Source organism: Mycobacterium sp. SMC-18 (assembly GCF_045310895.1).
Classification (GTDB): domain Bacteria; phylum Actinomycetota; class Actinomycetes; order Mycobacteriales; family Mycobacteriaceae; genus Mycobacterium.
The window spans coordinates 1-50,002 of record NZ_JBJIAL010000039.1 but is presented as its reverse complement, the minus strand read 5'-3'; the positions used below and the strand labels follow the sequence as shown (position 1 = coordinate 50,002).

General features: G+C 66.3%; 58 protein-coding genes and 1 riboswitch. Of the genes, 25 read left to right on the top strand and 33 right to left on the bottom strand.

The features are described 5' to 3' along the window. Positions 1–172 precede the first annotated feature (172 nt). Positions 173–535, top strand: a complete 363-nt coding sequence (locus ACJH6J_RS24620) for a VOC family protein (protein WP_244872645.1) — start codon at positions 173–175, stop codon at positions 533–535. A gap of 8 nt (positions 536–543) precedes the next feature. On the opposite strand, the gene ACJH6J_RS24615 is transcribed toward ACJH6J_RS24620, so the two are convergent. The 3 genes from ACJH6J_RS24615 to ACJH6J_RS24605 are packed head-to-tail and all read right to left on the bottom strand — an operon-like array spanning position 544 to position 1,979. Continuing rightward, entirely contained in the window at positions 544–930 is a 387-nt protein-coding gene (locus tag ACJH6J_RS24615; protein ID WP_212812694.1) for a hypothetical protein, read from the bottom strand. Positions 931–955: 25 nt separating this feature from the next. Next, a complete protein-coding gene (locus ACJH6J_RS24610) occupies positions 956–1,279 on the bottom strand; it encodes a branched-chain amino acid transporter permease (RefSeq protein ID WP_212812696.1) in 324 nt (107 codons plus the stop codon). Beyond that, a complete protein-coding gene (locus ACJH6J_RS24605) occupies positions 1,272–1,979 on the bottom strand; it encodes an AzlC family ABC transporter permease (RefSeq protein WP_212812698.1) in 708 nt (235 codons plus the stop codon). The genes ACJH6J_RS24610 and ACJH6J_RS24605 overlap by 8 nt, the downstream gene beginning before the upstream one ends. Before the next feature lie 80 nt (positions 1,980–2,059). Here ACJH6J_RS24605 and ACJH6J_RS24600 point away from each other — a divergent pair, with 80 nt between their 5' ends. Then, positions 2,060–2,506, top strand: coding sequence for an Lrp/AsnC family transcriptional regulator (locus ACJH6J_RS24600; protein WP_082981656.1), 447 nt, complete (start codon positions 2,060–2,062; stop codon positions 2,504–2,506). 152 nt (positions 2,507–2,658) lie between these two features. On the opposite strand, the gene ACJH6J_RS24595 is transcribed toward ACJH6J_RS24600, so the two are convergent. Continuing rightward, complete coding sequence (locus ACJH6J_RS24595; protein ID WP_064980249.1) at positions 2,659–2,973, bottom strand: multidrug efflux SMR transporter; 315 nt, start codon at positions 2,971–2,973, stop codon at positions 2,659–2,661. Positions 2,974–2,982: 9 nt separating this feature from the next. After that, positions 2,983–3,048: riboswitch (guanidine-III (ykkC-III) riboswitch) on the bottom strand. 154 nt (positions 3,049–3,202) lie between these two features. Here ACJH6J_RS24595 and ACJH6J_RS24590 point away from each other — a divergent pair. Together ACJH6J_RS24590 and arr are read left to right on the top strand one after the other, a co-directional pair. Further along, positions 3,203–4,174 carry a nitronate monooxygenase family protein gene (locus tag ACJH6J_RS24590; protein WP_212812700.1) on the top strand — a complete coding sequence of 324 codons (972 nt, stop codon included), beginning with the start codon at positions 3,203–3,205 and terminating at the stop codon, positions 4,172–4,174. A gap of 59 nt (positions 4,175–4,233) precedes the next feature. Continuing rightward, positions 4,234–4,644, top strand: coding sequence for an NAD(+)--rifampin ADP-ribosyltransferase (gene arr, locus ACJH6J_RS24585; protein WP_212812702.1), 411 nt, complete (start codon positions 4,234–4,236; stop codon positions 4,642–4,644). A 34-nt stretch (positions 4,645–4,678) separates the two neighbouring features. Here arr and ACJH6J_RS24580 read toward each other — a convergent pair whose 3' ends face one another. Then, a complete protein-coding gene (locus tag ACJH6J_RS24580; RefSeq protein WP_212812704.1) occupies positions 4,679–5,020 on the bottom strand; it encodes a DUF1801 domain-containing protein in 342 nt (113 codons plus the stop codon). Positions 5,021–5,056: 36 nt separating this feature from the next. After that, the gene (gene ychF, locus ACJH6J_RS24575) at positions 5,057–6,130 is read right to left on the bottom strand and encodes a redox-regulated ATPase YchF (RefSeq protein ID WP_406804664.1); all 1,074 of its coding nucleotides are present in this window, start codon (positions 6,128–6,130) and stop codon (positions 5,057–5,059) included. A gap of 83 nt (positions 6,131–6,213) precedes the next feature. Between ychF and ACJH6J_RS24570 the strand changes: the two genes are divergently transcribed. After that, positions 6,214–7,332 carry a DUF6542 domain-containing protein gene (locus ACJH6J_RS24570; protein ID WP_406804663.1) on the top strand — a complete coding sequence of 373 codons (1,119 nt, stop codon included), beginning with the start codon at positions 6,214–6,216 and terminating at the stop codon, positions 7,330–7,332. 20 nt (positions 7,333–7,352) lie between these two features. Here ACJH6J_RS24570 and ACJH6J_RS24565 read toward each other — a convergent pair whose 3' ends face one another. Next, on the bottom strand, positions 7,353–8,363 hold the full coding sequence (locus ACJH6J_RS24565) for a 4-hydroxy-3-methylbut-2-enyl diphosphate reductase (RefSeq protein ID WP_020099236.1): 1,011 nt from the start codon (positions 8,361–8,363) through the stop codon (positions 7,353–7,355). Between the two features lie 53 nt (positions 8,364–8,416). Here ACJH6J_RS24565 and ACJH6J_RS24560 point away from each other — a divergent pair, with 53 nt between their 5' ends. The 4 genes from ACJH6J_RS24560 to ACJH6J_RS24545 all read left to right on the top strand — a co-directional run bounded on the left by ACJH6J_RS24560 (position 8,417) and on the right by ACJH6J_RS24545 (position 11,589). Further along, positions 8,417–9,001: a lipid droplet-associated protein gene (locus ACJH6J_RS24560; RefSeq protein ID WP_406804662.1), complete on the top strand. Its 585-nt coding sequence runs from the start codon at positions 8,417–8,419 to the stop codon at positions 8,999–9,001. 4 nt (positions 9,002–9,005) lie between these two features. Beyond that, positions 9,006–10,250, top strand: coding sequence for an exodeoxyribonuclease VII large subunit (gene xseA, locus ACJH6J_RS24555; RefSeq protein ID WP_406804661.1), 1,245 nt, complete (start codon positions 9,006–9,008; stop codon positions 10,248–10,250). Continuing rightward, a complete protein-coding gene (locus tag ACJH6J_RS24550; RefSeq protein ID WP_406802804.1) occupies positions 10,237–10,449 on the top strand; it encodes an exodeoxyribonuclease VII small subunit in 213 nt (70 codons plus the stop codon). The genes xseA and ACJH6J_RS24550 overlap by 14 nt, the downstream gene beginning before the upstream one ends. Positions 10,450–10,512: 63 nt before the next feature. Beyond that, positions 10,513–11,589, top strand: coding sequence for an NAD-dependent epimerase/dehydratase family protein (locus ACJH6J_RS24545; RefSeq protein ID WP_073696223.1), 1,077 nt, complete (start codon positions 10,513–10,515; stop codon positions 11,587–11,589). Positions 11,590–11,616: 27 nt separating this feature from the next. Here the strand turns inward: ACJH6J_RS24545 and ACJH6J_RS24540 are convergent, their stop codons facing one another. Continuing rightward, complete coding sequence (locus tag ACJH6J_RS24540; protein WP_406804660.1) at positions 11,617–11,892, bottom strand: dsRBD fold-containing protein; 276 nt, start codon at positions 11,890–11,892, stop codon at positions 11,617–11,619. Positions 11,893–12,043: 151 nt separating this feature from the next. Between ACJH6J_RS24540 and ACJH6J_RS24535 the strand changes: the two genes are divergently transcribed. Genes ACJH6J_RS24535 through ACJH6J_RS24525 form a run of 3 tightly spaced genes read left to right on the top strand, consistent with a single transcriptional unit; the run spans position 12,044 to position 15,360 of the window. After that, positions 12,044–13,594 (top strand): arylsulfatase, encoded by a 1,551-nt coding sequence (locus ACJH6J_RS24535; RefSeq protein WP_406804659.1) that lies wholly within the window; start codon positions 12,044–12,046, stop codon positions 13,592–13,594. Next, complete coding sequence (locus tag ACJH6J_RS24530; protein WP_406804658.1) at positions 13,595–14,488, top strand: HAD family hydrolase; 894 nt, start codon at positions 13,595–13,597, stop codon at positions 14,486–14,488. After that, the gene (locus tag ACJH6J_RS24525) at positions 14,485–15,360 is read left to right on the top strand and encodes a formylglycine-generating enzyme family protein (protein WP_406775948.1); all 876 of its coding nucleotides are present in this window, start codon (positions 14,485–14,487) and stop codon (positions 15,358–15,360) included. Before ACJH6J_RS24530 ends, ACJH6J_RS24525 begins: the two co-directional genes overlap by 4 nt. Before the next feature lie 10 nt (positions 15,361–15,370). Here ACJH6J_RS24525 and ACJH6J_RS24520 read toward each other — a convergent pair whose 3' ends face one another. Then, positions 15,371–15,940, bottom strand: a complete 570-nt coding sequence (locus tag ACJH6J_RS24520) for a TIGR03086 family metal-binding protein (protein WP_061003291.1) — start codon at positions 15,938–15,940, stop codon at positions 15,371–15,373. 93 nt (positions 15,941–16,033) lie between these two features. On the opposite strand from ACJH6J_RS24520, the gene ACJH6J_RS24515 reads away from it, so the two are divergent. Then, positions 16,034–16,624 (top strand): ABATE domain-containing protein, encoded by a 591-nt coding sequence (locus ACJH6J_RS24515; protein WP_082762317.1) that lies wholly within the window; start codon positions 16,034–16,036, stop codon positions 16,622–16,624. A 108-nt stretch (positions 16,625–16,732) separates the two neighbouring features. On the opposite strand, the gene ACJH6J_RS24510 is transcribed toward ACJH6J_RS24515, so the two are convergent. The 3 genes from ACJH6J_RS24510 to ACJH6J_RS24500 all read right to left on the bottom strand — a co-directional run bounded on the left by ACJH6J_RS24510 (position 16,733) and on the right by ACJH6J_RS24500 (position 18,784). After that, positions 16,733–17,764, bottom strand: a complete 1,032-nt coding sequence (locus ACJH6J_RS24510) for an NAD(P)-dependent oxidoreductase (RefSeq protein WP_061010704.1) — start codon at positions 17,762–17,764, stop codon at positions 16,733–16,735. Between the two features lie 7 nt (positions 17,765–17,771). Further along, a complete protein-coding gene (locus ACJH6J_RS24505) occupies positions 17,772–18,011 on the bottom strand; it encodes a hypothetical protein (protein WP_061001726.1) in 240 nt (79 codons plus the stop codon). A 176-nt stretch (positions 18,012–18,187) separates the two neighbouring features. Beyond that, positions 18,188–18,784 carry a redoxin domain-containing protein gene (locus ACJH6J_RS24500; protein ID WP_234785598.1) on the bottom strand — a complete coding sequence of 199 codons (597 nt, stop codon included), beginning with the start codon at positions 18,782–18,784 and terminating at the stop codon, positions 18,188–18,190. A gap of 55 nt (positions 18,785–18,839) precedes the next feature. Between ACJH6J_RS24500 and ACJH6J_RS24495 the strand changes: the two genes are divergently transcribed. Continuing rightward, the gene (locus ACJH6J_RS24495) at positions 18,840–19,466 is read left to right on the top strand and encodes a TetR/AcrR family transcriptional regulator (RefSeq protein ID WP_406775949.1); all 627 of its coding nucleotides are present in this window, start codon (positions 18,840–18,842) and stop codon (positions 19,464–19,466) included. 16 nt (positions 19,467–19,482) lie between these two features. On the opposite strand, the gene ACJH6J_RS24490 is transcribed toward ACJH6J_RS24495, so the two are convergent. The 4 genes from ACJH6J_RS24490 to ACJH6J_RS24475 are packed head-to-tail and all read right to left on the bottom strand — an operon-like array spanning position 19,483 to position 21,588. Beyond that, positions 19,483–19,722: an anti-sigma factor family protein gene (locus tag ACJH6J_RS24490; RefSeq protein ID WP_406775950.1), complete on the bottom strand. Its 240-nt coding sequence runs from the start codon at positions 19,720–19,722 to the stop codon at positions 19,483–19,485. Then, on the bottom strand, positions 19,719–20,354 hold the full coding sequence (locus tag ACJH6J_RS24485) for an RNA polymerase sigma factor (protein ID WP_073696298.1): 636 nt from the start codon (positions 20,352–20,354) through the stop codon (positions 19,719–19,721). Before ACJH6J_RS24485 ends, ACJH6J_RS24490 begins: the two co-directional genes overlap by 4 nt. A 21-nt stretch (positions 20,355–20,375) precedes the next feature. Further along, a complete protein-coding gene (locus ACJH6J_RS24480) occupies positions 20,376–21,122 on the bottom strand; it encodes a flavodoxin family protein (RefSeq protein ID WP_133425530.1) in 747 nt (248 codons plus the stop codon). After that, entirely contained in the window at positions 21,085–21,588 is a 504-nt protein-coding gene (locus ACJH6J_RS24475; RefSeq protein WP_133425529.1) for a YkgB family protein, read from the bottom strand. Before ACJH6J_RS24475 ends, ACJH6J_RS24480 begins: the two co-directional genes overlap by 38 nt. A gap of 284 nt (positions 21,589–21,872) precedes the next feature. Between ACJH6J_RS24475 and ACJH6J_RS24470 the strand changes: the two genes are divergently transcribed. Next, entirely contained in the window at positions 21,873–22,217 is a 345-nt protein-coding gene (locus ACJH6J_RS24470; RefSeq protein WP_406804657.1) for a hypothetical protein, read from the top strand. A 40-nt stretch (positions 22,218–22,257) separates the two neighbouring features. Here ACJH6J_RS24470 and ACJH6J_RS24465 read toward each other — a convergent pair whose 3' ends face one another. Continuing rightward, complete coding sequence (locus ACJH6J_RS24465; protein WP_336470597.1) at positions 22,258–23,505, bottom strand: GNAT family N-acetyltransferase; 1,248 nt, start codon at positions 23,503–23,505, stop codon at positions 22,258–22,260. A 173-nt stretch (positions 23,506–23,678) separates the two neighbouring features. Beyond that, positions 23,679–24,173 (bottom strand): DUF417 family protein, encoded by a 495-nt coding sequence (locus ACJH6J_RS24460; protein WP_286150207.1) that lies wholly within the window; start codon positions 24,171–24,173, stop codon positions 23,679–23,681. Positions 24,174–24,405: 232 nt separating this feature from the next. Here ACJH6J_RS24460 and ACJH6J_RS24455 point away from each other — a divergent pair, with 232 nt between their 5' ends. Then, the gene (locus tag ACJH6J_RS24455; protein ID WP_133425528.1) at positions 24,406–25,755 is read left to right on the top strand and encodes a hypothetical protein; all 1,350 of its coding nucleotides are present in this window, start codon (positions 24,406–24,408) and stop codon (positions 25,753–25,755) included. Here the strand turns inward: ACJH6J_RS24455 and ACJH6J_RS24450 are convergent. Genes ACJH6J_RS24450 through ACJH6J_RS24430 form a run of 5 tightly spaced genes read right to left on the bottom strand, consistent with a single transcriptional unit; the run spans position 25,681 to position 29,194 of the window. Further along, positions 25,681–26,148, bottom strand: coding sequence for a hypothetical protein (locus ACJH6J_RS24450; RefSeq protein WP_133425527.1), 468 nt, complete (start codon positions 26,146–26,148; stop codon positions 25,681–25,683). The two genes, ACJH6J_RS24455 and ACJH6J_RS24450, sit on opposite strands and share 75 nt — an antisense overlap. Beyond that, complete coding sequence (locus ACJH6J_RS24445) at positions 26,145–27,251, bottom strand: molybdopterin-dependent oxidoreductase (RefSeq protein WP_133425526.1); 1,107 nt, start codon at positions 27,249–27,251, stop codon at positions 26,145–26,147. Before ACJH6J_RS24445 ends, ACJH6J_RS24450 begins: the two co-directional genes overlap by 4 nt. Then, positions 27,248–27,877 carry a methyltransferase domain-containing protein gene (locus ACJH6J_RS24440; RefSeq protein WP_133425525.1) on the bottom strand — a complete coding sequence of 210 codons (630 nt, stop codon included), beginning with the start codon at positions 27,875–27,877 and terminating at the stop codon, positions 27,248–27,250. Before ACJH6J_RS24440 ends, ACJH6J_RS24445 begins: the two co-directional genes overlap by 4 nt. Position 27,878: 1 nt before the next feature. Next, positions 27,879–28,541 carry a DUF2064 domain-containing protein gene (locus tag ACJH6J_RS24435; RefSeq protein ID WP_073696234.1) on the bottom strand — a complete coding sequence of 221 codons (663 nt, stop codon included), beginning with the start codon at positions 28,539–28,541 and terminating at the stop codon, positions 27,879–27,881. Continuing rightward, the gene (locus ACJH6J_RS24430; protein ID WP_083612319.1) at positions 28,538–29,194 is read right to left on the bottom strand and encodes a glycosyltransferase family 2 protein; all 657 of its coding nucleotides are present in this window, start codon (positions 29,192–29,194) and stop codon (positions 28,538–28,540) included. Before ACJH6J_RS24430 ends, ACJH6J_RS24435 begins: the two co-directional genes overlap by 4 nt. 116 nt (positions 29,195–29,310) lie before the next feature. On the opposite strand from ACJH6J_RS24430, the gene ACJH6J_RS24425 reads away from it, so the two are divergent. The 5 genes from ACJH6J_RS24425 to ACJH6J_RS24405 all read left to right on the top strand — a co-directional run bounded on the left by ACJH6J_RS24425 (position 29,311) and on the right by ACJH6J_RS24405 (position 33,915). Beyond that, entirely contained in the window at positions 29,311–30,000 is a 690-nt protein-coding gene (locus ACJH6J_RS24425; protein WP_073696236.1) for a response regulator transcription factor, read from the top strand. Next, complete coding sequence (locus ACJH6J_RS24420) at positions 29,987–31,015, top strand: cell wall metabolism sensor histidine kinase WalK (protein ID WP_073696237.1); 1,029 nt, start codon at positions 29,987–29,989, stop codon at positions 31,013–31,015. Before ACJH6J_RS24425 ends, ACJH6J_RS24420 begins: the two co-directional genes overlap by 14 nt. After that, positions 31,012–31,788, top strand: coding sequence for a haloacid dehalogenase type II (locus ACJH6J_RS24415; RefSeq protein WP_073696238.1), 777 nt, complete (start codon positions 31,012–31,014; stop codon positions 31,786–31,788). The genes ACJH6J_RS24420 and ACJH6J_RS24415 overlap by 4 nt, the downstream gene beginning before the upstream one ends. A gap of 112 nt (positions 31,789–31,900) precedes the next feature. Continuing rightward, the gene (locus tag ACJH6J_RS24410; RefSeq protein ID WP_212812748.1) at positions 31,901–32,665 is read left to right on the top strand and encodes an SDR family NAD(P)-dependent oxidoreductase; all 765 of its coding nucleotides are present in this window, start codon (positions 31,901–31,903) and stop codon (positions 32,663–32,665) included. 32 nt (positions 32,666–32,697) lie between these two features. Next, on the top strand, positions 32,698–33,915 hold the full coding sequence (locus ACJH6J_RS24405) for an AI-2E family transporter (RefSeq protein ID WP_073696240.1): 1,218 nt from the start codon (positions 32,698–32,700) through the stop codon (positions 33,913–33,915). Here ACJH6J_RS24405 and ACJH6J_RS24400 read toward each other — a convergent pair. Then, positions 33,842–34,498 carry a DUF4245 domain-containing protein gene (locus ACJH6J_RS24400; RefSeq protein WP_293013400.1) on the bottom strand — a complete coding sequence of 219 codons (657 nt, stop codon included), beginning with the start codon at positions 34,496–34,498 and terminating at the stop codon, positions 33,842–33,844. The two genes, ACJH6J_RS24405 and ACJH6J_RS24400, sit on opposite strands and share 74 nt — an antisense overlap. 127 nt (positions 34,499–34,625) lie before the next feature. Between ACJH6J_RS24400 and glpX the strand changes: the two genes are divergently transcribed. The 3 genes from glpX (at position 34,626) to ACJH6J_RS24385 (ending at position 37,615) form a co-directional block, all read left to right on the top strand. After that, the gene (gene glpX, locus ACJH6J_RS24395; protein ID WP_061001746.1) at positions 34,626–35,654 is read left to right on the top strand and encodes a class II fructose-bisphosphatase; all 1,029 of its coding nucleotides are present in this window, start codon (positions 34,626–34,628) and stop codon (positions 35,652–35,654) included. A 28-nt stretch (positions 35,655–35,682) separates the two neighbouring features. Beyond that, the gene (locus tag ACJH6J_RS24390; RefSeq protein ID WP_135355679.1) at positions 35,683–37,089 is read left to right on the top strand and encodes a class II fumarate hydratase; all 1,407 of its coding nucleotides are present in this window, start codon (positions 35,683–35,685) and stop codon (positions 37,087–37,089) included. 166 nt (positions 37,090–37,255) lie between these two features. Then, entirely contained in the window at positions 37,256–37,615 is a 360-nt protein-coding gene (locus ACJH6J_RS24385; RefSeq protein ID WP_406784777.1) for a hypothetical protein, read from the top strand. A gap of 200 nt (positions 37,616–37,815) precedes the next feature. Here the strand turns inward: ACJH6J_RS24385 and ACJH6J_RS24380 are convergent, their stop codons facing one another. From ACJH6J_RS24380 to ACJH6J_RS24345, 8 genes are all read right to left on the bottom strand, one after another. Then, complete coding sequence (locus ACJH6J_RS24380) at positions 37,816–38,685, bottom strand: polysaccharide deacetylase family protein (RefSeq protein ID WP_406804656.1); 870 nt, start codon at positions 38,683–38,685, stop codon at positions 37,816–37,818. An 87-nt stretch (positions 38,686–38,772) separates the two neighbouring features. After that, the gene (locus tag ACJH6J_RS24375) at positions 38,773–40,086 is read right to left on the bottom strand and encodes a PhoH family protein (RefSeq protein WP_073696245.1); all 1,314 of its coding nucleotides are present in this window, start codon (positions 40,084–40,086) and stop codon (positions 38,773–38,775) included. A 186-nt stretch (positions 40,087–40,272) separates the two neighbouring features. Beyond that, positions 40,273–41,094, bottom strand: a complete 822-nt coding sequence (locus tag ACJH6J_RS24370) for an acyl-ACP desaturase (RefSeq protein WP_406804655.1) — start codon at positions 41,092–41,094, stop codon at positions 40,273–40,275. Positions 41,095–41,186: 92 nt separating this feature from the next. After that, the gene (locus tag ACJH6J_RS24365) at positions 41,187–43,673 is read right to left on the bottom strand and encodes a hypothetical protein (RefSeq protein ID WP_406804654.1); all 2,487 of its coding nucleotides are present in this window, start codon (positions 43,671–43,673) and stop codon (positions 41,187–41,189) included. Positions 43,674–43,866: 193 nt separating this feature from the next. Continuing rightward, on the bottom strand, positions 43,867–45,075 hold the full coding sequence (locus ACJH6J_RS24360) for a PucR family transcriptional regulator (RefSeq protein ID WP_406804653.1): 1,209 nt from the start codon (positions 45,073–45,075) through the stop codon (positions 43,867–43,869). Between the two features lie 144 nt (positions 45,076–45,219). Continuing rightward, positions 45,220–46,704 (bottom strand): glycine hydroxymethyltransferase, encoded by a 1,485-nt coding sequence (locus ACJH6J_RS24355; RefSeq protein WP_346415199.1) that lies wholly within the window; start codon positions 46,702–46,704, stop codon positions 45,220–45,222. Positions 46,705–46,713: 9 nt separating this feature from the next. Further along, positions 46,714–47,214 (bottom strand): hypothetical protein, encoded by a 501-nt coding sequence (locus ACJH6J_RS24350; protein ID WP_346415200.1) that lies wholly within the window; start codon positions 47,212–47,214, stop codon positions 46,714–46,716. A gap of 9 nt (positions 47,215–47,223) precedes the next feature. Beyond that, positions 47,224–48,456, bottom strand: coding sequence for a DUF885 domain-containing protein (locus ACJH6J_RS24345; protein WP_406804652.1), 1,233 nt, complete (start codon positions 48,454–48,456; stop codon positions 47,224–47,226). Positions 48,457–48,519: 63 nt separating this feature from the next. Between ACJH6J_RS24345 and coaA the strand changes: the two genes are divergently transcribed. Further along, complete coding sequence (gene coaA / locus ACJH6J_RS24340; RefSeq protein WP_133425516.1) at positions 48,520–49,458, top strand: type I pantothenate kinase; 939 nt, start codon at positions 48,520–48,522, stop codon at positions 49,456–49,458. A 62-nt stretch (positions 49,459–49,520) separates the two neighbouring features. On the opposite strand, the gene ACJH6J_RS24335 is transcribed toward coaA, so the two are convergent. Then, entirely contained in the window at positions 49,521–49,922 is a 402-nt protein-coding gene (locus ACJH6J_RS24335) for a hypothetical protein (protein WP_318986887.1), read from the bottom strand. Positions 49,923–50,002 lie beyond the last annotated feature (80 nt).

Genomic DNA, 50,002 nt, shown 5'->3' with positions numbered 1-50,002 from the left:
GCCGCTACCTACCGCCAATGGTTAAACACCCAGCTCAACCACGCCGCTTGACTATTAACAGAAATAGGAGCATCAAGCTCGCCTCGTCGAGCGCTTCCCGCGGTCGCCCGCCAGGCGCATGATTGATCAACAGAGGGAGGGACGTGCCGCGGTGCCGAACCAATGGTCGGGTGTGACGATCGACTGTGTCGACCCGGTCCGCATGTCGACGTTCTGGGGGCAGCTTCTCGGCATCGAGCCTTCCTACGAGCACGGCGACGACCCGGGTTGGGCGACTCTCGGTTCCCGGGAAGGTCCGATGCCGCGGCTCACTTTTCAGCGGGTACCGGAGGCCAAGGCGACGAAGGTACGCATCCATCTGGACGTCGAAGTCGCGGATATCGATGAGGGTCGCCGGCATGTCGAGGATCTCGGTGGAAGCTGGTCAGGTACTCGGCACAACTACGACGAGGGCATCGTCCTCGTCATGTTCGACCCCGAAGGTCACGAGTTCTGCTTGGTCCAGTACTTCGAAACACCAAGCGCTACAACCTGAATCGTCCGCTAGGGCCCGTGCGCGTCATGCAGATCAGATCGCTCGTCGAGCCGCCGGCGGGTCTCTGCCACCGCACGCCTGATTTCCGCGTCGTCGCGGCGAACTTCGGCGTTCTGGCGTTCGGCCCGTTCGCTGATGCGCTGCTGGCGTTCACGCTCGCGCTGTTCGGTGGCGCCTTCGCGGATGTCCGCGCGCCGCTCCCGCTCGTCCGCCACCTCATCCCGCTCGTCGGCGATGCGGTCCCGCTGGTCGGCGATGCGGTCGCGTTCATCGGCGACCCATTCGCGTCTGGACTGTTCGGCTTCCCGCAGGGCCATCGCGTTCTCGCGGCGGGACAAATCGGCGGAGCGCCGATCCAAGTCGCCCGCAGCACCGGTCCGTCCGTCACCGACCACGGCTCAACTCTAACCCCGCGCAGTCTTAGAGCGTGTTCACGAGCAGCACATAGGCGAGGGTTCCGGCGCCGACGCTGAGCAGTGTCCGCCTGCCACCGAGCAGGTGTGCCGCGACGGTGATGGCCACGCCGATCGCCGCATACGCCAGGTGTTTTTCGTCGCCGGAGACCGAACGGAAGGTGCTGGCAGCGAGAATCATGACGATGCCGACCGGCATCCAGGTGGCCATCGTGTTGACGAAGCGGGACTTGCGCAGCGGCTGCAGGATCGCGAACGGCACGGCGCGCAGGGCCAGATTGATGACGAAGACGGTGGCCAGTACGGCCGCGAGGTACTTCAGGTCAAGCATCGACGGCCGCCTGCCGCCGCACCAGCAGATAGCGCGCCACGAGCGTGGCAATGAACAGCAGGAGCCCGACGAACAATGCCGCATGCGGGGCGACCACCACCGCTATCGAGAAGCTGAGAGCGGCAAGCAGGAGCGACGGCACACCGTCGCGAGAGCGGCAGGCATCGAGCGTCAACGTGACGAACAGTGCGCACAAAGCGAATTCGAGCCCTTCGATGCGCGCCGGCAACATCGAACCGAGCAGGACGCCCGTCAGACCGCCGCCCACCCAGTAGCACTGGAATGCGGCCTGCATCGTGACCAGTCGCCATGACGTCCAGCCGCGCGGGTTGGCGGCGGTCACGGCGTACGCCTCGTCCACGAGGGTGTAGACGGAATAGGCCCGGGCGAACCGGTTCCGCACGACGTGCAGCGGGAAGGTGAACGCGTAGAAGATGTGGCGGAAGTTCACCAGGAACGCCGTCAGCGCGATGGTCGCCAGCGGAGTGACCGCGACGATCATGCCGATCAGCAGCAGCTCCAACGACCCGGCAAAGCAGGCGATGGACAGCGCCGGGGCGACCCACCAGGGCAGGCCTGCCTGGATGACCAGCAGGCCGAAGGCGACGCCGATCGGGTACATGCCGAGGCCCGCGGCCAGGGAGGCCCGCACGCCTGCGGCGACCTCCGCTTTCCGAGAAGTCACCACCGCAGCGTCCATGACAACAATGATCCCAGGTCAGCAGTGGAATTTGGTTGCCACTTACTGCGCTCCGCGGCTGCGGTGAGCAATAATTGGTCATGGATAGTCTCGACACAGCAATAATCGACGTCCTGCGTGAAGACGGCCGGATCGCGAACGTCGCGCTCGCCGAAAGAGTCGGGCTCACGCCGGGGCCGTGCCTGCGGCGGGTGCAGCGGCTCGAGGCCGACGGCGTCATCGTCGGCTACCAGGCCCTGATCTCACCCGCCGCCGCGAACCAGAGTTTCGAGGTGCTGCTCGACGTCGAGATCACCGACTTCGACATGAAGAGCATCGAGACCTTCGAGGCCACGATGGCCGAGTACCCGCAGGTGCTCGAACTCCATCGACTCTTCGGTTCGCCGGACTATCTCGTCCGCGTCGCCGTCGCGGACCTGCCCGCGTACGAGCAGTTCCTGACGAGCAAGGTCCTCGCGATCCCGGGCATCCACCGTGTCTCGTCACGGTTCCCGATGAAGACGATCAAGTCGCTGCGGCCGCTGTGAACCGTCGAGCGGCCCGGTCGGCGTGTCGGCTCTCCCTGCGGCACTTGCGATCTGAAGCTGTCAGCATCGGCTGACAATGTCCGGTTTTTTGACAATGTCGCCATGTGCGACAGCTTCAGATCGACGAAGTCGTGGAGACTCCAACGCCGTTCTCAGTGCACGAGCTTGAGCCCGACCACGCCGCCGATGATCAGCGTCAAGAACACCACCTTGAGAACCGACGTCGGCTCATCCCCGGTGGCCATCGCATAGACCACGGTGAGGACCGCGCCGATACCGACCCAGACGGCGTACGCGGTGCCGACCGGCAGGTCACGCATGGCGTAGGCCAGCCCGCCCATGCTGGCGATGAGCGCGACCGCGAACACGATGCTGGGCGAGAGCTTGCTGAACCCCTCGGACTTGCCCATCGCGGTGGCCCACACCGCTTCGAGGACGCCGGACAGGACCAGAACGAGCCACGACATGATGTTTCTCCCGGGCCGTCTTGTCGCACACCGGGTACGGCACCCATCGTCCGGAAGCCTGCGTTAAGGCTCTGTTACCAAGTTCTCACAGGGTCAGGCAGGTGGCAATGTCAGATCAGTCACCACCGGCGTGCCATTACGTCGAACGTGGGGGTTGATGAGGGGTTCTCGGCGTTTTTCCGCGTAAAGCCCCACGCTCGACGGCACCTCGGATGCCGATAATCGGTAGATGATCACCACGCGCCTGACTGATCGCCTCGGGATTCAGCATCCGATCGTCTCGGCGCCCATGGCATTGGCCGCGGGCGGTGTACTGGCCGCAGCGGTCAGTCGGGCCGGCGGGCTCGGGCTCATCGGCGGCGGCTACGGCGACTCCGACTGGCTCCGTGCACAATTCGCGGCCGCCGGCTCGGAGCGGGTCGGCGTCGGCTTCATCACCTGGTCGGCGCAGCGCTCGCCCAGCGTGGTGGCCGAAGCGCTCGAATTCCGTCCGGCCGCGGTGATGTTGTCGTTCGGCGATCCAGCGGCCTTCGCCGAGCAGGTCAAAGACGCTGGCGCACTGCTCATTTGCCAATGTCAGAACCTTGATCACGTTAACCGTGCGATCAGCGTCGGGGCGGACGTCGTCGTCGCGCAGGGCGCCGAGGCGGGTGGCCACGGTTCCTCGCGCGGGACGCTGAGCCTCGTCCCGGAGGTCGCCGACGTCCTCGCTGCCCGCTCACCCGACACCCTGCTACTGGCGGCCGGTGGGATCGCCGACGGCCGGGCGCTGGCCGCCGCGCTCATGTTGGGCGCCGACGGCGTGTTGATCGGTACCCGGCTGTGGGCCGCCGACGAAGCGCTGGTGCATCCGCGTCACCATCAAGCGATCGTCGAGTCCGACGGGGACAGCACAATTCGATCGACGGTGGGCGACGTCGTCCGCGGTATCGACTGGCCGGCGGAGTTCACAATGCGCATGCGGCGCAACGCATTTACCGACCGATGGCACGGCGACGAGAAGACATTGGCGGCGAACGTCGACGTCGAGGGTCCGCGCTACCGCGCCGCCTTCGCCGACGGCGATCCCGACAACGCCGGGGTGGTTTTCGGCGAAGCCGCCGGGCTCATCCATTCGATCGAGCCCGCCGCCGTGATCGTCGAGCGGATCGTCGACGAGGCGGCGCGGCTGTTGCGGGCCGGTGCCGGCTACGCCGGGTAGCCGGACCCGCGTCCCGGCACGCACAAGCGCGACGGCAATCGAGTTTGTAACCTGTCGAGATGGCAGCGCCTTTGGACGACGGGCCCTTCTTTCACGGTACGAAGGCGGATCTGCAAGTGGGAGAACTTCTTACGGCCGGTTTCCGATCCAACTACCGGCCCGAGATCGTGATGAACCACATCTACTTCACCGCCTTGCGCGACGGTGCCGGACTCGCCGCGGAACTCGCCGCCGGCGACGGCGAGCCGCGCGTCTATGAGGTGGAGCCGACCGGCGAATTCGAGAACGATCCCAACGTCACCGACAAGAAGTTCCCGGGCAACCCCACGCGGTCGTACCGCAGCACGGCCCCGCTCCGGATCGTCGGCGAGGTCACGGACTGGACGCGGCTGACGCCCGAGGCGCTCCAGATGTGGCGTGACCGACTCGCCGCCGTTCACGCCGACGACCGCGGCGAGATCATCAACTGAGTGATCGGCCCCTGGGACCGATCGTCCCGGTGCGCTAACCGCGGTTGGCGCGCACTGCCTCGTGAATCAGCGCCTTGAACGCGTCGGCATCCAGTTCGTCGCCTTCGTGCAGATCGATGGCGCGCCGGGTTCCCGCATCGAGACTGGCGTTGAACAGCTTCGCCGGGTCCTTCAGGGACGCACCCTTGGCGAAGGTCAGCTTGACCTTGTCCTTGTACGTCTCCACCGTGCAGATCAGGCCGTCCAGTGAAAACGTCGGCACGCCATCAGGATTGGACGGCTTGCGCCACTTGGACTCCTCGACGACATCAGGTTCGGCCTGTTTGATCAATGACCGAAGCTCGTCGACCCGATCGGTGCGCCAATCGCCACTCACAGCCGCCAATGTACTAGCCGATCCGGCTGCCGAGGCCTAGACGTTGAAGCGGAACTCCACGACATCCCCGTCAACCATGACGTAGTCCTTGCCTTCCATCCGGACCTTGCCGGCGGCTTTGGCGGCAGCCATGGAGCCGGCTTCGACCAGGTCGTCGAAGGCGACGATCTCGGCCTTGATGAAGCCCTTCTCGAAGTCGGTGTGGATGACGCCGGCCGCCTTGGGCGCGGTGTCGCCCTGGTGGATGGTCCACGCCCGCGACTCCTTGGGGCCCGCGGTCAGGTAGGTCTGCAGCTTCAGCGTCCGAAAACCGGCGCGCGCCAACGCATCCAGGCCACGCTCGGTCTGGCCGATCGACTCGAGCAGCTCGGCGGCGGACTCGTCGTCGAGCTCCAGCAGCTCGGCCTCGATCTTGGCGTCCAGGAACACGGCCTCGGCCGGCGCGACCATCGCGGTCAGCTCGGCCTTGCGGGCCTCGTCGGTCAGCACCGACTCGTCGGCGTTGAAGACGTACAGGAACGGCTTGACGGTCATCAGGTTGAGCTCACGCAGGGCAGACCAGTCCTTGCCGGTGGAGAACAGCGTCTTGCCTTCATCAAAGGCCGCCTGGGCCGCCGCCACAGCCTCGACGATCGGCTTGCGGTCCTTGTTGGTGCGGGCTTCCTTCTCCAGCCGCGGCAGCGCCTTCTCGAGCGTCTGCATGTCGGCGAGGATCAGCTCGGTCTCGATGACCTCGATGTCGGACTTGGGGTCGACGCGGCCGTCGACGTGCACGACGTCGTCGTCGGCGAAGGCGCGCACCACCTGACAGATGGCGTCGGCCTCGCGGATGTTGGCCAGGAACTTGTTACCCAGGCCCGCGCCCTCGGACGCGCCTTTGACGATGCCGGCGATGTCGACGAACGTCACGGGCGCCGGGACGGTCTTCTCGGAGCCGAAGATCTCGGCGAGCTTGTCGAGCCGCGGGTCGGGCAACGGGACGACACCCTCGTTGGGTTCGATCGTTGCGAACGGATAATTAGCCGCGAGCACGTCATTACGTGTCAACGCGTTGAACAACGTCGACTTCCCGACGTTCGGCAGACCGACGATTCCCAGGTTCAGACCCACGAGTTCATTAGTTTAAGAGACGCCACACCGTCCCAACGCCCGCCTGCAGGCACAGCGGCCCAGATTGCCGGTACGGTCTAGGAGTGTCAGCAGAGCATCATGGGCCCGAAGCCGCCCTCGATCGCCGCTCGGCGCTGCCCAGCATCCCGGGAATCCCCTGGTGGGGAGCCATTGTGCTGGCGGTCACAGCCACCGCGATCGGCTTCGCCTACGACGCCGGCACCGGTGACAAAGAACTCAGCGCATTCTTCACTTTCTGCTACGTGGCCGGCTGTGTACTCGCTGTGCTCGGCGTGCGGCGGTCCGGGATTTTCACCGCGGTCATCCAGCCGCCGCTGATCCTCTTCGTTGCCGTGCCGGGCGCGTACTTCATGTTCCACAGCGACAAGATCGCCGGCATCAAGGACCTGCTGATCAATTGCGGGTATCCGCTGATCGAGCGTTTTCCGACGATGTTCTTCACCGCGGCGACGGTTCTCGTCCTCGGCCTGATCCGCTGGTTCGTCCTACCGCAGTTCCTGACCTACACGGAGGACGACGCGGAGGAGGCGGTCGCCGAGCCCAAGCCGCCGCGCCGCAGCCGCCGTCAGGCCGACGACGAAGACGTCGCACCCGCCGGTCTCGCCGCGACGCTGTCGGCCAAGCTCACCAAGCTGACCACCGGCCAGACGCCCCGCAGCTCCCGCACCCGCGCCACCCCGTCGCGCCGGTCGGCGGCGGAGTCGTCGCGCCGCAGCAGCGCCGATCCGCAGCGCGCGCCGCGGCCATCGCGGGCCCGGGCGCAGGCCGGCGACACCGAGCTGATCGAACCGGTGCCCGGACAGATGCGTCGGCCCCGGCCGGCTCGTCCCCGTCCGGCCGCCACCGACTCGTATGCGGTGCCCGACGAGCCCCGGCGCCGTCCGCGGCCGGCCGGCGAGCCGCGCCGCGCCGCGCAGGAGCGCTATGACTACCGGGAGCCGCGGGAGCGCGACCGCTACGAGCGGCCGCAGCGCCCGGCCGAGCCGCGTCGCCGCCGCTATGCCGACGATCCGTACGAGCCCGGCGACCGCTATCAGTCCCCGGCCCGTCCGTCGCGCAACGCACCGCCCAGCGGCGCGCATCACCCCGTCTCACGGGTGCGGTACCGCGGAGCGGATGACGACGCAGCAGAACAGCGCGCAGAGCGCCGGCCGCGTCAGTCCCACAACAACTGGGACTGACGCCGGCTGCGTTCGACGATCTAGTGCCGGGCCGGACGAATCTCGCGCGGCAGCGCGAACACCAGCGTCTCGTTGGCGGTGGTGACCGGCTGGACGGTGTCGTAGCCGAATTCCGCGAGGCGCTCGAGCACGCCGCGCACCAGGATTTCCGGCACCGACGCGCCTGAGGTGACGCCGACGGTCGTGACGCCGTCGAGCCAGGCCGGGTCGATGTCCTCGGCGTAGTCGACCAGCTTGGCGGCGTTGGAGCCGGCGTTCAGCGCCACCTCGACCAGACGAACCGAGTTCGACGAGTTCCGTGAGCCGACGACGATCACCAGCTCACACTCCGGCGCCATCGCCTTGACCGCGACCTGGCGGTTCTGGGTGGCGTAGCAGATGTCGTCGCTGGGCGGGTCCTGCAGCGTCGGGAACTTCTCCCGCAGCCGCCGGACGGTCTCCATGGTCTCGTCGACCGACAGTGTGGTCTGCGACAGCCAGATGACCTTGTTCGGGTCGCGGACCGTCACCTTGTCGACGGCGTCCGGGTTGTCGACGACCTGCACATGCTCAGGCGCCTCGCCTGCGGTGCCGACGACCTCTTCGTGGCCCTCGTGGCCGACCAGCAGGATGTCGTAGTCGTCGCGGGCGAAGCGCTTGGCCTCGTTGTGCACCTTGGTGACCAGCGGACAGGTGGCGTCGATGGTCCGCAGATTGCGCGCCGCAGCCTCCTCGTGCACCGTTGGCGCGACGCCGTGGGCCGAGAACACCACGATGGCGCCCTCGGGCACCTCGTCGGTCTGCTCGACGAACACCGCGCCGGCCTTGGCCAGCGTGTCCACGACGTAGCGGTTGTGCACGATCTCGTGACGCACGTACACAGGGGCGCCGTGCTTCTCCAGCGCGCGCTCCACGGTCTCGACGGCGCGGTCCACGCCGGCGCAGTAGCCACGCGGCTCGGCGAGCAGCACGCGCTTGCCGGTCTTGCTCATAGCTTCTCCGGCGACCGAAACGGTGGCGCCGGGAATGCCCATATTGATGGTCGGTGGCATAGCACAAGGGTACTGATCACCGCAGGGCCACAGCCAGCCGTACTCTGGCAAGCATGTCTACTGCGCCCTACGGAGTCCGGCTGCTGGTCGGCGCGGCGGCGACCGCGCTCGAGGAGACCATTCGGCTCCCCCACACCATCCTGACCTACCCGATGACGCTGGCCAGTCAGCTCGCCCAGCTGGTCATGAAAATGCAGCAGGACCTGGCCGAACTGGTCAACAAGGGCGACGAGACCCTGGAGCAGTGGTTCCCGCCGAAGGACGAGCAGCCGGAATGGGCCACGTTCGACGAAGATCTGCTGGAGCCGGCTGACGCTGATCCGGTGGGCGCGGCAGCGGAGCAGCCCGACGGCGCCCGGCTGACCGAGGGCCGGTTCGCGCTGTACAGCACCGGGGCCGCCGAGGCCCCGAAGCCGACGACTAACGGTGCGGCGGCCAACGGCGCGAGTGTCGTGACCCCGGCGATCGTCGAGGACCTGGACTACGCCGAGCTGACCCTGGCCCAGCTGCGGGCCCGGCTCCCGCAGCTCAAGGTGGACGACCTCGAGGCGCTGCTGACCTACGAGAACAACACGAAGTCCCGCGCGCCGTTCCAGACGCTGCTGGCCAACAGGATCACCCGCGCGACCGCGAAGTGATGCGGTGACGTCGGCTGCCGCAGCGGCCGGGAACGAGAACTCGGCCGAGAACCCGTGGCCGGTCCGGGCGGTATCCACCCGGGTGGCCAAGTACATCGACCGGCTCGGCACCATCTGGATCGAGGGTCAGCTCACGGAGCTGAAGTTGCGACAGTCGACGGCCTGGATGGTGCTGCGCGACCCGGCCGCGGACATGTCGCTGTCGGTCAGCTGCCCGCGCGCCCTCGTCGACGACGCCCCGGTCGCCCTGTCGGAGGGCACTCAGGTGATCATGCTGGGCAAGCCGCAGTTCTACACCCGCAACGGCTCATTCTCGTTGCGCATCAGCCAGATTCGCGCCGTCGGCATCGGTGAGCTGCTGGCCCGCATCGACCGGCTGCGCCGCCTGCTGGATGCCGAAGGCCTGTTCGACCCCCGACTCAAGCGCCCGATTCCTTTCCTGCCCAACACCATTGGCCTCATCACCGGCCGTGCCTCGGCGGCCGAGCACGACGTCGTCACCGTCGCCCAAAGTCGTTGGCCCGCAGTCCACTTCGATATCCGCAATACGGCGGTGCAGGGCACCAACGCGGTACCGCAGATCGTCGAGGCCCTGCGCGCCCTGGACGCCGCGCCGCACGTCGACGTCATCGTGATCGCACGCGGCGGCGGCAGCGTCGAGGATCTGCTGCCGTTCTCCGACGAGACGCTGTGCCGCGAGATCGCGGCCTGCACCACGCCGGTGGTGAGCGCCGTCGGGCACGAGCCGGACAACCCGCTGTGCGACCTGGTCGCCGACCTGCGGGCGGCCACGCCGACCGACGCGGCCAAACGCGTCGTCCCCGATGCCGCCGCCGAACAGGCGCTGGTGACCGACCTGCGGCGGCGCAGTGCGCAGGCCCTGCGCAACTGGGTGCACCGCGAGGAGCGCTTCATCGGTCAGCTGCGCGGCCGCCCGGTGCTGGCGCAGCCGCTGCAGGCGCTGGACGCCCACGCCGCGGAGATCACCCGGGCGGTGGCGGCCGCGCGCCGCGACATCCGGCGGCTCATCGCCACCGAAACCGACCACGTCGGGCATCTGTCGGCCCGGCTGGCCACGCTCGGGCCGGCCGCGACCCTGGCCCGTGGATACGCCGTGGTGCAGAACCTGTCCGCCGGCGGTGCGGTCCTGCGGTCGGCGCAGGATGCGCCGGCGGGAACCAGACTCCGAATCCGGGTGGCCGACGGCGCCGTCACGACCGTGAGCGAAGGAATATATGACGAACATTAGTCAGCTCGGCTACGAAGCTGCCCGCGACGAACTGATCGAGGTCGTCCGCCAACTGGAAGCGGGCGGACTCGATCTCGACACCTCGCTCCAGCTCTGGGAAAGGGGCGAACAACTGGCAAAACGGTGCGAAGAGCACCTGGCCGGCGCCCGCAAGAAAGTCGAAGACGCACTCGCCTCGGGCGCCGACGACGAAAATTGATCAGTGCGGTAATTTCTCGCGCGCTCTGTTAACTGGAACACGTTTCAGTTATGCTCCTGCACCATGCGTGATGCTTCCCTGACCACAGACCTCGGCCGCGTGTTGGTAACCGGCGGGTCTGGCTTCGTCGGCGCCAACCTGGTGACCGAACTGCTCGGCCGTGGCCACCACGTCCGGTCGTTCGACCGGGCGCCGTCGCCGCTGCCGGCCAACCCGAACCTGGAGACGCTGGTCGGCGACATCACGAACGTTGACGACGTCGACGCCGCAGTCCAGGGCATCGACACGATCATCCACACCGCGGCGATCATCGACCTGATGGGCGGCGCATCGGTCACCGACGAGTACCGCAACCGCAGCTTCGGCGTGAACGTCGGCGGCACCGAGAACCTGGTGAAGCTGGGCCGGGCCGCGGGCGTCAAGCGCTTCGTCTACACCGCGTCGAACAGCGTCGTCATGGGTGGGCAGGACATCCAGAACGGCGACGAGACCATGCCGTACACCGCCCGCTTCAACGACCTGTACACCGAGACCAAGGTCGCCGCCGAGAAGTTCGTGCTGTCGCAGAACGGCGTCGACGGCATGCTCACCTGTTCCATCCGGCCCAGCGGTATCTGGGGCCGCGGCGACCAGACCATGTTCCGCAAGGTGTTCGAGAACATCCTCGCCGGCCACGTCAAGGTGCTGGTGGGCAACAAGAACATCAAGCTGGACAATTCCTACGTGCACAACCTGATCCACGGTTTCATCCTGGCGGGCGAGCACCTGGTGCCCGGCGGTACCGCACCCGGGCAGGCCTACTTCATCAACGACGGCGAACCGCTCAACATGTTCGAGTTCGCCCGGCCCGTCATCGTCGCGTGCGGCCGCAAGCTGCCCACCTTCTACGTCTCCGGCAAGCTCGTGCACCGCGTGATGATGGCCTGGCAGTGGCTGCATTTCCGGTTCGCCCTGCCCGAGCCGCTGATCGAGCCGCTGGCGGTCGAGCGCCTCTACCTGAACAACTACTTCTCGATCGCCAAGGCCAAGCGCGACCTCGGCTACGAGCCGCTGTTCAACACCGAGCAGGCCATGAAGGAATGCATGCCGTACTACGTCGACCTCTTCCGCCAGATGGAAGCGGCCGAAGCCACGAAGTAGTTGTACGCCCGTGTGCCTCTACCGATTTCAGCGGTAGTGGTGCACCGGGTGCTGCGTTGATTTCTCGATGTTCGCCGACGCGGCCAGGAGCAGATCGGTGCCGAGCGCGATGAGTGCACGGGCCGCCGCGATCTCCTCACCGACCAACGGCGCACTCGGGTCTTTGGGATTGCGGTAGGCATCCCCTGTCGTGGTGAGCGTGTCGTCACGGAGCCGGGCGTGCGCGCTGGCGTGGGTGTGGACATCGTCCTCGAAGAACTCGATCTCGACGTGCCACTTGTTGGTCAGATCCTTGTCGTACATGTCGATCACCTTCCCTAAGTAAGCGTGCTCCTCCCGCCGCCCGTTGACCAGTACCCATTTCACGCACCTGCCGAAGCGCCGCCGGAATCGGTGACGCACCCGTAAAGTCGAACGGGCACAGCAATTTCCGTTTCGATCGAGGAGCTCTGTCATGCCCGACGGCAAACCCAACATCCTGGTGATCTGGGGCGACGACATCGGCATCAGCAACCTGAGTTGTTACAGCGACGGCCTCATGGGCTACCGCACCCCGAACATCGACCGCATCGCCGCCGAGGGCATGCGCTTCACCGACTCCTACGGCGAGCAAAGCTGCACCGCGGGCCGGGCGGCGTTCATCAGCGGGCAGAGCGTGTATCGCACCGGGATGAGCAAAGTCGGCGTGCCGGGCGTCGACATCGGTTGGGCCGCAGAGGATCCGACAATCGCCGAGCTGCTCAAGCCGATGGGCTACGCCACCGGGCAGTTCGGCAAAAACCACTTCGGCGACTTGAACAAGTACCTGCCGACCGTGCACGGGTTCGACGAGTTCTACGGCAACCTGTACCACCTCAACGCCGAGGAGGAGCCCGAGCAGTTCGACTATCCGCACAAGGATCAGTTCCCGCTGCTGTACGAGAAGGCGCTGCCACGCGGCGTGATGAACTGCAAGGCCACCACCGAGGTCTCGACCGAGCCCGACGACCCGAAGTTCGGACCCGTCGGCAAGCAGACCATCGAGGACACCGGCCCGCTCACCGCCAAGCGGATGGAAACCATCGACGACGACATCGCCGACCGCACCGTCGACTACATCAAGCGCCAGCACGAGGCGGGCAACCCGTTCTTCGTGTGGTGCAACTTCACGCACATGCATCTGTACACACACGTGAAGCCCGAGAGCCGCGGGCAAGCCGGCATCTGGCAGTCCGAGTACCACGACGCGATGATCGACCACGACAAGAACGTCGGCACGGTGCTGGACGTCCTGGACGAGCTGGGCATCGCCGACGACACCATCGTCATCTACTCCACCGACAACGGCCCGCACCGCAACACGTGGCCCGACGCCGGCACCACGCCGTTCCGCAGCGAGAAGAACACCAACTGGGAGGGCGCCTTCCGGGTGCCGGAGATGATCCGCTGGCCCGGAAAGATCAAGGCGGGCACCGTCTCCAACGACATCATCCAGCACCACGACTGGCTGCCGACGCTGCTGGCCGCCGCGGGCGACCCCGATATCGCCGAGAAGCTCAAGAAGGGCCACAAGGCCGGTGCCGACGGCGAGACCGAGTACAAGGTCCACATCGATGGGTTCAATCTGCTGCCGTATCTGATGGGCGAGGTCGAGCACAGCCCGCGCCGGGGCTTCTTCTACTTCAACGACGACGCGGAGCTGGTCGCGATGCGTTTCGAGAACTGGAAGATCGTCTTCGCCGAGCAGCGCTGCCAAGGCACCCTGCGGATTTGGGCCGAGCCGTTCACGCCGCTGCGGGTGCCCAAGCTGTTCAACCTGCGCACCGACCCCTACGAGTACGCCGACATCACGTCGAACACGTACTACGAGTGGTTCCTGCGGCGCGACTTCTTCGCCTTCTACGCGACGGCGATGGCCGCGGCATTCCTCGACACCTTAAAGGAGTTCCCGCCGCGGCACCCACCGGCCAGCTTCAGCATCGACCAGATCGTCGAGAAGCTGCACCAGTTCCTGGCGGCCGACTAGGTGTTGGAGTCCTGGAACAACGGCCCGACCAAGTCGGCGATCGTCGACTTCGTCGGGCGGGTCATCACCGAAGGTCCGGATTTCGTTGTGCCGCAAGACCGGATCGCGGTCTTCGACAACGACGGCACACTGTGGTGCGAGAAGCCGGCGTACGCCCAGCTGGATTTCCTGGTGCGCCGGCTGGCGGTTCAGGCCGCTGCCGATCCGTCGCTGGCCGCACGTCAGCCGTACACCGCGGCCGTGTCCGGCGACCTGGCCTGGTTCGGCGACGCCGTCACCAAGCACTATCAGGGCGATGACAACGATCTGAAAGTGCTTGCCGGGGGCGTTCTTTCGGCGCACTCCGGGATCACCGTCGAGGAGCATGCCGCGCGGGTGGCGGCATTCTTCGCCGCGGCCCGGCACCCCACGCTGGACCGTCCGTACACCGCGTGCGGGTATGTGCCGATGACCGAGTTGCTGCGTTACCTGGAGTCGCACGGTTTCACCTGCTACATCGTCTCCGGTGGCGGGCGGGACTTCATGCGACCCGTCACCGAAGCCATGTACGGCATCCCGCCCGAACGCGTGGTGGGCAGCTCAGTGGGTGTCACGTTCGCCGATGGCGATCTGGTGACGACGGCGCAGCCGGAGTTCCTCAACGACGGGCCGGTGAAACCGGTGCGGATCTGGGGACGGACCGGGCGCCGGCCGATCTTCGCGGCGGGCAACTCCAACGGTGACATCGAAATGCTGCAGTACACCAAGGGTTTTCAGCTAGTGGTGTTGCATGACGATGCCGACCGCGAGTTCGCCTATGAAGCCGGCGCCGAGAAGGCACTGACTCTGGCAGAGACCGAAGGCTGGACTGTCGCGAGCATGCAGTCCGAGTGGGCCGAGGTGTTCCCCCGTTGACCCTGGTCTGGGTACCGGGGCAGACGACGGTGCTGGGCTCCGACGCGCACTACGCCGAAGAAGCCCCGGCCCGCGAGGTGACGGTCGACGGCTTCTGGATGCAGCCCCATCAGGTGACCAACGCGGACTTCGCCGCCTTCGTGGAGGCGACGGGCTACGTCACCGTCGCCGAACGGCCGCTGAACCCCGCCGACTATCCGGGCGCCCCAGTGGAGAACCTGCAACCGGGCTCCATGGTCTTCCGCCGCACCCCCGGCCCCGTCGACCTGCGTCACCTCAGCCAGTGGTGGACGTGGACGCCGGGCGCCTGCTGGAACCATCCGCGCGGCCCGAAGTCGTCACTGCGGAACCGCGAGCAGCACCCCGTCGTGCACGTGGCATTCGAGGACGCCGCCGCGTACACCGACTGGGCCGGGCTGGCCCTGCCCACCGAGGCGCAGTGGGAGGTCGCGGCCCGCGGAGGCCTGGACCGCGCCACCTACACGTGGGGCGACGAACCCGAGCAGCCCGGGCAACAGCTGGCCAACTTCTGGCACGGCGAATTCCCGTATCTGCCCGACACCGGTTACGGCCAGACCACACCGGTGGGCAGCTTCCCGCCGAACGCCTACGGCCTGTTCGACATGGCCGGCAACGTCTGGGAATGGACCACCGACTTCTACGGGGACACCCGAGACACCCGGCCCTGTTGCGCCGCAGACAGTTACGACCCTGACCAACCGGGGACGCCGGTAGCCCGCCGGGTGATCAAGGGCGGCTCATTCCTGTGCGCCGACAGTTACTGCCTGCGCTACCGGCCGGCAGCCCGTCGTCCACAAGCCGTCGATACGGGGATGAGTCATGTCGGCTTCCGGTGCGTGCGGAACGGGTGAGGTAGCCGAATCAAAGTGGATTGCGGCCGGCGAAGGCGATGACCCGCTGCGTCGGACTGGCGTCGCCACCCAATTCAACCCCCGGACCGAACAAGCCCTGGGGTTGTAGAGCGGGCACAAGTGCTGCACCTACGCCCTCTGCCAGCGCAGCCTCAGCGTCATCGAATTCGACCGTTCGTCCCACGGCGACCGCAAGATCCCAGCTGTGGATGAGCGTCGAGTAGGTGATGATGCTGATCGCCTCGGCCGCCGGCATCGATCCGAGCACCGTGGTGACCGGATGCTGCCAGTCACCGATGGTGGCCCACGCACGTTGGGAACGGCCGATCGACTGCTCAGCAACCGCCAACGGGTCCGACCCCAAAATATCAGCGCCACTGAACAATTCCGCTTCCGTCGGCCCGCTGCCGCCATCGACGGCGGCCGCAAAAGCATCGATCGAGGAGATGGTGTGGCTCAGCAGCGACCGCACCGCCCATCCCGCGCACGGACTCGACAGGTCGAGGTCCGACGCCGTCAACGTCGACACGAGACCGACCAGTCGGGCATCGGCCCCCGAGAGCAATTCAACAGGTCCCATCACAACGCCACCTAACGTTAGTAGTTGATATTTACCGTTATGGTTCTACGCGACAGCGGCTAACGTTGTCAACGGAGTGCTACCGTTAATTCGGTGGCAGCCACATCGAGACTGGAGCGCGCGCAGCGCGCCGGTTTTCCCGTGGCAGGAGAGCCATTGGCCGTGGATTTGGCCGACACGATCATCACGGTGACCACTCCGGCCACCGACCTGCTCGCCGACGAAGCGGCCTGCCGACTCTGGTGGGACCTCCAGCGCGACCGCCTGCCAGACACCGCGTCGGCTCCGCCGCTGCGACAGACCATCGAGCTACGCGAGGCCATTCGCGAGATCCTCGACGCCCAGATTGCCGGCACACCGCCGAGCCGTGCCGCAGTAAGTCACGTGAACCAATCCGCCGCCGGCGTCCTCCGCACGAGGAGGCTGGTGCGCGTCCCCGCTGGATGGGCATCGGAAACCGAATACCACCCGACCACCGACCAGTCGCACCAGCTTGCTGTGGCGCTCGTAGCAGACAGCCTCATCGACTTTCTGGTCGGACCGACGTCACAGCGACTTCGCCGTTGCCAAAACCCTGCTTGCAGTATGCTTTTCGTGGCGCAGGACGCGCGCCGAAAATTCTGCACGCAAAACATCTGCGCCAATCGGATGCGTGCGGCGCGGCACTACCAGCGCCACCACTGACGGCTACCATGCCACCCTGCGGAGACTGCGGCCACATTTGAATGCTGCAAGCACCAAGGGTTTTCGGCTGCTGATGTTGCACGACGATGCCGACCGCGAGAGAGAAGGTCAGTCCCGCAGTGGCGCAAAGGCGAAGTCGCGCAGCCCGTCTCGTGGGTGAATCGCGGCGGTGAAACCGAGTTCCTGGGTGGCGCATACGGGATCGGCAACGATATGGCGGACGTCGCCGCTGCGGTACTGACCAGTGACCTTGGGCTGCGGGGCATTGCGGGCAGCGCATAACTGCTCAGCCACTTCACGAATCGTGATCGGGTGTCCGGAACACACGTTGAAGGCCGTGAAGCCGCCGTGGTCGTATGTCGTCGCGGCGACGTTGGCCGCGGCCACGTCGTCAACATGGACGAAGTCGCGCATCTGCCCGCCGTCTTCGTAAACGTCTGGGACGGAACCATTTTCCAAGGCTGAGCGGAAGATGGCCGCCACCCCGGAGTACGGCGTATCCCGGGGCATACCCGGGCCGTAAACATTGTGGTAGCGCAGTGCGACGACCGACCCACCCACCGCGTCGGCCCAGGCCAGCGCGTAGTGCTCCTGCGCCGCCTTACTTGCCGCGTAGAGGCTGCGCGGCCGCAGCGGGGCATCCTCCCCCACCGTGCGCCAATGCAACTCTTCGCCACCTAACGGACAGCGGTGCTCGAATACGCCCGCGTCCAGGTCCGACTGGCGGCGCGGCAACGGCTCAACCAGCCCGTGTCGCGCACATTCGTAGCTCCCCTGGCCGTAGACCACCATCGACGACGCCAGCACCAGCCGCCGGCACCCCGCGGCGTACATCTGGGCCAGGAGCACCGTCGTGCCGAAGTCGTTGTGACTGCCGTAGGACGGTGCGTCGGCGGCATTGACGCCCGCGCCGACCACGGCAGCCTGGTGGCAGACCATGTCGATGCCCTTGAGCAGCCCGGCCAACGCCTCGGCATCACGTACGTCCTGTATCCGGCAGCCATCGGGCGGCAGGGCACCGTCGCCATGCGCAGCGCTGAGCATGGCGTCAATGGCGACAACCTCGTGCCCGGCGGCGGTCAACGCCGCCCAGATGCGCGAACCGATGAAACCGGCGGCGCCGGTCAGGAGTATCCGCACGGTGCTGTCAGCAGCCGTCCGGGCAGACGACATCAACGAGGGCAGACGCGGCTCCGCCGTCCAGCTTTCGAACATTGCTCACCGAGCACGCGGTGAGCGGAGCCGTCGGCGTCTGGTTGATCTGCACGAGATAGCCTTCCGCTCGCAGATCGTTGATCACCGCGTCCGCCGGCGCTGCCGACGCGACCGGAGCGAACGCCACCATCGCAAGAGCGGCTGCACCCATGCCCATGATCACTGACTTCATCACAGCACTCTTTCGTTGTCTTCCAATAGAATTCGTGTGCATCAACGCGGTTCTCACCGGCGAGAACCGCCCGCCGAAGGCGGCAATACCACTGTAATGCAGTAACTTTCGTGAGATTCTTACCGATTGGTGACCATCCCGACGAGTTCCCGGCCTGGCCGCGATCACTCTGTCGATCAAGCGCCCGCGCCGCCGGCAACCGCCCTCACCGCAGCGACAATGTCATCGATCAGCGGGATGTCGGCCGCAGTGACGGCGTGATGGGCGTAAACAATGCGTCCGTCACGGTCCACGACGAAGGTGCCGCGGCCCTGCAGGACATCCGACGTCACCTTGCCTGCGCGGCTACCCGAGCGCAGCACGCGGATCAGGCGCATCGGAGAGAACATGGCATACCGCCCGAGCGAAAAGCGCTCGACTTCCGTGGCACGCTCAAGCTCCTGTTGCGGGTCACTGAGGCAGTCGGCGGTGATGCCGCGCTGCGCACAGGACGCACATACCGTGTCGATGTCATCGCGATAGACGATGGCCACGCGGGCGCCTGCCGCCGCGAGTTGATCGCCGGCCTGCTCGAGGTCGCGGGCAGCCTGCTGACAGAACGGGCACCACAACCGGTGAAACGCCACCACAGCAGGTCCTGTCGCAATCAACTGCGCGACCGTGACGTCCCCGTCCGCCGATGTCACGGCGACATCGACCGGAAAGCGTTCTCCAACAAAAAGACTCACCGCGCCCTCCAAACGAATGTCAAGTGAATGACCGGCGACAGCCACACTCAAGATTTCTGTACTCTACAGTACAAAGTTGATCGCTTGATAGCGTCATCGAGTGATCACCGAGCCGACGACCGACCGTGGCCGCGCGACGGTGGCCCGAATCTTGGAGGCGGCATGTGTCTTGTTCGCCCGTCAGGGAGTGCGGGCGACGACTCTCGATGAGATCGGCGGCGCCGCCGGTGCGGGGCGCAGCCAGCTGTACCACTTTTTCGCCGACAAGGCGGACTTGGTTTCCGACGTGGTCCGGTTCCAGGTCGACCGGGTGCTGTCGGCGGTCGAGCCGTCATTCGACAACGTCAACACGGCCGCCGATCTCCGCGCCTGGTGCGCCGACGCACTCCGCGCGCACGCATCTTCTGACGATCCCATCCGCTGCCCCATCGGATCGCTGGTCTACGAACTCGACCGCTCCGCCGATGGCCCGGCCCGTGCGGCGCTCAGGGCCGGGTTCGGCCGCTGGGAACAGGTCATCGCCGACGCCTTCCAGCGGGTGGCCGCCGACGGCGGGTTGCTGCCCGGCACCGATCCCGCTGTCCTGGCTGCCGGTCTACTCGCCGCCTACCAGGGCGGCATGTTGCTCGCGGACGTCAGTGGCGATGTCGCACCGCTGCAACACGCGCTGGATACGGCATTGGCAGCCGCTCTGGGGCCACCCCCCAAACGCAAGCGATCCCGGTAGCCGCGCGCCTGCCACTTCAGCGCCAGTTGCGAAATGCGTTGATGAGCCGATGCCGGAACTCCGGGTCGAGTTCGTCGGTGCCGATCTTGCCGACGGTGGCGACGGTGCTGCGGAACTGTTGGAGGTAGTTTTCGTTGCCGTCGCATTCGAGCAGATGCATGTCGAAGCGCGCCCGGTCCTCCAGGTCGAGGCTGCCGTCGAGGTAGGCCGTCACCAACTCGACGAGTTCGTTGCAGTCCATCGGGTTGGTGGTCATGCGGTATCCCTCAGATAGTCCTCGAGCACCTGCCGGACGGCGGCTCGGCCTCGGTGGAGCAAGACGCGCTGATTGGCAGCGCTGATCTCGAGCAGTTCGCAGACTTCGTCGGAGTCCAATCCCAGCATGTCACGCATCGTCACCACGACGCGCTGGCGTTCGGGAAGATTGTCGAGTCCCCGTCGCGCCACCATGATCAATTCCTCGCCGAGGACCGAACTCTCAGGGGTGTCCGGAAACGGCGCCGGCACTGCGGTCGGCAGCCAATGGCCGGGATGCGGGTCGTCGGTGCCGCGAAAGCGCGCCGGGTCGACGGTGCCACCAGTGAACGCCGCCACCGCAAGATCGGCATCCCGCCGCTCACGGATACCCCGGTTCTTGGCGATATTGATCAGAATCGCGAAAAGCCAAGTACGCAACGACGACCTGCCCTCGAACGAACCGATCCCCTTGAGCAACGCGATCCAGGTGTCCTGCACGACGTCTTCGGCGATCTCACGGGTCGGTACGTAACCCTGTGCGACCCGTAGCAGCGCCGGCGTATGCCGGTCCACCAGTTCGGCGAAAGCCGACTCGTCGCCGCGTTGCAACGCGGCGACGAGCGCACCTTCGTCACCTGCGATCCTGGTCATGATGACCGGGAGCATAGTCGCTCAGCGGTACTCCGGATTGGTGAAGTCGTACCGGCAACCGGCGTCCCATCCTGATCGCACATTGCCGTAGGCGGGGATGCCGCCGCCGGCGCGCAGCATCCGTGCCAGGTGCATCAGGTTCCACGTCATGAACGTGGTGTTGCGGTTGGTGAAGTCGTTCTCCGGCCCGCCCGAGCCGGGGTCCAGATAGGACGGGCCCGGACCTGCTTCACCGATCCAGCCGGCGTCGGCCTGCGGCGGAATGGTGTACCCGATGTGTTGCAAGGTGTAGAGCACGTTCTGCGCGCAGTGCTTGACACCGTCCTCGTTGCCGGTGATCAGGCAACCGCCGACCCGCCCGTAGTACAGGTACTGCCCGGCGTCGTTGAGCAGATGCGAGCCGCCATAGAGCCGTTCGTGTACTTGCTTCATCACAGAACTGTTGTCGCCCAACCAGATCGGGCCGGCGAGCACCAGAATGTCAGCGGCCAGCACCTTGTCGAAGATCGCCGGCCAGTCGTCGGTCGCCCACCCGTGCTCGCGCATGTCCGGCCAAACGCCGGTGGCGATGTCGTGGTCGACGGCGCGCACCACCTCGACCTCGACACCATTGGCGGCCATGATGCGACTGCTGATGTCGATCAGACCTTCGGTGTTGCTCACCTCGGGCGATCTCTTGAGCGTGCAGTTGATGAACAGCGCACGCAGGCCGTCGAAGTCAGCAGGCCGATCAGACACGATCACCCTCCCGCCCGGCACCCAGCGCATCGGCCAGTGTCCACGCCGCAAGGCCAAGCAGCGCAACGTCTTTGATCAGGAACTGGCCCGTCATCGACAGCGCCGGGAAGCCGCCGGCGGCCGACTCACCGATCCCGGGCGTGGTGAACAGGAAACTGATGGTCGCAACGAACAGCCCGACCGCGATCAGGCTGCCGACCGCCGACACTTTCGGCCACCACGGCTTGACAGCGAGCAACACCGCAGTGCCAACCTCGAGCACACCGAGCAGCGACGAGAACGTCGTCACGGAGAAGATGTCGTACAGCCAGCTCATGAACGGGCTGTGCGCGACGAGCGGCTGAATACCTTGCGCCTCATACGAAGTGAATTTCAGTAAGCCAATCCACCCGATCACGATGACAAGTCCGTAGCGAGCGAGATGGCCGGCGATTCGACTCACTATGGCCTCTGTTGTCAATGATTCGACTCGGGCCCGAATGTTCGTCGCGGTCATTGGTTTACCTCTTTCGGCTGTCTCGCGGCGGCCTGCCCGCCGACGATCACAGAACTGAGTGGGTCGCCGGCGCCCGAACGTTACGGCCCCCGGCCTCTGGCCGCGCGCACCACGGACGTGTGGGCCGACGGCCCGGTCGTTACGGGGAAAGTCCGCCGGCGACCGCGCGTCACAGAATCGTCAGATAGTCCCGTCGCGCGGCGATCCGTAACGGAGTGGGCCTTCGCCAACACTCAATCGGCGAATGGGCCACGGCCCCAACGACCAAACGAGGAGCGCACATCATGAGCAACACCGTCACAGCGAGCTTGGGCAAAGCCGCCCGCTGGACCGTCATCGCCGGCGCCGCCGTAGCCTTCGCGGGCGTGCCGAACGCCTCGGCCAACCCACCGATCCTGCCCACACCCGGCGACGGACCCGCCAGCACCGCTGTCCAGGAGCTGCAATCCGCGGGCTACAACGTCTCGTTCAACTGGCTCGAAGGGCACCCCAACGTCCCGTTGTCCGAATGCAAGGTCACCAGCATCTCCGACCTGCGCGTAACGATGCAGGCAGACGGCATGACACTCATGGAACCCGCGCGGTTCGACACCGCCTACGTCGATATCACCTGCCCGAACGCAAAATAGGTCTCACTCGGCGCAGCATGCCGGCCGGCATGCTGCGCCGCTACAACACGCGCTCGAACCACACCTGGTCGCGCACGGCAATCCCGTCTGATGCCGTGCCGGCCGGGTAGCCCGAGTGCGGGCCGAAGGCGTCATGCACTACGCGACCGAGCCGGAATCCGCAGCGCTGGTAGAAACGCAGATTGCCAATATCTGCTGTCGCAGTGGCCAATTGGACTCGTCGGGCACCGCCGGCGCGAGCGTCATCGATCACCTGCTCGAGCAGGCGGCGCCCGACGCCGGCACCGCGGTGCGGCACAGCGACGGCCATGTTGGCCACCTCCCATGTTTCGCCGTGATCACTCACGGTGACTTGGATGTGTCCGACGACTTCGGCCGATCCGCGCATGGCGACCCAAACGCGCCCTGCACCGATGTAGCCGTCAAGTTTGCGCTCGGAATCCTCGGCCAGCCGGAACAGATCGATGAGAGCCCGCCGGTCTCCGTCGAACGGCACGATCCTCACCGGCTCCGCAAAATCCGTGCCCGCAGTTTCACTGCTGACGCACATTCCCTGCGCAGACACCAACTTCCAAGTACCGCTCCCGTTCTCACCCGAGCCTGACGCCTGGATCGGGCCGTCAACCGGCTTTATCAACATGGCGCGGGTGTACAACAGTTGGAAGCCGCGACGTTGGGCGTTCTCTTGCGACTTGGAGCCGGGCGCCGTGGTGATCACCGCAATATCGCAGCCGGCTTCCGCTGCGTCTGTCAGGCGCCGTGCCAGCAGTGCGTTCTGTATCCCGCGACGACGATACGCCGGAGCGGTTGCGGCACCGGTGAATTGAGCAATGCCCCCTGTGATCATCAGGCTCGCACCACCGGCAATCACGCCATCACATCGACCGACGTACATCGTGGCGCCGGCATCGTAGAAGTCGCGTTCGTCCCGCTCGATGGCTTCGTCGGAGAATTGCTCGTGGAAACCCACACCCTCATCGTCAGGATGGGCCGTACCTGCCACCACTACGTCCAACCAGGCGTCGAATTCTTCTGGGCCGCATACCCGTACGTCGATTCCCGGTGAGGTCGCCACCGGTAGCGCACAGTCAAGGCGCCGACCGAGGACGCACTCGTGCGCGACGAGCCGATAACCGCGGCGCGACAGCAGTACCGCGACCTCGCGGTCGGCGAGACTGGAAAGTTCTATCTGCGTGGGCGTTTCGCGTATCGCATATTCCAGCTCGATAGCGCCGAGAGCTACCGGGTCAAGCGCGCCATCGAAACCCAGCCCGACCACTTTGTTCATCGGTGATCCAGGTTCAGCGAAACATGCCACTCCGCCACCCAGCGGAGTGGCGAATCCCGACCTGTTGCGCTGCCGGGCGGGTGCACTCGCGAGTGCAATGAGCTGCGCCTCAGCGTGTTCGATGCGGCCGGCCAGAGACGTACTGCAGAACAATGATGTGTTGCTGTCCATGGTCAGCCACCCGAGTTCTGCTTCGCAGCGGGCGGCATACGACGACCGTCGAGCGCATCACCCAAGGTCCAGATGGCCACTCCGATGAGCACCAGATCCTTCAACAGAAACTGGCCGGGCAGAGCACCCAAAATCGGGATCGGGCCCGCATGTCCAACCACCAGACCCGGCGTGGTGAACAGGAAGCTCAGCGTTCCGACGAACAGCACCACCGCCATGGCACTACCCACGGCAGACAGCAGTGGCCACACCCGATGCAGTGCGATCAGGACCGCGGCGAGGATCTCGGCAGTACCTAGGGCCGTGGCCACAGCGCTGTGACTGAGCACCAGGTAGATCCAGGACATCAGCGGGTTGTGCTCAATCAGCACATGGGCTTCCATCTTGACGAACTTGCCCACACCGATCCACGCCAGCACGACGACCAATCCATACCGGGCCACTGCCTGCCCCAACCTGCTGATACGGCTCGATATGGCCGCGGGTTGAACAGACAACGGCTCGTCCTTCCACGATGCGATGAAAGCCCACTCCGGGCAATAAGCCAGTAGTGTACTTTCTAGTACATTTATCGTACGGGAGAGTACAGTACTGGTCGGCAACCGTGTCATCGATCGATGCCACGACCGCAACATGCAACCGCGCAGAAGCAGATCTCCCGTGCTACACCCCGCAAGGGTCATCGAATCGTCACCGTTTCACCGGCAGCCCACTCTTAGGCTGGCAGCCGTGAACATTCGCCGAAGGACAGCAACGGCCGCCGTCGTGGGGCTGACGCTCGTGGTCGTCGCGTTCGCGGTGCCGCCGCTGCATCTGGGGATCGTCACCCCGCTGATCAACAGCACCCCAGCCCAGATCCGAAGTTTCGCACAGACTGCACCCATCTTCGGCTGGTGGAACGCGCACATCGGCTGGGGTACGGCACCTGCAGCGCTGATCGCAATGGCCGCGGTGCTGTGGGGACAGCCAGTCGCCGCGCGATTACCGTGGCGCGCAGTACCACTGACCGCATGGGCTGTCTCCTGCTCCTGGGCATTCTCGTTGGCCATGGTCGACGGCTGGCAGCGGGGTTTCGCAGGGCGCCTGACGGCGCAGCACGAATACCTCCGACAAGTGCCGAGCATCACCGACATCCCTGAGGCTTTGCGCACCTTCTCGTCCAGAATCCTCGATTACCAACCACATTCGTGGATCACCCACGTTTCGGGCCACCCGCCCGGCGCATTGCTGACATTTGTATGGCTGGATCGCATCGGGCTGGGCGGCGGCGCCTGGGCCGGCCTCTGGTGCCTACTGGTCGGATCCAGTGCCGCGGCAGCCATCGTCGTGACGCTGCGCGTTCTGTCCGGTGAGGCGACGGCCCGAGCCGCCGCACCCTTCGTCGCAGTCGCCCCGACTGCCATCTGGATTGCCGTGTCCGCCGACGGTTACTACGCCGGTATCGCCGCCTGGGGAATCGCTCTGCTGGCGCTCGCGACGCGTGACCGACACCCGATCCTTACCGGCGCCGGCGCGGGCCTGCTGCTGGGCTGGGGCATCTTCCTGAACTACGGTCTCGGTCTGATGGCGATACCGGCTGTCGCGGTGCTGATCACGGCGCCGGACCGCCGCACAGCGGTCCGAGTCCTCGCGCCCGCGACGGTGGCGGCGCTGGCCGTGGTCGGCGCGTTCGCCGCGACGGGCTTCTGGTGGTTCGACGGTTATACCCTGGTGCAGCAACGGTATTGGCAGGGCATCGCCATGAACCGCCCATTTCAGTACTGGTCGTGGGCGAACCTGGCTTCTGTGGTGTGCGCCATCGGCCTGGGCAGCGTCGCCGGGCTGAGCCTGGCATTCGACCGCGTCGCGCTTCACCGCCGAAGCGGCATCCACCTATTGACGCTCGCCGCACTGTTGGCCATCACGTGTGCCGACCTGAGCATGCTGAGCAAGGCTGAAACCGAACGGATCTGGCTGCCGTTCACCGTCTGGCTGACCGCCGCCGGCGCGCTACTGCCGGCGCCGTCACGGCGCTGGTGGCTGGCCGCCAACGTCATCGGCGCACTGGCCCTCAACCACCTGATTCTGACGAACTGGTAGCAGCCGCCTGGCCACCAGATAGCCGGGCACGCACGCCCACACCAGGGCCAGTGAAATCCACAGTCCGGCATGGTAATCACGATCCAGCACAGTCATGTTGTCCAGGTGCATGCCTGGCTTGTCGAAGACCGGGATCGCAAGCAGGCCAAGCACCGCTGAACACAACGCGGCCACCGCGACCGGCGCCTGCCACCTGACCGGAAGTATCCGGCGCGCCGCGAAGCCCAGCGCCACGCACAGCGGAGCGAACACCACGTCGTGCACGGCGACCGCGACCAACGCCCACACCGCCATGCGCATCATGATCACCGGCGGATTCTCGAACACCAGGGTCACGCCGTACCCGGCCAGCGCCAGCCCTGAGATCATCAGAAGCACCCGAGTGGCCCTCATTGCATCACCTCGATCCGGGACAGCCATTTGGTCTGCAACACACCAGGTCTCGACGGAGCGATGAGCCGACATGGGTATCCGTGGTCCGGATGCAGCGTCTCCCCATTCAGTTTGAGCGCGACCAACGTCTGACCATCCCGGGCATGACGCGCGGGCAGCACGGTGCGCGAATACGGGCCGGGCGGCTCCAGCGAATCCATCCGCACGTCGGCCTGCGGCGACCCGCCCACCATGGCGATCAGGTCCGCGAGCACCACGCCGGTCCACTCGGCGTCGGCACTCCAGCCTTCGACACAGGCGATCGGCAGGTGGAATGTCCTCTGCGGCATGGCATTGAGTTCAGCCACCGAGAACGCTCGACTACGGGCGCCGTTGACGACGGTGAGCCGATAATTCGGCGACCCAGCAGCTTGCAGCACGCCGGCCGCGACCGCTGTCCGATTCACCGGAATACCTTGCGGCCCTTTACCGGAGCGTGGCGACAGCAACGACACCCCACGTAGCCATCCGACACTCTGCCCGACCGTCGCCACCGTCGCGACCGCGACCGCCGCCCCGGTACCCAACAACACGCTGCGCCGCGTCGGCCCAACCGCACCGCCGGTCGCGACATCGCCGAGCGGTTCGCCAAGAGCCCGCCGGATCACCGGCAGCTTCACCGCAATGTGCACCAGGACCGCACCCGCCGCGAGGTAGGCCACCGCGTAATGCGACGTGGTGAAAAAGAACTTGAAGACGTACCACTGCGCGATGTTCAGCAGACCGGTGGAGAGCTCGAACAGCATCGCCCCCACCAGGACCAGGATGGAGGCGCGCTCGAGCTGTTTGGCGACGCCGCCAATGATGGGACGTTCGAACAGCTTGGGCCACACCGACCACAGCTTGACGACGGTCAGCGGAATCGCCGCGATACCAGAGGCGACGTGCGTGCCCTGCGTCAGCCGGTACAGCCAGACCGGATGCGCGGGCCAGTAGAACCACGGTTGCGGATGCTGGATGAAGTGGCTGATCAACCCGGTGACGAAACACAGCGTGACCGCGATGCCGAGCATCATGCCGACCCGCGCGGTGACGGCGGTGCTGCGTAGTTCCGTGCCGCTCATCGCAACGCCAGACTCGCGAGCATCCGGTCCCCGACCGGGTGCATATCGACGACCTTCAGGCCGGCGTCGCCGGCGATCCTGGGCGCGCTGTCGACTCCGACCGTCGCCCACCGAAACCACGGACCAACCGTCCGCGCCGATTCCAGCCGCACCCATCGAGTTATCACTCCGCTTGGGGCCGAGTCGAATTCGGCGATACACAGGCCTCCGCGCCGAAGCAGATCGGCAGCCCGGCGAAGCACGCGCGTCGGGTCACCGCCCAGCCCGACGTTACCGTCCGCCAGCAGCACTGTCTGCCAGCGGCCCATGCCTGGGAGCGGGTCGAAGACATCGCGGCGCAACGCCGGAGCGCCGCTGCGCCGTGCAAGTTCGACGGCGGTGGCGGACTGGTCGACGCCGAGCGCCGGCACGCCGCGCCGAATCAGATCGGCCACCAGCCGACCTGGTCCGCACCCGAGGTCGATGGTCGGCCCGTCGCACAATGCCAGAACTGCCCGATCAAACCTCCGATCCGCCCGGCGACCGCCCAGCCAGTTGTGCACGGGCAGACGTTGCCGACTGCCGTCGTCCTGGCGGACCCAGCACCGCTCCCCGACCAGTGCGCGCTCATACAGGTTTCCGAACACGTCACACCCCGATCGCCGCAGTAAGGCTCCGGAACCGACTGCCCTGCGGACAGCGCGCCCGCACTACGGCGATGTCGTCGATGACGTCGACATCCGACAGTTCGGTCACCAAATCCACGGTCAGGCCGGCGTGCGCCAAAGCGCGCTGTGTCCGGGCCCCGGTATCGGCTTGCGACATCGGAACCGTACGCAGGCTGTCGGCGCCGACGCCGTTGTGCAGCCCGAGCAGCCACCAACCACCATCGCTGGCCGGCCCCAGCACCGAGTCGGCGCGAAGCAACCGAAGTGCGCACGCCGTCAGCAACTTGGCAGTCACCTGCGGGGTGTCCATGCCGATCTGCAGCACCGGGTATCCGAGGCACGCCGCATCGTGGTGCGCATTGGCCAAGCGCTCACCAAAATCATTGCCACGCTGGGGAACAACGGTGAATTCTGCCAGCCGTTCCCGGATCGCGGCGGCCCCCCGCGCGGACGCAAGATCGCCGGTCAACGCCACCATGCGCGCGACGGTCGGCGTCGCGGCCACCGCGTCCAGAGTGTCCAACAGCGCGGCGGCGGCGAGATCCGCCGCTCCCTCCGCACCCAATGTGTGGGCCAACCGGGTTTTGGCCAGACCAGGTACCGGAGCCTTCGCCACCACCAGCACAGTCACGGGAACGGTCATGAGATCACCCGCCAGAAGTCCAGTGCGGCAAGAAAACTGCCACGCAACGAACCGCTCACTTTCGACTCGCCGCCGGTGCGCGGGCCATAGCTGACATCGGTTTCAACTACCTGCCAGCCCGCCTGCCCCGCGCGCACCAACAGTTCCAGCGGATAGCCGAATCGACGATCCGCGATACCGAGACCCAGCAGCGCCTCGCGCCGGGCCACCCGCATGGGCGCAATGTCGTGCACCGGCAACCTGTATCGGGTCCGCAATCGCCAACACACCACGGCGGTGCCCAGGCGGGCATGCCAGTGCCAACGTAGCCCGGGAACCGCGCGGCGCCGCCCGATGACCAGGTCGGCACCGCGGTCGAGCATCGCAACCAGATACGGCAACGCCCGCGGGTCCAGCGACCCGTCGGCGTCGAGCACCGCAACCGTCGACGTCTGCGCTGCCAGCACGCCGGCATGGACCGCCGCACCGTATCCGGGCTCCAGTTCGGTGATCACGTCGGCGCCGTGGGCCCGCGCCACGGTCGCCGTCCCGTCGGTGCTGTTGTTGTCGACCACCAGAGCCCGGTATCCGTTTGGGAGGACGGCCAGAATCGCGGGCAGCGACTCGGCCTCGTTCAGACACGGCAGGATCACCGTGATCGCAGAGCTGGACATCATCCGACGGTAAAGCGGGCCGTGCGCCGCAGCCAAGGGTCAAATGATGACGAAACTGTGACATAGGTGCTGGTAGAAGCCATGACCAGAGTTACTGGCGGGCTAGGCTGTCGAGTGTGACGAGGGTATTGATCGCAGATGACGACCCCGTCGTGCGTGATGTGGTGCGTCGGTATCTGGAGCGAGACGGGCACAATGTCTCGATCGCGCGTGACGGCAATGAGGCGCTGGCGCTGTTGAACACGGAGCGTGTCGACATGGCGGTGCTCGACGTGATGATGCCCGGACCCGACGGGCTGACATTGTGCCGCAGCATGCGCCGCGGCGACGGCTACGGACTGCCGGTGATGCTCTTGACCGCGCTCGGCGAGGAGGACGACCGGATCGCCGGTTTGGAGGCCGGCGCTGATGACTACCTCACCAAACCATTCAGCCCCCGCGAGCTCGCCTTGCGGGTGCGTTCGGTGCTACGACGGGTGCCGGCTCGGGATCTGGCTGGGCCCTTGGAGATCACGAACGGTGCGCTGCAGGTGTCGACTTCCGCACATTCGGTGAGCATCGACGGCGTCGCAGTGAGTCTAACCAACCGTGAATTCGACTTGTTGGTGTTCCTACTCACCCATCCCGGCACTGTGTACTCCCGCGACCAGCTGCTGAAACTGGTGTGGCAGTGGGATTTTGGCGACCAATCGACGGTGACGGTGCACATCAAACGGCTGCGCGCCAAACTCGGTGCGGCACATCGGATTCAGACGGTATGGGGGCGCGGCTATCTGTGGGGAGACGACGATCATGCCGGCAACTGACCTGTGGGAGATCATCGGTTGGGCACTGGCCTGTTCGGTTCCCGTCGTGGTAGCCGGCGGCGTGTTGATCCACCTGGCTCGCTCCTGGTCGCTGGCGGTCAGCATGGTTGCCCTGGTTCTGATTCCAACCCTCGCGACCTTCACCGGCGTGCTCGGCGCCAGCGGCTTCATGATCACCGAGACCTTCGAGCGCATCGCGGTGGTGCTGGTGATCGTCGCGGTGGTGACCATCCCCGCGGCGGTGATGCTGGCCCGCTACCAAGCGCGAAGAACGGTGTGGGAGCAAGAAATCCGAGCTTCCGAGCGGGCCGCCGAACAATCCCGGCGCCGCCTGGTGGCGTTCGTCAGCCACGACCTGCGTACCCCACTGGCCGGTATCCGAGCGGTGTCCGAGGCGATCTCCGATGGCCTCGTGGACAGTACCGAGGTGCGGTCGCACGCCAAACACATTGAGCAGGAATCGATTCGGCTTTCCGAGATGGTCGACGACCTGTTCGAGATGTCGAAGATCAATGCCGGCGCGGTCCAACCGGCGCACGACACCGTCGCGCTCGATGAAGTCGTCGACGACGTCTTGGCTACCCACCGGATCGCCGCGGAGCGAGCCGGGGTGCAACTGGCTGCTCAACTGCCGGCCGAACCCGTCCGAGTGATCGGCAGTGACCGGGCGTTGGTGCGGGTGCTGTCCAATCTGGTGGCCAACGCCATCGCCCATACCCCGGAAGGGGGCCGCGTCGAGCTGACGCTGGGCCGCGACGCCGACGGCGCCTGGGCCCGCGTCGACGACACGGGAGTGGGTATCGACGAGGCTGATCTGGCCAGGGTGTTCGACGTCGCCTATAGGGGGTCCAACGGCCGCGTGCCGCGCGCCGATTCGTCACTGCCGAGTGGGTCCGGTTTGGGACTGGCCATCGCAGCGGGTCTGGTGCAGGCCCACCGCGGCACGTTGTCGGCTCACAACCTCGAAACGGGCGCACGCTTCGAGGTTCGGCTACCACTCGCCGACGGCATATGAAGGCAGATTTATCGCGCCGAGGCTTCATCGGCCTCACGGCCGCGGCCGGCCTGAGCGCCGGCCGGTCACCGTCAGCGTCGGCCGCTCCGGGCCGACCTGGCCCCATTCGGGCCGTCGCCTTCGACGCGTTTACCGTGTTTGATCGCAGGCCAATCGACAATGCCGCCGAGGACATATTTCCAGGCGCCGGAACGACATTGATCGAAGCATGGCGAGTCCGGCAATTCGAATACACCTGGTTGCGCACCTTGTCGGGTACGTACACCGACTTCTGGACCGTCACCGAGGATGCGCTCGAATTCGCGGTACAGCAGTGCAAACTGCGGCTCAATCCCGCCGGTCGCGAACAATTGATGGGCGCTTGGCTCAGATTGACACCATGGCCAGATGCCCCGGCTGCGGTCCGCACGTTCAAGGACCGCGGGCTACACCTCGCTTTTCTATCCGACGCCACCGTGACGATGCTTGACTCCTGGGTCACGAACGCAGGGCTGGACGATGTCTTTCGCCCACACTTGAGCACCGACCGCGTCAAAGCGTTCAAACCCGACCCCCGCGCATACCAGCTGGGCGAAGATGCATTCGGCATCCCGCGCACACAAATCGCATTCAGCGCGCACGGCGGCTGGGACGCGGCCGGCGCCGCAGCATTCGGCTACCGCACCTTTTGGGTCAATCGCAGCGACGCGCCGGCCGAACGACTGTCGGCAACCCCCGAAGCCACCGGCGTCGACCTCACTCAGTTGGTCGAGTTCGTCGACGAACGCTCCTGACGGGAACGCGAAGCGAGTACGCGCATCGGTCACAGATGTGAACAGATTATGTAATCTGTTCACACCGCGGCGTCTGGGCCGGGTCCACCGTCGATCACGCCAGGAGAAACCAGTGAGCACACAGCGCAGCGCCCTCGTCGTCGGTGGGGCATCCGGTATCGGCTGGGCCACCGCCCAAGGACTGGCCGCGCAGGGCTACCGCGTCACCATCGCCGACCGGAACGCCGAACTCGCCGAGGCCCGCTCCGCCGAACTCGGCGCACCGCACACCGCCGTCGCCGTCGAGGTCACCGACGAAGCGTCCGTCGCTGCCGTCTTCGAGCAGACCGGGGAGCTGGACGCCGTCGTCAGCTGCGCCGGGTTCTCGACCTTCGGGCTCATCGTCGACATGCCGGTCGAGGACTTCCGCGCCGTCGTCGACTGCTGCCTGACGGGGTCGTTCATCGTCACCAAATACGCCGGCCAGAAGTTGCGTGAGGGTGGGTCGCTGGTGTGCATCTCGTCGCTCAACGGCCGCCAGCCCGCCATCGGCATGAGCGCCTACAGCGCCGCCAAGGCCGGCCTGTCGATGCTGACCGAGGTGGCCGCATTGGAGTTGGGCCCCAAGGGCATTCGCGTCAACGCCGTCGCCCCCGGTTTCGTGACCACTCCCCTGACCGAAGGCGCCGCGATGATCCCCGGCGTCGTCGACGAGTACGTCGAGAACACCGCGCTGGGCCGCGCCGGCACCCCCGAGGACATCGCCAACGCCGTGCTGTTCCTGTGCTCGGAGCAGTCGTCCTGGATGACGGGCGAGGTTCTCGACCTCAACGGCGGCGCGCATCTCAAGCGCTACCCCGACATCATGAGCCACCTCCTCAAGCTCGCGTCGGGGTAGCAACCGGCGGCAAATCCGTCAGAATCACCGTCATGGACACCGAATTCACGGTCACCCAGAAACGGGCCCTCGCCGTCGCGACGGTCCTGGCGGTCGGATTCGGCGCGTACTTCCTGCGCGGGCAGTTCATGCTGGTCGTCGTTGCCGGGGTGGTGGCCTACCTTTTCACCCCGTTGTTCCGTCGGCTGTCGAAGCGGCTGAGCACCGGCCTGTCGGCCACCCTGACCCTGCTGGCCGCGCTGCTGGTCGTGGTCGTGCCGATCAGCGGGGCCGTCGCCATCGGCGTCGTCCAGATCACCGCCATGATCCGCAACGTGTCGCAGTGGGTGAGTCGTAACGACATGGGCGCGCTGGGCACTCGGGCGCTGCAAGCCGCCAACGACCTGCTGTCACAAATCCCCTACCTGCACCACGTGACCCTGACGCCGGAGTCGGTCCAGAAGTGGATCATCACGTTTGCGCAGCGCGCGGGCGAGTGGGGCCTGAACGTGCTGCAGACCGCCGCGGGCGGACTTTTCGGCGCGCTCGCCGGTGCCGTCATCTTCATCTATGTGTTCATCTCGCTGCTGGTCAACGGCGATGACGTGGTCCTACTGATCCGGCGGCTCAACCCACTCGGCGAGGACGTCACCGACCTGTACCTGGCCAAGATGGGCGCCATGGTGCGCGGCACGGTCCTCGGCCAGTTCGTCATCGCACTGGCGCAGGGTGTGTCCGGCGCGATCTCGATCTACATCGCCGGCTTCCACGACGGCTTCTTCATCTTTGCGATCCTGCTGAGCGCCCTGTCGGTGATTCCGCTCGGTGGTGGCATCGTCAGCATCCCGTTCGGCATCGGCATGGCACTGTTCGGCAACATCGGCGGCGGCCTGTTCGTGATCCTGTTCCACATCCTGGTGGTCACCAACATCGACAACGTGCTCCGGCCGATCCTGGTCCCCAAGGCGGCGCGGTTGGACTCCGCGCTGATGCTGCTGTCGGTGTTCTCCGGCATCGCGATGTTCGGTTTCCTGGGCCTGGTGATCGGCCCGGTGCTGATGATCGTCGTCGTCACCACCATCAGCGTGTACCTCGCTGTGTACAAAGGTGTTCCGTTGAGTGAACCCGAGCCCGATGAGCCCCGCGCACCGGGGCGCCTCGCCCGCCTGATCGCTGTGATGCGCCGAAAGCAGCCCGCTACGGCAGTGGCTGCGCCTTCTGCGTCGCCTCTGCCAGAGTCCGATAGTCCCCCGGACTCGCCGACCCGCTGACCGCGACCTGCGCCGGCCCCGTCGGCCCGTCGAGCTTGGCGGTCCAGATCGGCTCGGTACCTTGCTGGTCCTCGCCGGCCCCCTCGTACACCACCCAGTGCACGCCACCCAGGTCCTGCGCCCCCGTCGGATACATGCCGCTGTGGATCGAGGACACCAGCTTCTCCTCGTCAGCGTTGCTCTGAGTCAGCGCGACGAACATGCCGGAGGCGGTCAGATAGCCGACCCTGGACATCAGCGCCCGCGTGGGTTGCTTGGTGACGGGATCGGTGCGGCCCGCCTCGATGGCGCCGCGCGACCCCGAATTGGCGTGCCAGCCGGACGGCAGTTCCGGGATCCGGATCGGGATGTGCAGCGCGGCGGCGTCGGCCTTGAGCGCGGCCGGGGCGTCGTACTGCGGCGCCGGGCCCTTACCCGGCCCCTGCGGCGCGAACGAACACATGCCGAGCATTCCGGCCAGCGCAACACAGGCCACCACCAGCGGGGCGATGGACCAGAACATGTCGCGGCCGTCCTGCAGCAGCCGGTCCTTCGCCGGGCGCGGCACCGGCACCGACTGCCCCTCGGCGACCGCGTTGGGCACGGCGGCGGGCCGCCCATCAGATGCGGCGACAGACTGGTCGTCGGGTTCCGGCGATTGAGACGTCACAGGGCTCAGTATCCCAACTCCCGACCGCACACCAACAAATGGCTAATGGGACAATCGGCGCATGACGCCTTCGCGCCGAGAAGCCCCAGACCGCAACCTCGCCCTCGAACTGGTCCGCGTGACCGAAGCCGGGGCCATGGCCGCCGGCCGCTGGGTCGGCCGCGGTGACAAGGAAGGCGGCGACGGTGCGGCCGTCGATGCCATGCGTGAGCTGGTCAATTCGGTCTCGATGCGCGGCGTAGTGGTCATCGGCGAGGGCGAGAAGGACCACGCCCCGATGCTCTACAACGGCGAAGAGGTCGGCAACGGCGACGGTCCGGACTGCGACTTCGCCGTCGACCCGGTCGACGGCACCACCCTGATGAGCAAGGGCATGCCCAACGCCATCTCGGTGCTCGCGGTCTCCGAGCGCGGCACCATGTTCGACCCGTCGGCCGTGTTCTACATGAACAAGATCGCCGTCGGACCGGACGCCGCCGACGTCATCGACATCACCGCACCCATCGGCGAGAACATCCGCCGCGTCGCCAAGCGCCTCAACGAGTCGGTGGCCGATGTCACGGTGTGCATCCTGGACCGGCCCCGGCACGCCCAGCTGATCAGCGAGGTTCGCGAGGCCGGTGCCCGCATCCGCCTGATCTCCGACGGCGACGTCGCCGGCGCCATCTCGGCCTGCCGCCCCGAGTCCGGCACCGACATCCTGGCCGGTATCGGTGGCACGCCCGAAGGCATCATCGCCGCGGCCGCCATCCGCTGCATGGGCGGCGCCATCCAGGCCGTCCTCGCGCCGACCGACGACGCCGAGCGGCAGCGGGCCCTGGACCGTGGCTACGACCTGGAGCGCGTGCTGACCACCGAAGACCTGGTCGCCGGCGACAACGTCTTCTTCTGCGCCACGGGCGTCACCGATGGTGACCTGCTCAACGGTGTGCGGTACTTCGCCGGCGGTTGCACCACGCAGTCGATCGTGATGCGCTCGAAGTCCGGCACCGTCCGGATGATCGAGGCCTACCACCGGCTGTCCAAGCTCAACGAATACTCCGCGGTGGACTTCACCGGGGATATTTCCGCCGCACACCCCCTGCCGTAATTCGTTTCACCTCAACCAAAGGGAGCACATGTCCGACAACGATGTCGAGTACCGGATCGAGCACGACACCATGGGCGAGGTCCGGGTTCCGGTCAACGCCCTGTGGCGCGCGCAGACACAACGCGCCGTGGAGAACTTCCCCATCTCGTTCCGCGGCCTGGAGCGCACCCAGATCCGCGCGCTGGGTCTGCTGAAGGGCGCCTGCGCGCAGGTCAACAAGGACCTGGGCCTGCTGGACCCCGAGAAGGCCGACGCGATCATCGCCGCCGCCGGTGAGATCGCCGACGGGCTGCACGACGACCAGTTCCCCATCGACGTGTTCCAGACCGGCTCGGGCACCAGCTCGAACATGAACGCCAACGAGGTCATCGCCTCCATCGCGGCCCGTAACGGCGTCGAGGTCCACCCCAACGACCACGTCAACATGTCGCAGAGCTCCAACGACACCTTCCCCACCGCGACGCACATCGCGGCGACGGAAGCCGCTGTGCGCCACCTGATCCCGGCGCTCGAGGTGCTGCACGAGTCGCTGGCCAACAAGGCCCGCGCGTGGCGCACCGTCGTCAAGTCCGGCCGCACCCACCTCATGGACGCGGTGCCCGTCACCCTGGGCCAGGAGTTCGGTGGTTACGCCCGTCAGATCGAGGCCGGCATCGAGCGCGTCAAGGCGACGCTGCCCCGTCTGGGTGAGCTGGCCATCGGCGGCACCGCCGTCGGCACCGGCCTGAACGCCCCCGACGGCTTCGGCGCCAAGGTCGTCGAGGTCCTGGTGAACCAGACCGGCATCGCCGAACTGCGCACCGCCGCAGACTCTTTCGAGGCCCAGGCCGCCCGCGACGGACTCGTCGAGGCGTCCGGCGCGCTGAAGACCATCGCGGTGTCGCTGACCAAGATCGCCAACGACGTGCGCTGGATGGGCTCGGGCCCGCTGACCGGCCTCGGCGAAATCCAGCTGCCGGACCTGCAGCCGGGTAGCTCGATCATGCCGGGCAAGGTGAATCCTGTTCTGCCCGAAGCGGTTACCCAGGTCGCCGCGCAGGTCATCGGCAACGACGCGGCCGTCACCGTCGGCGGCCTGTCGGGCGCCTTCGAGCTGAACGTCTACATCCCGATGATGGCCCGCAACGTGCTGGAGTCCTTCACGCTGCTGTCCAATGTGTCGCGCCTGTTCGCGTCCAAGTGCATCGACGGCCTCGTCGCCAACGAGGACCACCTGCGCACGCTGGCGGAGTCGTCGCCGTCGATCGTGACGCCGCTGAACTCGGCGATCGGCTACGAAGAGGCCGCCAAGGTCGCCAAGGAAGCCCTCAAGGAGAAGAAGACCATCCGGCAGACGGTCATCGACCGCGGCCTGATCGGCGAGAACCTCTCCCTGGCCGAGCTGGACAAGCGTCTCGACGTGCTGGCCATGGCGAAGGTCAAGGACGGCGAGTAGTTCTCAGCCGCAGAAAAGTGCCCTCTTCTTCGGAAGGGGGCACTTTTTTTGCTGCCCTCCCGCGGGCTCTTCTCACATCGCAGGTGAAGCGAATGTGAACAGCTCCTTACTGGACAGATACTGCCGGGAAACGGGATTCGACCCGTGCATTTGCGATTGTGTTGCAATGACGGCCGACCTCACCGATTCGCACCGAGGTGCCCGGCTGGATGCCGTCCCGTGCATGACGCACGGCCGCTTCCACATGCCGCACACGCACGCCGGCGAGCGGCTGCCCAAACCCCAGGCCGAGGTCCTCAAACTCGTGACGACATCACCGGGTCAGCGCAATGCGGATGTCCTGCAGGCCAGGTTGTTCATCGAACTGCTCGAGGACGAACTAGCCGAGTTGCACCTGCAGCTGGCGGTGACGGAGCGCCGGGCGGCCAAGCAGGGCGCCGACAAGCATCTCGACGTGCTGCGCGGGCGCATCGCCGAACTCCTGGCGATGGTCGACGCGATCGTCGACCGCTTCCCCACTGCGTAGGGTCCCCTGCACGGCGCCGAACCGGGCAGGAAGTCCGTGCGTTCAATCGCAAGGGCGATGTCCCGGTGGTTTTTGCACTCAGGGACCGTTGGTGGCCGGAAAAAGTACCTGGGTTCAGTCACCGCAGCCGCTGCCCGTCGTGATTGAAGCCACGTACTTCCGATGGCGGCACCTACCTCTGCGGCAGCCGCTCGGCGTAGCTACTGACCGTTGTTCGAGCCGCCGGAGTTGGCGCCCGGGATGTCGGTGATCGGGATGTTGGGCATCGGCGGCGGCGACGGCGTGTTGGGCAGCGTCGGAATCTCCGCCGGCGGGATGTCGGTCAGGTCGTTGACCGGTGGGCCGTTCTCCCGGCTGCCGTAGCTCGTGCCCGGCTCACGAGGGCCGATCATGTGGCTGACCGTCACCATGTGGTAGCCGTTGGCCTTCAGTACCGGGATGAACTGCTGCACCAGATCGACCGTCGACGAGTAGGTGTCGTGGAACAGCACCACCGAGTTCGGCTTGATCTGCGTCATCAGCATGTAGCGGGTGGCGGCGGTGTTGGAGTCGTTGGCCCAGTCGAACGGGATGACGTCCCAGTTGATGTCGGCCAGCCCCTGCTTCTTGGCCTCGGCGAGCACCTGGTCGTTGATCAGGCCGCCGGCGGTGCGCACCAGCTTCGGCCGCTGGCCGGTGGCTTTCTCGATGGCATCGCTGGCCTTGCTGAACTGACCCGCGATGAACTCCGGCGGGATGGTCGTCATGTTGGGGTGTTCCCAGGTGTGGCTGCCCAGCTCCATCCCGGCGTCGACGACGCGCTTGGCGCCGGCGGGATTGGCGGCGACCTTGTTGCCGATCTCGAAGAACGTCGCCTTGGCGTCGTTGTCCTGCAGGATTTTCAGCAGCCGGTCGGTGTACGGGCTGGGACCGTCATCGAACGTCAGCGCGACGCACTTGTACTTGCTGCAGTCGACCTCGTCGGCCTTGGCGACATTTCCGGTCTGGCACCCCACCACGACGATCGTCACACCGGCACACACGCCGAGGACGGTTCGCCAATAGGGCCAGGCCTTGTTCTCGCGTCGCACCCAATCACCTTACCGACGCCGCGATTTGTGCACGAAAACCCGTGGTCAGCGCGGAAAACCGGGCACAAATCGCGACGGCGGCTCACGTCACGGCAGGGTGCCGGGGCTGATCTCCTCGAGCATCTCTGTGACCAATGCGGCAATCGGCGACCGTTCGCTGCGCATCAGCGTGATGTGCGCGAACAGGGGGTGGCCTTTGAGCTTCTCGATGACCGCGGCGACACCGTCGTGCCGGCCGACGCGCAGGTTGTCGCGCTGGGCGACGTCGTGCGTGAGAACCACTCGCGAACCGCTACCGAGGCGCGAGAGCACCGTCAGCAGCACGTTGCGCTCCAGCGACTGGGCCTCGTCGACGATGACGAACGAGTCGTGCAGCGAGCGACCGCGAATGTGCGTCAGCGGCAACACTTCCAGCATGCCGCGGCTCAGCACCTCTTCCAGCACGGCTGGGCTGGCCAACCCTTCGAGAGTGTCGAAGACGGCCTGCGCCCACGGGCCCATCTTCTCGCTCTCGCTGCCCGGCAGGTAGCCGAGGTCTTGTCCGCCAACGGCATACAGCGGACGGAACACTACGACCTTGCGCTGGGTGCGACGTTCGAGCACCGCCTCCAGGCCGGCGCACAGCGCCAGCGCCGACTTGCCGGTGCCGGCCTTGCCGCCGAGCGAGACGATGCCGACGGATTCGTCGAGCAGCAGATCGAGGGCGACACGTTGTTCGGCTGACCTTCCCCGGAGGCCGAACACTTCGCGATCACCACGAACCACCTGCACGCGCTTCTCGGCATTGACCCGGCCGAGGGCATGCGACGTGCCGCCGAGTAGCCGAATTCCGGTGTGGCACGGCAGATCCCGCGCTTCGGGCAGGTCGACCTCACCCTCGGCGAACAACGTGTCGATGTCCTCGGGCGCCGCGTCCATCTCGGTCATACCGGTCCAGCCGGAGGTGACGACGTCCTGCGCGTGGTACTCGTCGGCAGCCAGGCCGACCGCACCCGCCTTGACACGCAGCGGAATGTCCTTGCTGACCAACGTGACTCGCTTGCCCTCTGCGGCGAGGTTGGCCGCGCAGGCGAGGATGCGGTGGTCGTTGGTGTCGGTCCGGAAGCCCGTGGGCAACACCGACTGATCGACGTGGTTCAGCTCAACCTGCAGCGTTCCACCTTGTGTCCCAACAGGAATCGGCTGGTCCAGCCGTCCGTGCTCCAATCGCAGGTCATCGAACATGCGCAGCGCCTGGCGGGCGAACCAGCCCAGTTCGTGGTGGTGGCGTTTACCCTCCAGCTCACTGATGACCACCAGGGGGACAACCACTTCGTGCTCGGCGAAACGCGTGCAGGCCCAGGGATCGGACAACAGCACGGAGGTATCGAGCACGTAGGTACGGACCTGCGAATCAGACACGTGGCGCTCCTCGGCCCGTGCGGCCCCACACGAGTACTTCGGTGGACGCAGCGGTACCTGGGCCGGGACCGGCCCCTAACTCTTGGGTGCCGCCCGGATAGCAGAGCAATTCGCTAGCCATCACCGGCGACGCTACTCCCGGCGGCCGCCCCACGCTGACGGCGCGCCGTGACTGTTTTGTGACGTCTAGATGAACTGAGCGAGCGACGGTTCGTCGCCCAGGCCCCACGCCTTGATGCGATCGGAGATGACGGTCTTCAGCGCAGCGGCGTCGAAGATGCCGGCGTCAGCGACGACCTGGACCTTGTCCTGATAGGCGTCGATGTCCGCACCGATGACCTCGAGGCCCGCGGCCCGGGCCGCGATGGCGGCGATGGTCTTGTCGCGGTGCGTCTCCAGCAGGTGCGAGACCAGGTTGGCGAAGAACTCCTCGTGCCGCTCTTCGTCCCGGGCGATCCGGCCGGCCATGGCGGCGAGCACGGGCTCCTCGATCTGGGCCTGCAGGTTGCGGGTGAAGACGGCGTGCGCCCGCTCGAAGAACGCCATGAAGACCAGCGTCTCGATCTGGCTGAACTTGTCGGCGCGGTAGCCCTTCATGACGTGCTCGACGCGCACATCCTCGTTGGCGGTCGGGTCGATCTGACGGGTGACCACCAGGTAGTTGCGCAGCGCGATGGCGTGCAGGTGCTCCTCGGCGGTCCACCGGCCCAGCCAGCGGCCCCACTTGTCTTCGAGGATGAAGTGTTCGACCAGCTCACGGTGGTAGCCCGCGAGGTTGTCCTTGGTGATGAGCAGGATTTCCAGCGCATCGGTGACCGACTTCGGCAGCGTGACGCTCGAGGCGTCCCAGTCGGTGCCACCGAGGAAGGCGAAGTTCTCGCCCTGCTCGAACGGCACGTAGTCATGGGCATACCAGGCTTCTTCGGTCGCGAGGTGCCGGGACAGCTCGGTGTCCACCACGGGCTCGAGCTCGAGGGTCAGTGCGTTGGCAACTGGTTTCTCAGCCATGAAGTAACTGTAACCCGAGTTCACATGTTTTTGAAATCAACCACGCACAAACGGGGACCGGTGTCACCCGGTCCCCGTTCGTCCGCAGACGGCTACTTCGCTGTGCCCGAACCTGCGCCTGCGGTCTTTTCGCTGCCAGATCCCTCACCAGCAGAAGCTGAATTCTTGCTTTCAGTGCGCTGCTTGCCTTGTGCGGGTTTGGAGTCCTCCGGGCCACTCGTCTGCGTGGCGCCGGAAGTGCTGGAACCCTTGGCAGCCTTGGACGGCTTGCCACCGGCAGGTTTCGATTCCTTTCCGTCCTTGGACCGCTTGCCTCGGGGAGTGTCCGCTTGCGAGCTGTCAGCCTGCTGGTTCTTACCATTGGCGGCCGCCGGCTTGGCCGACCCCTCGGCTGCCGGGGTGTCAGACGGTTTCACAGGGCTGCTCGCCGGAGTGCCCGCCGGGTCTGCAGCTGTCGGTGCTGCCGGGCTAGCGGGCTGTGCCGTCGGTGTTGTGTCTGCCTCATGTGTGGTCTTCGCTGTCGGAGTCACGTCGGCGCCGAATGTTGCTGCGGTCGGCGCCGGCGTCCCGGTCGGCGATAGCGCCCCAGTCGGTGCTTGCGACGTGGAGTTGGCCGCGGGGATCGCGCCCCGCAGCCCACCGACCAGCATGTGCCCTGTGGTGCGGCCGAGGTCTCCGAGCTCCTTGACGACCGTCTTGATGTTGCCCATCGTCAACGGCGAGTAGCTGTCGGCGCGGTTCAGCGCCACCGACAGGTCGTCACGCGCGTTCAGGAAGCCTGCGGTGACGCTGGTGCCCGGGTCGGTCAAGGTCTGGTTGATGATCGTGCCCAGACCTCGGACGCCATTACCCAGTGCCGCGACCACGGCGGTGATGTTCCCGGAAGCGAGGCCGGCTCGGATTTGGGTGAGGGTCTGGTTGATGAGTAGGTCGCACCGCAGTGCCGACAGGATCATGGGGTTCGCAATGTCCTGGACGGCCAAGGGAATGTTCTGCACAAAGGCGGACAAACTACCGGCGGGGTTGGCGAAGATGCCGCGGGCGAGGTCGAGGTAGTCCGGGTTGAGGGCAGATTGCGTGATCCGGTCCAGGACGGACGGGACGTTTTCCTGGCTGCCGAATATCTCGTTGAACTTGTCCGTGCCGACCGCGGCCCTGATCTGATCGAGTTCCAGATTGGCCGTCGCCCAGCCGGTGGGCACGTTGTTCTGGTTGTGCACGTAATTGAACTCGAACATCCGCCGTTTGAGGCTGGCCGCGTACTGCTGCGGGGTGACGGTCGGGGTATCGGCCGGCAAGTGCAGACGGACATCAGAGATCGGGACTACTTGGGCCGTCACCGCATTATTGTCGAGCGTGCCGTTGACGTCCTGGAACCGGAGCGTGACGGAGCCGTTGACGACGCCTCCGTTGTCCAGCCAGTTCGCGACGCCGGGGTTCGTGGCGCTGACGACGTAATAGGTGTAACCGTCGTCTGCCTGAAAAATGTTGCTGCCGTTGAGGCTGCTCTGCGCGGTCACATACGGCAGATCCAGCTGCCAGATATTGGTCAGCTGGGCAGCCACGTAGCCGGCCGAAACGGTGGGCACCTTGACCACGAGTGCCTGGTCTGGCTGCAGGTTGAAGTGTCCGATGCTGGTCAATTGCCCCGGCAGAATCGGGCCGCCGACCGCCGAAGTCGTCGGCTTGATCACGGTGAAGGTGTTTTCCGGCACTGCGGCCCAGACCGCCTGAATGCCCTTATTCGTGACGCTGGAATTGAACCCGGAGACATTGTCCGCGACGCCGGCCAACACCGCCGCCACCTGGCTTTCTGACAGCACCGGCAGCTTGAACTGCGACGATGAACTCTGCTGCTTGATGAGGATCGTGTCGTGCGGAATGCCCCAGTCGGTGGTGGTATCGCGCATGAGGATCGTCTGGGCGCCGGTGCTGTTCACCCAGTTGCCCGGTTGCTGGTCCGGACTGATCACCACGGTGTACGTGCCGTCCGCATTCGGTGTGAATTGCGTCAGGTCATAGCTGACACCGGTCGAGATGAACTTCCCGTCCATGATGTTCCCCGACATCGGAACGAAGGTCACCACCTTGGTGCCAGGGCGAGGCGTGATGGTCACCGTGTACGACTCGCCCCGCACGGCCAGCAGCGTGTACTTGTTGTCCGCCGTCGGGTCGTTCGAGAACGGCAGAGGCTCGGCAGACGGCGCGTTCCAGGGGGCGGTGAGAAATTCACCGTTGCGGTCGTAGCCGTTGATCCGGTTCTGTTCATTGAGCGCACCGAAGAGCACGCCCATCGCCAGGGCCTGGGTGTATTGCGGCAACGAACTCACGTCGGACGGTTTGATGAACGGATAGTTGCTGTTGGTGGCGATGATCTGCTGCTGTTGGGCGAGGATCTGATCTGTCACGGCCTGGTAGCCGTCCGCGGCGAACGCCTGCGGGGCGGTCAGCGCCGCGACCATGGCGCCGGCGACGGCGGTCGTGGCGATACCTCTACGGGTCCGCGAGCGCCGACGCGAGGCTCGGTTGCCGGCCGCGGCCTGCTCCTTAGACGGCCGGATGTGGCCCAACTCAGACATTCTTCGCCCCTTCGTGATGGGTCTGCCCGGGTTGGCGGACTCAGCTCGCGAGGCCCGGGGTGTGATGTGGTGAACAGCTCGACGAAATTGTCGTCCCCGTCACAATATGAGCGATCGCTGTGCTGAATCCATGGGTGCTCAGACCAGCGTTTGCCGCAGGAGATGTGCAAAATGCACATCGGTAGCGCTGACCTCAGGAAACAGGCGAAAGCACCCGCGCGCCGTACCAGCGGCAAATCTCCAGCGCCAGCGCGATGGTGAGGGTGTCGGCGTCAAGCCGGAGTCCGTACTGCTCAACGGCCTGCTGAACCCGGAGGTAGACGGTGTTGCGGTGGAACATCGTGCGCTTCGCCGTCTCGGTGTAACTGCAGTTGGCAGCCAGGAACGCCCGGATGGTCTCGCGTAGCTGCTCGCACCGTGGATCGTCGTCCGCAAGGCCGCCCAGGACGGTCACGACGAACGCCGCGAGATCCGCCGGCTCATCGGCCAGCAACGCGATGGACGCGACCTCGTCGAAGAGCACGACCTGTGGCGCATCGGGCGCGGACCGGGCCAGCTCCTTGACCCGCGCCGCGGTGCGGGCCGCCGACCGGAAGCCGTCGAGTCCCTCACCACGGCGGCCGACTGCGATCCGTAAACCGTTGATCCGCAATCGCTTTGCAAGTTGGCCGTGGTCCACCCGGGCAGCCGCCGGCAGTCGCAACCAGATGCGCTGTTGCGATTCCCCGCCTAAGACAAGGACGTCATCGACTCCTGGCAGCACCTGACGCAGGACCGTCACTACTTTGGGCAACGCGTCGGCGTCCGCGGTGTCGTCCGCCCATGCCTCGACGGCGAGGTGACTGCCAGACAGCCGGTATCCGAGCGCCGATTCCGCTTGCGCCACATCGGGTTCAGAGTCATTTAGCAGGCGGGTGATCCACTGCCGCCGGATCGCTTCGTCAGTGCGGACACGTTGTGTCAACCGGTCCTCGTACAGCGCGGTGATCTGCTCGGTGACCCGACCGTTGTGCGACCCGCTGAGATTCACCACCTCGATCATGGCCTCGGCCGCCCCGGGTGCATCGGCCGGCATCTCGGCCAGACAGGTGCTGAGCATGCGGCCATGCCCGACGCGGTATGCCCGCAGGATCGCAGTCAGCGGCACACCGTCGGTCACCGCCCGCTCGACGTTGGCGATGGCGAGGCTGGACGGCGAGATGCTCTGTGGGTCAAGGCCGTTCGCGAGCACGTCGAGGAAGAGGTCCAGGCTCTCGGTGGCATTGACGGCGACGATCTCATGGAACGACGGGTCGCTGAGTTCGGGCACGGCGTCCAGGTTCTCGGCGATCACGCCCTTGACGAAGGCATGTTTGTTCTGGGCGAAATAGTCGATGATCGCGGCCAGCACCTCACTGCCCATCTGCCACCTCCTCGGCCGCAGCTCAGGCTACCGAGGTGTGCGCCGTGCACATCGGTTTTCTCGCCAAGCGGCACACACGAAAGTGGGGCCTATGACCGAGAATCTCGCGATCCTCCGGCCACAGGCCCCACTTTCGGCGTCAAATCAGAGCGTCAGACCCGGGTACAGCGGGTTGGCGTCGAGCATCTCGGCCGAGGCCGCGCGGACGCGATCGGCGGTGCCGTCGGCCAGCGTGTACTTGGCCTTCGACGGGCCGTTCGGGCCGGCGTCGGCCGAGGCGTTGTTCAGCACGTCGACCACCAGCTCGGCGACCTTGTCGAACTCGTCGGCGCCGAAGCCGCGCGTGGTCAGCGCGGGGGTGCCGAAGCGGATGCCACTGGTGTACCAGGCGCCGTTCGGGTCGTTCGGGATGGCGTTGCGGTTGGTGACGACGCCCGCGTCCAGCAGCGCCGACTCGGCCTGGCGACCGGTCAGGCCGAACGACTGCACGTCCAGCAGCACCAGGTGGTTGTCGGTGCCGCCGGTGACCAGCGTCGCGCCACGCTTGAGGAAGCCCTCGGCGAGCGCCTTGGCGTTGTCGGCGACGTTCTGCGCGTAGCTCCGGAACTCGGGCTGACGGGCCTCGGCCAGCGCCACGGCCTTGGCGGCCATCACGTGCGACAGCGGGCCGCCGAGCACCATCGGGCAGCCCTTGTCGACGGCCGGTGCGTATTCCTCGGTAGCCAGCACCAGGCCACCGCGCGGGCCGCGCAGCGACTTGTGCGTCGTCGTGGTGGTGACGTGGGCGTGCGGCACCGGGTCCTCGTCGCCGGTGAACACCTTGCCGGCCACCAGACCCGCGAAGTGGGCCATGTCGACCATCAGGGTGGCGCCGACCTCGTCGGCGATCTCGCGCATCTTGGCGAAGTTCACGCGGCGCGGGTAGGCCGAGTAGCCGGCGACCAACACCAGCGGCTTGAACTCGCGGGCGGCAGCGGCGACGGCGTCGTAGTCGATGAGGCCGGTCTGCGGGTCCGTCCCGTAGCTGCGCTGGTGGAACATCTTGCCCGAGATGTTGGGGCGGAAGCCGTGCGTCAGGTGGCCACCGGTGTCCAGCGACATACCGAGCAGACGCTGGTTGCCCAGCTTGTTGCGCAGCTTCTCCCAGTCCTCTTCGGACAGGTCGTTGACGTGCTTGGCACCGAGCTCGGCCAGGCCGGGGGCCTCGATACGGGTGGCCAGGATGGCCCAGAAGGCAACCAGGTTGGCATCGATGCCCGAGTGCGGCTGCGCGTAGGCGTAGGGGGCGCCGAACAGCTCGCGGGCGTGCTCGGCGGCGAGGGCCTCGACGGTGTCGACGTTCTGGCAGGCGGCGTAGAACCGGTGCCCGACGGTGCCCTCGGCGTACTTGTCGGAGAACCAGGTGCCCATGGTCAGCAGCACGGCCGGCGACGCGTAGTTCTCGCTCGCGATCAGCTTCAGCGAACTGCGTTGGTCGGCAAGCTCTTTGCGCGTCGCGTCGGCGACGCGGGGCTCAACCTGCTCGATGACCCGCAGCGCCGCCTGGTAGGCCTCGCTGGCGGTGGCGGCGTACCCGGCACCCAGGCCGGACGAGGCAGAAGCGCCCGATACAGTCGAATCCAAGGTCATGCGTTCAGCCTAATAGGGCCGGTCGTGGCCGTTCACCTGACCCGGGCCTGGATATCCCGTGGGTGGGTGAGGCGGCTGGACGGGCGCGAGGCCTTTGGTGAGCTTGGAGAACAGCACGCACCACGCGACGGGTCCGGCAATGACGCAGGCCGACCAGAGCAGCTCGCTCACCGTTTCCGACCAGGACGGCTCGCCGAGGAGTTTCATCAGGATCGACGACGTGGTGCCGCTGTCGCCGCCGTCTGCGCAGAACACGCCGAAGCCGAACATCGCCGACCACACGGCCACCTGCGCGCGGGTCTGGGCAGGGGTCAGCTCCCGCCCGGGCAGCTGCCGGATCATCCTGGTCGTCATCGTCAGGCAGATCAGCAGCACCGGCGAGACGAGGACGACGAACACCGTCATCCAGCCCAGCTGGACGAACAGTCCCCGCCCGACCGCCATCCACACCACCAACAGCACGTTGAGTGGCATGGCCTTGCCGGCGCTGTCCCGCGGCAGGGTCCACACCGTCGGCGCCTAATTCCGCAGGGACGACGGGATCAGTGGCTCGTCGAGCAGACGGCCGAACCGCGCGGTGAGGCTGACGTCGGCGGGCCGGGCATCGAGCCAGCCGCGCAGCAGCCGGTAGCCCTCGACATACGTCGACGTGTAGGCGCGCCACAGCGGCGACGACAGGAACCGCATGGACTGCCGGGCCCGCTCCGGGCTCGTCAGCAGCCAGCGCTGCAGGAAGGCGACCACGTCGTCGGCGTCGCGGTGCTCGTCGTGCAGCATCAGCGCGGCGTCCTGGCGGACGTCAGCGAGGGCCGCGCTGGCCTGTGAAATCGCTTCTGCGCGTTCGCCATCGAAGCGCAGACCCAGGTCCTGGTAGATCTCGGCGGCCCAGGCGCCCCAGTTCTCGGGCACCGCGGCGTACAGCGCCAGGTCCGCCAGGCCCTCGGCCATCAGGCACTGCGGGGTGTTGACCAGGAAGATCGTCTGCTCGGCCTGGCCGCCCAACTCGACGAGGCCGGCTTCCTTGCGGCAGTGCTCGGTGTGGTGGCCCGGGTACGACTCGTGCGCGACGAGCCGCGGCAGGTTCGACATCTGCTGCTTGAGGTCGGCGTTGACCGCCACCGTCGACCGGTAGTTGCCCTCGTAATAGTTGAAGCCCGACCACGGCTTGTCGGTGACGATCTCGTAGTTGATGGTCTCGCTGTCCGGCAGCGGGAAGTCCGCCCGGACCCGGTCACGCAGCGCGGACGAGAACGCGTGGATGCACTCCTCGAGCCGCTCGGGCGGAATCTCCTCGCCGGACCGGTGCGCCTGCATTCGCTCGACCAGCGGGCCACTGCCGCCCAGCGCTTCGTCGAGCAGGCGATGCGCCTCGCGGTAACGGTCCTCGTCGCCCTTGGCGATCGACACGTCGAAGTAGTCGCGCACCTCGTCGACGAAGCCGACGTCCTCTCCGGCGAACTTGCGCCCCGCGCAGTCCAGGGCCCGCAGATGTGCCTTCAGGTAATCCGCACGCTGCGGGTCCAGCCCGGAAGCGTCGACCTCGCCGTGCAGCCGGCGGGCCTGCCGGGCCAGCGCCGCGGGGTCCGGCGCGGGTTCGTCGGCGACCTGCTGCCGCAATGCCGGGTCGCCGGTGAACGAGTCGACGTAGCCCTCCTCGATGCGGTCGAACCGCAGACCGAGCAGCAGGTATTCGCGGATCAAGCCGTCGGCGGCGGTGTCGGGAACCGGCAGCGAGATATGCCCAGCGCTCATACCCGCCCACGTTAGCCGGTACCCCCGCGTTCATCGCCCGGCAATGACTGCAAGACTGAGCACATGCCGCGGCCGAGCGAGCCGAGTCCCTACGTCGAGTTCGACAGGCGCCAATGGCGCGCGCTGCGTATGGCGACTCCCCTGAAACTCACTGCTCATGAGCTGCTGGGCCTGCGCGGTATGGGCGAGCAGCTCGACCTGCTGGAAGTCGAAGAGGTCTACCTGCCCCTGGCCCGTCTGATCCATCTGCAGGTCGCCGCCCGGCAGCGCCTCTTCGCCGCGACGGCCGAGTTCCTCGGCGAGCCGCAGCAGAATCCCGACCGCCCGGTGCCGTTCATCATCGGCGTGGCCGGCAGCGTCGCCGTCGGCAAGTCGACGACCGCCCGCGTGCTGCAGGCGCTGCTCGCCCGGTTCGGCCACCACCCCCGCGTCGACCTCGTCACCACCGACGGCTTCCTGTATCCGAACGCCGAGCTCCAGCGGCGAAAGATCATGCACCGCAAGGGCTTTCCCGAGAGCTACGACCGTCGCGCGCTGATGCGGTTCGTCACCGCGGTCAAGTCGGGCGCCGATCAGGCGTCCGCCCCGGTGTACTCGCACCTGATCTACGACATCGTGCCCGGCGAGAAGGTCGTCGTCCGGCACCCCGACATCCTGATCATCGAGGGCCTCAACGTCCTGCAGACCGGACCGGCCCTGATGATCTCGGACCTGTTCGACTTCTCCGTGTACGTCGACGCTCGCATCGAAGACATCGAGCAGTGGTACGTATCGCGGTTCCTGGCGATGCGGGCGGGCGCCTTCGCGAATCCGCAGTCGCACTTCCACCACTACTCGACGCTGACCGACGAACAGGCCATCTTCGCCGCCCGCGACATCTGGCAGTCCATCAACCTGCCCAACCTGATCCACAACATCCTGCCGACCCGGCCCCGGGCGACGCTGGTGCTGCGCAAAGACGCCGACCACTCCATCAACCGGCTGCGCCTCCGCAAGCTCTGAACAGGGATTTGTGCACGATTTTCCGCGGTCGGCGCGGAAAATCGTGCACAAATCCCTCAGGGTCAGGCGCGACGGACGCCCTGGTACTGCAGCTCCGCCATCGCGAGCGTGTACACAGCGCTGACGATCATCATCGCCACGCCCGTCGTCGTCAGCGGCCAGACATCGTCGATGACGGCCAGCACCGCGGCGATGGTGAACACCACGTTGGCGATCGCCACCGCGATGCCGGGACGACGCACCGCGGCCAGGGTCGACAGCCCGTAGACGCCGACGCCGTAGCCGACGAGGACGGCAGCCAGCACGTAGACGGCGGGCCGCGGGATGCCGGATTCCGCTGCGATGGCGCCGGCCGCGGCCGCCAGGATGACGCCGCCGCTGCCGCTGATGAGGGCGTCGGCACGCAGGGCCAGACGGAGCAGACGGTCGGAGCGGACGCGGGCGGGTGCGGTGGTGGTGGTCATGGAGTTTCCTTAAGTTCGTAGTTGCAGTTATTTCGTGATGTTGTGACGGTTACGTTGAACTGCGACCCGGGTGGGTCGGG

What these genes read in the sequence shown, in the direction of transcription:
- ACJH6J_RS24610 (WP_212812696.1), bottom strand. Translation starts at nt 1,279, where the DNA reads ATGCTTGACCTGAAGTACCTCGCGGCCGTACTGGCCACCGTCTTCGTC.
- ACJH6J_RS24605 (WP_212812698.1), bottom strand. Translation starts at nt 1,979, where the DNA reads ATGGACGCTGCGGTGGTGACTTCTCGGAAAGCGGAGGTCGCCGCAGGC.
- ACJH6J_RS24600 (WP_082981656.1), top strand. Translation starts at nt 2,060, where the DNA reads ATGGATAGTCTCGACACAGCAATAATCGACGTCCTGCGTGAAGACGGC.
- ACJH6J_RS24595 (WP_064980249.1), bottom strand. Translation starts at nt 2,973, where the DNA reads ATGTCGTGGCTCGTTCTGGTCCTGTCCGGCGTCCTCGAAGCGGTGTGG.
- ACJH6J_RS24590 (WP_212812700.1), top strand. Translation starts at nt 3,203, where the DNA reads ATGATCACCACGCGCCTGACTGATCGCCTCGGGATTCAGCATCCGATC.
- arr (WP_212812702.1), top strand. Translation starts at nt 4,234, where the DNA reads ATGGCAGCGCCTTTGGACGACGGGCCCTTCTTTCACGGTACGAAGGCG.
- ACJH6J_RS24565 (WP_020099236.1), bottom strand. Translation starts at nt 8,363, where the DNA reads ATGCCACCGACCATCAATATGGGCATTCCCGGCGCCACCGTTTCGGTC.
- ACJH6J_RS24560 (WP_406804662.1), top strand. Translation starts at nt 8,417, where the DNA reads ATGTCTACTGCGCCCTACGGAGTCCGGCTGCTGGTCGGCGCGGCGGCG.
- ACJH6J_RS24550 (WP_406802804.1), top strand. Translation starts at nt 10,237, where the DNA reads ATGACGAACATTAGTCAGCTCGGCTACGAAGCTGCCCGCGACGAACTG.
- ACJH6J_RS24545 (WP_073696223.1), top strand. Translation starts at nt 10,513, where the DNA reads ATGCGTGATGCTTCCCTGACCACAGACCTCGGCCGCGTGTTGGTAACC.
- ACJH6J_RS24540 (WP_406804660.1), bottom strand. Translation starts at nt 11,892, where the DNA reads ATGTACGACAAGGATCTGACCAACAAGTGGCACGTCGAGATCGAGTTC.
- ACJH6J_RS24535 (WP_406804659.1), top strand. Translation starts at nt 12,044, where the DNA reads ATGCCCGACGGCAAACCCAACATCCTGGTGATCTGGGGCGACGACATC.
- ACJH6J_RS24520 (WP_061003291.1), bottom strand. Translation starts at nt 15,940, where the DNA reads ATGGGACCTGTTGAATTGCTCTCGGGGGCCGATGCCCGACTGGTCGGT.
- ACJH6J_RS24505 (WP_061001726.1), bottom strand. Translation starts at nt 18,011, where the DNA reads ATGAAGTCAGTGATCATGGGCATGGGTGCAGCCGCTCTTGCGATGGTG.
- ACJH6J_RS24490 (WP_406775950.1), bottom strand. Translation starts at nt 19,722, where the DNA reads ATGACCACCAACCCGATGGACTGCAACGAACTCGTCGAGTTGGTGACG.
- ACJH6J_RS24485 (WP_073696298.1), bottom strand. Translation starts at nt 20,354, where the DNA reads ATGACCAGGATCGCAGGTGACGAAGGTGCGCTCGTCGCCGCGTTGCAA.
- ACJH6J_RS24480 (WP_133425530.1), bottom strand. Translation starts at nt 21,122, where the DNA reads ATGCGCTGGGTGCCGGGCGGGAGGGTGATCGTGTCTGATCGGCCTGCT.
- ACJH6J_RS24475 (WP_133425529.1), bottom strand. Translation starts at nt 21,588, where the DNA reads ATGACCGCGACGAACATTCGGGCCCGAGTCGAATCATTGACAACAGAG.
- ACJH6J_RS24470 (WP_406804657.1), top strand. Translation starts at nt 21,873, where the DNA reads ATGAGCAACACCGTCACAGCGAGCTTGGGCAAAGCCGCCCGCTGGACC.
- ACJH6J_RS24465 (WP_336470597.1), bottom strand. Translation starts at nt 23,505, where the DNA reads ATGAACAAAGTGGTCGGGCTGGGTTTCGATGGCGCGCTTGACCCGGTA.
- ACJH6J_RS24450 (WP_133425527.1), bottom strand. Translation starts at nt 26,148, where the DNA reads ATGAGGGCCACTCGGGTGCTTCTGATGATCTCAGGGCTGGCGCTGGCC.
- ACJH6J_RS24445 (WP_133425526.1), bottom strand. Translation starts at nt 27,251, where the DNA reads ATGAGCGGCACGGAACTACGCAGCACCGCCGTCACCGCGCGGGTCGGC.
- ACJH6J_RS24435 (WP_073696234.1), bottom strand. Translation starts at nt 28,541, where the DNA reads ATGACCGTTCCCGTGACTGTGCTGGTGGTGGCGAAGGCTCCGGTACCT.
- ACJH6J_RS24430 (WP_083612319.1), bottom strand. Translation starts at nt 29,194, where the DNA reads ATGTCCAGCTCTGCGATCACGGTGATCCTGCCGTGTCTGAACGAGGCC.
- ACJH6J_RS24420 (WP_073696237.1), top strand. Translation starts at nt 29,987, where the DNA reads ATGCCGGCAACTGACCTGTGGGAGATCATCGGTTGGGCACTGGCCTGT.
- ACJH6J_RS24415 (WP_073696238.1), top strand. Translation starts at nt 31,012, where the DNA reads ATGAAGGCAGATTTATCGCGCCGAGGCTTCATCGGCCTCACGGCCGCG.
- ACJH6J_RS24405 (WP_073696240.1), top strand. Translation starts at nt 32,698, where the DNA reads ATGGACACCGAATTCACGGTCACCCAGAAACGGGCCCTCGCCGTCGCG.
- glpX (WP_061001746.1), top strand. Translation starts at nt 34,626, where the DNA reads ATGACGCCTTCGCGCCGAGAAGCCCCAGACCGCAACCTCGCCCTCGAA.
- ACJH6J_RS24390 (WP_135355679.1), top strand. Translation starts at nt 35,683, where the DNA reads ATGTCCGACAACGATGTCGAGTACCGGATCGAGCACGACACCATGGGC.
- ACJH6J_RS24385 (WP_406784777.1), top strand. Translation starts at nt 37,256, where the DNA reads ATGACGGCCGACCTCACCGATTCGCACCGAGGTGCCCGGCTGGATGCC.
- ACJH6J_RS24370 (WP_406804655.1), bottom strand. Translation starts at nt 41,094, where the DNA reads ATGGCTGAGAAACCAGTTGCCAACGCACTGACCCTCGAGCTCGAGCCC.
- ACJH6J_RS24365 (WP_406804654.1), bottom strand. Translation starts at nt 43,673, where the DNA reads ATGTCTGAGTTGGGCCACATCCGGCCGTCTAAGGAGCAGGCCGCGGCC.
- ACJH6J_RS24360 (WP_406804653.1), bottom strand. Translation starts at nt 45,075, where the DNA reads ATGGGCAGTGAGGTGCTGGCCGCGATCATCGACTATTTCGCCCAGAAC.
- ACJH6J_RS24355 (WP_346415199.1), bottom strand. Translation starts at nt 46,704, where the DNA reads ATGACCTTGGATTCGACTGTATCGGGCGCTTCTGCCTCGTCCGGCCTG.
- ACJH6J_RS24345 (WP_406804652.1), bottom strand. Translation starts at nt 48,456, where the DNA reads ATGAGCGCTGGGCATATCTCGCTGCCGGTTCCCGACACCGCCGCCGAC.
- coaA (WP_133425516.1), top strand. Translation starts at nt 48,520, where the DNA reads ATGCCGCGGCCGAGCGAGCCGAGTCCCTACGTCGAGTTCGACAGGCGC.
- ACJH6J_RS24335 (WP_318986887.1), bottom strand. Translation starts at nt 49,922, where the DNA reads ATGACCACCACCACCGCACCCGCCCGCGTCCGCTCCGACCGTCTGCTC.